At 59.9% G+C, this 56,912-nt stretch carries 57 protein-coding genes (2 of these 57 cut by a window edge); 48 read left to right on the forward strand and 9 right to left on the reverse strand.

Annotated features, from left to right (window positions below; genetic code table 11):
* A protein-coding gene (locus EV586_RS00615) for an MBL fold metallo-hydrolase (RefSeq protein ID WP_132943153.1) crosses the window boundary here: on the forward strand, positions 1-527 show its 3' portion. It extends 217 nt beyond the left edge of the window; the window shows 527 of its 744 coding nt (coding positions 218-744); its start codon lies off the left edge, out of view; it ends in the stop codon at positions 525-527.
* Between the two features lie 70 nt (positions 528-597).
* Here EV586_RS00615 and EV586_RS00620 read toward each other — a convergent pair whose 3' ends face one another.
* Positions 598-792, reverse strand: coding sequence for a hypothetical protein (locus EV586_RS00620; protein ID WP_132943154.1), 195 nt, complete (start codon positions 790-792; stop codon positions 598-600).
* 139 nt (positions 793-931) lie between these two features.
* Between EV586_RS00620 and EV586_RS00625 the strand changes: the two genes are divergently transcribed.
* The 3 genes from EV586_RS00625 (at position 932) to thyX (ending at position 2,452) form a co-directional block, all read left to right on the forward strand.
* The gene (locus tag EV586_RS00625; protein ID WP_165898129.1) at positions 932-1,096 is read left to right on the forward strand and encodes a DUF3973 domain-containing protein; all 165 of its coding nucleotides are present in this window, start codon (positions 932-934) and stop codon (positions 1,094-1,096) included.
* 107 nt (positions 1,097-1,203) lie between these two features.
* On the forward strand, positions 1,204-1,614 hold the full coding sequence (locus EV586_RS00630; RefSeq protein ID WP_165898130.1) for a FixH family protein: 411 nt from the start codon (positions 1,204-1,206) through the stop codon (positions 1,612-1,614).
* A 31-nt stretch (positions 1,615-1,645) separates the two neighbouring features.
* Complete coding sequence (gene thyX, locus EV586_RS00635) at positions 1,646-2,452, forward strand: FAD-dependent thymidylate synthase (protein ID WP_132943157.1); 807 nt, start codon at positions 1,646-1,648, stop codon at positions 2,450-2,452.
* On the opposite strand, the gene EV586_RS00640 is transcribed toward thyX, so the two are convergent.
* Positions 2,449-3,711: an amino acid permease gene (locus EV586_RS00640; RefSeq protein ID WP_132943158.1), complete on the reverse strand. Its 1,263-nt coding sequence runs from the start codon at positions 3,709-3,711 to the stop codon at positions 2,449-2,451. The two genes, thyX and EV586_RS00640, sit on opposite strands and share 4 nt — an antisense overlap.
* 155 nt (positions 3,712-3,866) lie before the next feature.
* Between EV586_RS00640 and EV586_RS00645 the strand changes: the two genes are divergently transcribed.
* Genes EV586_RS00645 through EV586_RS00655 form a run of 3 tightly spaced genes read left to right on the forward strand, consistent with a single transcriptional unit; the run spans position 3,867 to position 6,045 of the window.
* A complete protein-coding gene (locus EV586_RS00645; RefSeq protein WP_132943159.1) occupies positions 3,867-4,763 on the forward strand; it encodes a LysR family transcriptional regulator in 897 nt (298 codons plus the stop codon).
* 11 nt (positions 4,764-4,774) lie between these two features.
* Entirely contained in the window at positions 4,775-5,557 is a 783-nt protein-coding gene (locus EV586_RS00650; RefSeq protein WP_243652919.1) for a nucleotidyltransferase domain-containing protein, read from the forward strand.
* On the forward strand, positions 5,554-6,045 hold the full coding sequence (locus EV586_RS00655; protein WP_165898132.1) for an NUDIX domain-containing protein: 492 nt from the start codon (positions 5,554-5,556) through the stop codon (positions 6,043-6,045). The genes EV586_RS00650 and EV586_RS00655 overlap by 4 nt, the downstream gene beginning before the upstream one ends.
* On the opposite strand, the gene EV586_RS00660 is transcribed toward EV586_RS00655, so the two are convergent.
* A complete protein-coding gene (locus EV586_RS00660) occupies positions 6,042-7,043 on the reverse strand; it encodes a CobW family GTP-binding protein (RefSeq protein ID WP_132943162.1) in 1,002 nt (333 codons plus the stop codon). The genes EV586_RS00655 and EV586_RS00660 overlap by 4 nt on opposite strands.
* Before the next feature lie 312 nt (positions 7,044-7,355).
* Here EV586_RS00660 and cotE point away from each other — a divergent pair, with 312 nt between their 5' ends.
* The 11 genes from cotE (at position 7,356) to EV586_RS00715 (ending at position 18,433) form a co-directional block, all read left to right on the forward strand.
* Complete coding sequence (cotE, locus tag EV586_RS00665; RefSeq protein WP_132943163.1) at positions 7,356-7,892, forward strand: outer spore coat protein CotE; 537 nt, start codon at positions 7,356-7,358, stop codon at positions 7,890-7,892.
* A 52-nt stretch (positions 7,893-7,944) separates the two neighbouring features.
* The gene (locus tag EV586_RS00670) at positions 7,945-9,306 is read left to right on the forward strand and encodes a YheC/YheD family endospore coat-associated protein (RefSeq protein ID WP_132943164.1); all 1,362 of its coding nucleotides are present in this window, start codon (positions 7,945-7,947) and stop codon (positions 9,304-9,306) included.
* Positions 9,307-9,334: 28 nt separating this feature from the next.
* Positions 9,335-10,711 (forward strand): YheC/YheD family endospore coat-associated protein, encoded by a 1,377-nt coding sequence (locus EV586_RS00675; RefSeq protein ID WP_165898133.1) that lies wholly within the window; start codon positions 9,335-9,337, stop codon positions 10,709-10,711.
* Positions 10,712-10,822: 111 nt separating this feature from the next.
* Positions 10,823-12,280 (forward strand): putative amidoligase domain-containing protein, encoded by a 1,458-nt coding sequence (locus EV586_RS00680; protein ID WP_165898134.1) that lies wholly within the window; start codon positions 10,823-10,825, stop codon positions 12,278-12,280.
* Positions 12,281-12,373: 93 nt separating this feature from the next.
* A complete protein-coding gene (locus EV586_RS00685) occupies positions 12,374-13,789 on the forward strand; it encodes a YheC/YheD family endospore coat-associated protein (protein WP_132943167.1) in 1,416 nt (471 codons plus the stop codon).
* Positions 13,749-15,083 carry a YheC/YheD family endospore coat-associated protein gene (locus EV586_RS00690; protein WP_132943168.1) on the forward strand — a complete coding sequence of 445 codons (1,335 nt, stop codon included), beginning with the start codon at positions 13,749-13,751 and terminating at the stop codon, positions 15,081-15,083. Before EV586_RS00685 ends, EV586_RS00690 begins: the two co-directional genes overlap by 41 nt.
* Before the next feature lie 84 nt (positions 15,084-15,167).
* Complete coding sequence (locus tag EV586_RS00695; protein ID WP_132943169.1) at positions 15,168-16,079, forward strand: PhzF family phenazine biosynthesis protein; 912 nt, start codon at positions 15,168-15,170, stop codon at positions 16,077-16,079.
* A gap of 93 nt (positions 16,080-16,172) precedes the next feature.
* On the forward strand, positions 16,173-17,012 hold the full coding sequence (asd, locus tag EV586_RS00700) for an archaetidylserine decarboxylase (RefSeq protein WP_132943170.1): 840 nt from the start codon (positions 16,173-16,175) through the stop codon (positions 17,010-17,012).
* Positions 17,013-17,126: 114 nt separating this feature from the next.
* Complete coding sequence (locus EV586_RS00705; RefSeq protein ID WP_132943171.1) at positions 17,127-17,492, forward strand: hypothetical protein; 366 nt, start codon at positions 17,127-17,129, stop codon at positions 17,490-17,492.
* Positions 17,493-17,551: 59 nt separating this feature from the next.
* Positions 17,552-17,749, forward strand: a complete 198-nt coding sequence (locus EV586_RS00710; protein ID WP_132943172.1) for a hypothetical protein — start codon at positions 17,552-17,554, stop codon at positions 17,747-17,749.
* A gap of 21 nt (positions 17,750-17,770) precedes the next feature.
* Positions 17,771-18,433, forward strand: a complete 663-nt coding sequence (locus EV586_RS00715) for a serine/threonine protein kinase (protein WP_132943173.1) — start codon at positions 17,771-17,773, stop codon at positions 18,431-18,433.
* 26 nt (positions 18,434-18,459) lie between these two features.
* On the opposite strand, the gene EV586_RS00720 is transcribed toward EV586_RS00715, so the two are convergent.
* Entirely contained in the window at positions 18,460-18,834 is a 375-nt protein-coding gene (locus EV586_RS00720; RefSeq protein ID WP_132943174.1) for a hypothetical protein, read from the reverse strand.
* Between the two features lie 288 nt (positions 18,835-19,122).
* Between EV586_RS00720 and EV586_RS00725 the strand changes: the two genes are divergently transcribed.
* From EV586_RS00725 to EV586_RS00765, 9 genes are all read left to right on the forward strand, one after another.
* Positions 19,123-20,805, forward strand: a complete 1,683-nt coding sequence (locus tag EV586_RS00725; RefSeq protein WP_481937741.1) for a DNA repair helicase XPB — start codon at positions 19,123-19,125, stop codon at positions 20,803-20,805.
* On the forward strand, positions 20,802-22,388 hold the full coding sequence (locus EV586_RS00730; protein WP_132943176.1) for a helicase-associated domain-containing protein: 1,587 nt from the start codon (positions 20,802-20,804) through the stop codon (positions 22,386-22,388). The genes EV586_RS00725 and EV586_RS00730 overlap by 4 nt, the downstream gene beginning before the upstream one ends.
* 251 nt (positions 22,389-22,639) lie before the next feature.
* A complete protein-coding gene (locus EV586_RS00735) occupies positions 22,640-23,191 on the forward strand; it encodes a ReoY family proteolytic degradation factor (protein ID WP_132943177.1) in 552 nt (183 codons plus the stop codon).
* 69 nt (positions 23,192-23,260) lie between these two features.
* Positions 23,261-23,974, forward strand: coding sequence for a creatininase family protein (locus tag EV586_RS00740; protein ID WP_132943178.1), 714 nt, complete (start codon positions 23,261-23,263; stop codon positions 23,972-23,974).
* Between the two features lie 240 nt (positions 23,975-24,214).
* Positions 24,215-24,763, forward strand: a complete 549-nt coding sequence (locus tag EV586_RS00745) for a ubiquinol-cytochrome c reductase iron-sulfur subunit (RefSeq protein ID WP_132943179.1) — start codon at positions 24,215-24,217, stop codon at positions 24,761-24,763.
* 29 nt (positions 24,764-24,792) lie between these two features.
* A complete protein-coding gene (qcrB, locus tag EV586_RS00750; RefSeq protein ID WP_087457937.1) occupies positions 24,793-25,464 on the forward strand; it encodes a menaquinol-cytochrome c reductase cytochrome b subunit in 672 nt (223 codons plus the stop codon).
* A gap of 50 nt (positions 25,465-25,514) precedes the next feature.
* A complete protein-coding gene (locus EV586_RS21540) occupies positions 25,515-26,276 on the forward strand; it encodes a menaquinol-cytochrome c reductase cytochrome b/c subunit (RefSeq protein ID WP_132943180.1) in 762 nt (253 codons plus the stop codon).
* A gap of 55 nt (positions 26,277-26,331) precedes the next feature.
* The gene (locus EV586_RS00760; RefSeq protein ID WP_132943181.1) at positions 26,332-26,916 is read left to right on the forward strand and encodes a DUF1405 domain-containing protein; all 585 of its coding nucleotides are present in this window, start codon (positions 26,332-26,334) and stop codon (positions 26,914-26,916) included.
* A gap of 53 nt (positions 26,917-26,969) precedes the next feature.
* Positions 26,970-27,761 carry a sporulation protein YpjB gene (locus EV586_RS00765; protein WP_132943182.1) on the forward strand — a complete coding sequence of 264 codons (792 nt, stop codon included), beginning with the start codon at positions 26,970-26,972 and terminating at the stop codon, positions 27,759-27,761.
* A 32-nt stretch (positions 27,762-27,793) separates the two neighbouring features.
* Here EV586_RS00765 and EV586_RS00770 read toward each other — a convergent pair whose 3' ends face one another.
* Complete coding sequence (locus tag EV586_RS00770; protein WP_243652888.1) at positions 27,794-28,642, reverse strand: YitT family protein; 849 nt, start codon at positions 28,640-28,642, stop codon at positions 27,794-27,796.
* 130 nt (positions 28,643-28,772) lie between these two features.
* Between EV586_RS00770 and EV586_RS00775 the strand changes: the two genes are divergently transcribed.
* Positions 28,773-29,723 carry a CPBP family intramembrane glutamic endopeptidase gene (locus EV586_RS00775; protein ID WP_132943183.1) on the forward strand — a complete coding sequence of 317 codons (951 nt, stop codon included), beginning with the start codon at positions 28,773-28,775 and terminating at the stop codon, positions 29,721-29,723.
* Positions 29,724-29,752: 29 nt separating this feature from the next.
* On the opposite strand, the gene EV586_RS00780 is transcribed toward EV586_RS00775, so the two are convergent.
* Both EV586_RS00780 and EV586_RS00785 read right to left on the reverse strand, forming a co-directional pair.
* Complete coding sequence (locus EV586_RS00780; RefSeq protein ID WP_132943184.1) at positions 29,753-30,355, reverse strand: DedA family protein; 603 nt, start codon at positions 30,353-30,355, stop codon at positions 29,753-29,755.
* A 76-nt stretch (positions 30,356-30,431) separates the two neighbouring features.
* Positions 30,432-31,487 (reverse strand): YkvI family membrane protein, encoded by a 1,056-nt coding sequence (locus EV586_RS00785; protein ID WP_132943185.1) that lies wholly within the window; start codon positions 31,485-31,487, stop codon positions 30,432-30,434.
* 117 nt (positions 31,488-31,604) lie between these two features.
* Here EV586_RS00785 and EV586_RS00790 point away from each other — a divergent pair, with 117 nt between their 5' ends.
* Positions 31,605-32,390: an undecaprenyl-diphosphate phosphatase gene (locus EV586_RS00790; RefSeq protein ID WP_243652889.1), complete on the forward strand. Its 786-nt coding sequence runs from the start codon at positions 31,605-31,607 to the stop codon at positions 32,388-32,390.
* A 151-nt stretch (positions 32,391-32,541) separates the two neighbouring features.
* On the opposite strand, the gene ylbJ is transcribed toward EV586_RS00790, so the two are convergent.
* Complete coding sequence (gene ylbJ / locus EV586_RS00795; RefSeq protein ID WP_132943187.1) at positions 32,542-33,813, reverse strand: sporulation integral membrane protein YlbJ; 1,272 nt, start codon at positions 33,811-33,813, stop codon at positions 32,542-32,544.
* 147 nt (positions 33,814-33,960) lie between these two features.
* Here ylbJ and EV586_RS00800 point away from each other — a divergent pair, with 147 nt between their 5' ends.
* The 19 genes from EV586_RS00800 (at position 33,961) to EV586_RS00890 (ending at position 56,636) form a co-directional block, all read left to right on the forward strand.
* Positions 33,961-34,293: a nucleotide pyrophosphohydrolase gene (locus EV586_RS00800; RefSeq protein ID WP_132943188.1), complete on the forward strand. Its 333-nt coding sequence runs from the start codon at positions 33,961-33,963 to the stop codon at positions 34,291-34,293.
* 16 nt (positions 34,294-34,309) lie between these two features.
* Positions 34,310-35,113: a 4-hydroxy-tetrahydrodipicolinate reductase gene (gene dapB, locus EV586_RS00805; RefSeq protein ID WP_132943189.1), complete on the forward strand. Its 804-nt coding sequence runs from the start codon at positions 34,310-34,312 to the stop codon at positions 35,111-35,113.
* Between the two features lie 17 nt (positions 35,114-35,130).
* A complete protein-coding gene (gene mgsA, locus EV586_RS00810) occupies positions 35,131-35,532 on the forward strand; it encodes a methylglyoxal synthase (RefSeq protein ID WP_132943190.1) in 402 nt (133 codons plus the stop codon).
* Between the two features lie 68 nt (positions 35,533-35,600).
* Complete coding sequence (locus EV586_RS00815) at positions 35,601-36,818, forward strand: CCA tRNA nucleotidyltransferase (protein WP_132943191.1); 1,218 nt, start codon at positions 35,601-35,603, stop codon at positions 36,816-36,818.
* Between the two features lie 57 nt (positions 36,819-36,875).
* Entirely contained in the window at positions 36,876-37,283 is a 408-nt protein-coding gene (locus tag EV586_RS00820) for an SseB family protein (protein WP_132943192.1), read from the forward strand.
* 143 nt (positions 37,284-37,426) lie between these two features.
* Entirely contained in the window at positions 37,427-39,097 is a 1,671-nt protein-coding gene (locus EV586_RS00825; protein WP_132943193.1) for a hydroxysqualene dehydroxylase, read from the forward strand.
* 25 nt (positions 39,098-39,122) lie between these two features.
* Positions 39,123-44,468 (forward strand): protein kinase domain-containing protein, encoded by a 5,346-nt coding sequence (locus tag EV586_RS00830; RefSeq protein ID WP_132943194.1) that lies wholly within the window; start codon positions 39,123-39,125, stop codon positions 44,466-44,468.
* Positions 44,465-44,833 (forward strand): hypothetical protein, encoded by a 369-nt coding sequence (locus EV586_RS00835; RefSeq protein ID WP_132943195.1) that lies wholly within the window; start codon positions 44,465-44,467, stop codon positions 44,831-44,833. Before EV586_RS00830 ends, EV586_RS00835 begins: the two co-directional genes overlap by 4 nt.
* Positions 44,834-44,837: 4 nt before the next feature.
* The gene (locus EV586_RS00840; RefSeq protein ID WP_132943196.1) at positions 44,838-45,167 is read left to right on the forward strand and encodes a DUF3307 domain-containing protein; all 330 of its coding nucleotides are present in this window, start codon (positions 44,838-44,840) and stop codon (positions 45,165-45,167) included.
* 123 nt (positions 45,168-45,290) lie between these two features.
* Positions 45,291-46,433 carry an HD-GYP domain-containing protein gene (locus EV586_RS00845; RefSeq protein ID WP_132943197.1) on the forward strand — a complete coding sequence of 381 codons (1,143 nt, stop codon included), beginning with the start codon at positions 45,291-45,293 and terminating at the stop codon, positions 46,431-46,433.
* A 190-nt stretch (positions 46,434-46,623) separates the two neighbouring features.
* On the forward strand, positions 46,624-48,045 hold the full coding sequence (locus EV586_RS00850; protein ID WP_165898135.1) for a tyrosine-protein kinase domain-containing protein: 1,422 nt from the start codon (positions 46,624-46,626) through the stop codon (positions 48,043-48,045).
* Positions 48,038-48,775 (forward strand): tyrosine-protein phosphatase, encoded by a 738-nt coding sequence (locus EV586_RS00855; RefSeq protein WP_132943199.1) that lies wholly within the window; start codon positions 48,038-48,040, stop codon positions 48,773-48,775. Before EV586_RS00850 ends, EV586_RS00855 begins: the two co-directional genes overlap by 8 nt.
* On the forward strand, positions 48,769-50,172 hold the full coding sequence (locus tag EV586_RS00860; protein WP_132943200.1) for a lipopolysaccharide biosynthesis protein: 1,404 nt from the start codon (positions 48,769-48,771) through the stop codon (positions 50,170-50,172). The genes EV586_RS00855 and EV586_RS00860 overlap by 7 nt, the downstream gene beginning before the upstream one ends.
* Positions 50,169-51,074: a glycosyltransferase family 2 protein gene (locus EV586_RS00865; protein WP_132943201.1), complete on the forward strand. Its 906-nt coding sequence runs from the start codon at positions 50,169-50,171 to the stop codon at positions 51,072-51,074. The genes EV586_RS00860 and EV586_RS00865 overlap by 4 nt, the downstream gene beginning before the upstream one ends.
* Positions 51,071-52,315, forward strand: a complete 1,245-nt coding sequence (locus EV586_RS00870; protein WP_132943202.1) for an O-antigen ligase family protein — start codon at positions 51,071-51,073, stop codon at positions 52,313-52,315. The genes EV586_RS00865 and EV586_RS00870 overlap by 4 nt, the downstream gene beginning before the upstream one ends.
* Positions 52,272-53,282 (forward strand): glycosyltransferase family 2 protein, encoded by a 1,011-nt coding sequence (locus tag EV586_RS00875; RefSeq protein WP_165898136.1) that lies wholly within the window; start codon positions 52,272-52,274, stop codon positions 53,280-53,282. Before EV586_RS00870 ends, EV586_RS00875 begins: the two co-directional genes overlap by 44 nt.
* Positions 53,283-53,288: 6 nt before the next feature.
* The gene (locus EV586_RS00880) at positions 53,289-54,629 is read left to right on the forward strand and encodes a sugar transferase (RefSeq protein ID WP_132943204.1); all 1,341 of its coding nucleotides are present in this window, start codon (positions 53,289-53,291) and stop codon (positions 54,627-54,629) included.
* A gap of 2 nt (positions 54,630-54,631) precedes the next feature.
* Positions 54,632-55,582, forward strand: a complete 951-nt coding sequence (locus tag EV586_RS00885) for an LCP family protein (RefSeq protein WP_243652890.1) — start codon at positions 54,632-54,634, stop codon at positions 55,580-55,582.
* A 226-nt stretch (positions 55,583-55,808) separates the two neighbouring features.
* A complete protein-coding gene (locus EV586_RS00890) occupies positions 55,809-56,636 on the forward strand; it encodes a metallophosphoesterase family protein (RefSeq protein ID WP_165898137.1) in 828 nt (275 codons plus the stop codon).
* 102 nt (positions 56,637-56,738) lie between these two features.
* Here EV586_RS00890 and EV586_RS00895 read toward each other — a convergent pair whose 3' ends face one another.
* Positions 56,739-56,912: the end of a hypothetical protein gene (locus tag EV586_RS00895; protein WP_132943206.1), read on the reverse strand. It continues 231 nt past the right edge of the window; the window shows 174 of its 405 coding nt (coding positions 232-405); its start codon lies beyond the right edge, outside the window; the stop codon is at positions 56,739-56,741.

The following is a 56,912-nucleotide window of genomic DNA, read 5'->3' on the forward strand; positions in this document are numbered from 1 at the left end:
TGCAGTACGGGGTGATGATCCATCGCCTGCAAGGACTGCGCCAAGATCCGATCACCGTCTACGCCAACGGCGAGCCGGCGGAAGAGTTTGCAAAAGTCGGCTTGGACGGCCATGTGCAGGCTGTGCCGCTGTCGAAGGACAGCAAGATCGAGCTGTGCGGCATGACCTTTACGTTTGCCGACACGGTGCACGCCATTCCGTGCCTCGCGGTGTCGGCCGAGTACCAAGGCAAGCGCTTCGTCTTCTCCGGCGACTCCGGTCCTTCGGAGAGCCTGGAGCGCTTGGCGGCTGAAGCGGACTTTTTCCTCTGCGAAGCTTCGTGGCTGGAGAAAGACAAAGGCCCGGCCCACATCGGCCACCTGACCTCGAAAGAAGTTGGCGAGATCGGCAAGCGCGTCGGCGTGAAACAACTCTGCCTGACCCACTTCTACCCGGAGTATGACCGCGCGCTGCTGAAAGCGGAGGCAGAAGCGGAATTTGGCCGCGAAGTGCTGATCGCAACGCAAGGCGCCGTTTTTGAAATTTAGTTGCAGCAACTAAAAGACCCGCGTGTCCGAATGAGGAACGCGGGTCTTTTGTCAAAACTGCGGGAGACGCTTAGTGATCGCCGCCTACCTTCGACTGCATCGAGCGTTTGCTCGACTTGTGCGTCAGCTGGTGCTGGCCGTACTGGCCTTGCTGCGACTTGCGTTCCCGCCCGCGCGGATGCCCTTGCGGTTTGTACAGCTCGGTGGCGAACTCTTCACGGGCAAAGTCGACTTTGTTGCGGAAGATATTCTTATGGTTCGGCATCTAAACCCCACCTTTCGTCTGTACTTCGTATGTAGTATGGCTAAATAAAATATTTTTAGTTACGGTGAAACAATCCTCTGTTCCCAAGCGTCTATATATAAGGATGTCGCTTTTTGTCGGAATAGGAGGAGAGCGCACAATGTATTATTGTTTGGCTTGTCAGGACAGCCATCATCCCGAAGCGAAGGCGGGCAAGCTGTTCCGCACCGGGTTTCGGACATTCCCGAACGGGGAGAAACTGCCGCTTGGCGTCTGTGGGAAACGGACGGAGCAGGAGTCGGCATCGAATAAAAAAGTATCGTAAGGTAAAAGATTCCACTTGAGACGATGTTCTCAGCTGGGATCTTTTTTTGATTCGGACAGACCTTTTGTGATCCCTGCAGATTTGATAAGATGAGAGAGGTATTTTCAATGGAGAAATCTCGAACACGTCATGCAGGTATGGTCGCAATGATTTTGTGTTTGCTCATGACCGCGCTCAGCGGGTGCAGCCGCAGCGACGGCAGCACCGCGGAGGCGGCAGAAGCGCTGCAGGTCGTCGTGAAGACGGTGCCTGCGGTGCCGCGCGCCGGGCAGAAGGCCGATATTGTGGTCAGCATCATGGAAGCAGGCCGCCCGGTACAGCAGGCCGGGGTCTCCCTGTACTTGGAGATGCGGGAGATGGATCACGGCGAGCATGTGGTCGCGCTGCGGGAGACGAAGCCGGGCGAATATCGCGGCAAAGGGTCGTTTCCGATGGGTGGAGACTGGGTCGCGCACGTCCGGGTGGAGCGCGCGCGCGGCACAGAATCGGCCAACGCCGAACTGGTCGTGAGCGAATAGACGTTTGGCAGATGCGGGGGAGGAGAATCACATGGCGGTACGTTTTGCGTATAAAGGGGTCGAGTATCCAACGGCGCTCAAGCTGTCCAAAGAGCTGCCGATGCTGGCATCGGTACTCGTGCAGTGGTCGGAGGATGCCGACTGGTTTGCGGCGAATGTGGCGAGCTTGTGCTATGACACCGATCTGTACAAGCCGGGTTCGAAAGTGGCGGCGCGAGTCGTCGAACACTGCCGCGATTCCGGGCATAACACGGTGCTGGAGCACAACGTGTTTTCGTTTGTAAAAAAGGTGCCGATCTTTGTGGCGCGCCAAGACCTGCGCGCCCGTCACGCTTCGTTTGACGAGCGCAGCCTGCGCTACTGCCGGGCGGACGACGGCAGCCTGGTCTACTACACGCCCAAAGAGCTGACCCAGCCAGGGCGGGAGGAAGAGCTGAAGCAATGGCAGTATGTTCATGAAAAGGCGATCGAGCTGTACAGCAAGCTGACCGATGAGCAGATCCTCGAAGGGGAAAAAGCACGCGCGGTACTGCCGGTCGGGATTGCGACGACGTACACCGACACCCGCAACGCATGGGCGTGGCGTCACCACTCGATGAAGCGACTCTGCCTGCGCGCACAGGAGGAGATCCGTCTGGTCAGACGCCAAGAGGTCAACCAACTGATCAAAGTGGCGCCTTTGCTGTTCGGCGACCTGAACATGCCGTGCTACATGCAAAACCAAGGCTGCCCGGAGACGAAGACGTGCGGCGTGATCGAACTGAACGAAACGAGCGGATTGGCGACGGCGTACGAGCGCATGCTGGCCCGCAAACAAGAAAAACATCCCGTCGGTTAACGGGATGTTTTTTTCATGCGCTCCGCCAAAAAGAGCAGGAGCATGATCAGGAGCGGGTACAGCACCGCCCAGCCGACAAACGGGAAGATCAGCGCGGTGAGCACAAAGCTCAGCCAGGACAGCCCGACGCCCCACCTGTTACCTTTCAAGAGCCGGATCGCCGCCGCACAGCCGCCGAGGTAGGTCAGGATGAACGTGGCGTTGGGAAACTGGATCAAGGTGCTGAGCGACATGGCGCCACTGGCGTACAAGGTGAGCACGACCGCGAAGCAGAGGGCGAGAAAGCCCAGTCCGCCCAGCGGCGTACCGTGTTTTTCTGAGCGGATGGCGAGCGGCCGCGGCGCTTCACCTTTGCTCGCCAAAGCGTAGGCGAGGCGGGAAGTCGCTCCGACGTAGGCGATGATCGTCGCCGTGCAGATAAACACGCCGGTGAACCCGGCGACGTAGACGCCGCTTTTGCCGAGGATGCCTTCGATGACGAGGGCGAGCGACGCTTCGGAGAGCCCGGCCGAGCCGTACGTGTGCGTGCCGACAGCGGCGAGAGCGGTGCAAAAGTACAGCACGCCGACGATGACGGCGGCGATCGTCACGCCTTTGACCGCTTCCCGCTCCGGGTCGACAAACTCTTCCGACAGGTGCGAAACGGCCTCCCAGCCGATGAAGCACCAGAACAGGATCGCGGCGGCCTGCCCGACGCTGATCCAGCCGTTGGGCAGGAACGGTGTGAAATGGCGTGCTTCGATGTTCGGTGCCGCACCGGCGATGGCGAGCACCAGAACGGCAATGATCGCTGCGACGACCGCCACTTGCACCCCGCCGGCGATTTTCATGCCGAGCAGGTTGGTGAGGAGCCCGGCGAGCAGCATCAGCACGGCAATCCCGATCCGCGCTGTTTCGCCCCAGCCCATCGCGACGGTGAGGTAGCCCGCTCCGGTCAAGGCGGCGACAGGAGCGCCGATCGGCACCGACATCAGGAAGAACCAGCCGATCACCGTGCCGGCCCGCTCGCCAAACGCCCGTGACACAAAATGCGAAACGCCGCCCGCGCTGGGAAATTTGGCGGCGAGCAGTCCCATCGTAAGCGCCATCGGCAGGACGAGCAGGGTCATCAGCCCCCAGGCGAGCAAGGACGCCGGCCCGGCGATTTCGGCGGCGAGGCCCGGCACGAGCAGGACGCCTGAGCCCAGCACCGCACCGATGTACAACGCGACCGCTTGCGGCAAGCCGATGGTCGCTTTTAACGTTTTGGTTTTTTCCATCCCCACAACTCCATTTCCAGTTGATCTCTCTGCCAAGAAGCGTACCAGAGAGGAATGGAATCAGTAAAATGAATCATATTGATGAAAAGAATCGGATTTGACGATGGAAGGCTGGGAGCAGGTGGTGTACAATCAAGGCAAAAGGGGGAGCGGCCATGGAGATCCGACAGCTGAACACGTTTAAAGTCGTTGCCGAAGTGCGGGGCTTCACCAAAGCGGCCGAGCAGCTCGGCTATGCGCAGTCGAGCGTGACGGCGCAGATTCAGGCTTTGGAGGAGGAACTGGGCACGCCGCTTTTCGACCGCTTGGGCAAGAAGATCCTGCTGACCGAGGCCGGTGCGCGCCTGCTGCCGTTCGCGGCGGAGATGGTGCGGATGCATGATGCGGCCAAAGAAGCGCTGCAAAGCGATGCCACGCCGTCCGGGACGCTGACGATCGGCGCGCCGGAGTCGCTGGCGGCGTACCGTCTGCCGGAGATCGTGCGCGAGTACCGCAGGCTCTATCCGCAGGTGAAGTTCGTGCTCCGGCCGGGCATGTGCTTCGAGCTGCGCCAAGGCGTGCGCGCCGGGCAGCTCGATTTTGCTTTCTTGCTGGAGCCGCAAGGAGAAGCGACCGATCTGCACCTGGAGACCTTGGTTGAGGAGCGGATGGCGATGATCGCGCCGCCCGACCACCCGTTTGCCGCCAAAGAGCGGGTGCAGCCGGAAGACCTGGCGCAGGAGTCGTTCTTGCACACCGAGCCAGGCTGCAGCTACCGCGGGCAGTTCGAGCAGTACCTGCAGCGCCACGGCGTGACGCCGGCGAACTCGCTGGAATTCTGGAACATCGAAGCGATCAAAAACTGTGTGATGGCCGGGCTCGGCCTGTCTTTTTTACCGCTGATCGCCGTGGAGTCGGAGCTTCGCGAAGGGAAGCTGGCCGTGCTGCCGTGGCAGGAACCGGCGATCCGTGTCGCGACACAGCTGATCCATCACAAAAGCAAATGGCTGTCTCCCGCACACCGCGAATTTATGCGGCTCGTCCGCGAGCACGCGCAGAAATGGAAGGAGTGAGTAAGCTGTTGATGCCCATGCTGGAAACTTACAACCGGCTGCTTCAGGCAGCATCGTTTGCCGAGGCGGTTCACGGCGTCTATCTCTACGGCTCGATCGCGCTGGGGGCGTATGAGGCGGCGACGAGCGATATCGACTTCATCACCGTGCTCAAGCGCGAATTCACATCTCCCGAACGCGAGGAGCTGGAACGGCTCCATCACCGCTTGCAAACTGCGCATCCCCTCGCGTCGCGCATGGATGGAATGTACATCGCGCTGCCTTATCTCGGCCGACTCAATCCGGACATCCCGGCCTACTGCTTCACGCACGCAGGCGAGTTCCACCGCGCCGGGCACTGGGACATCAACCACGTGACGTGGTGGCTCCTGCAGCATCGCGGGATCACCATCGCCGGCCCGGACGCGTCCACGCTGCCCTTGGCGGTGCGCGGTGACGACCTGCACGCTGCGATGATGTACAACCTGCACAGCTACTGGCCGCGCCGCCTGCAACTGCTCGAAGGGATGGAAGCGGCCGACCCGGCCGACATCGCCGACGCCGTGCTCACGCTTTGCCGCATCGCCTACACGCTGGCGCACCGCGACATCCTCTCCAAACCGCAGGCTCTGCAGCATGCCCTCGACACCGCCGACGAAAAATGGCATGGGCTGCTGCGCGACACGATGCGCATCCAGAGCGGTGGGGAAGTGGCCGAATTTTCATCGGCAGACGGTTACGCGCAGACGGCTGCCGCTTTCATCCGCGCGGTGATCGACGCGCATCCGCCGACACAGGGAGGTGGCTTGGCATGACGATCAAAGTCCAAGTCTCCTGCATCGCCATCCGCGACAATCGGGTCGCCATGATCAAAAAGATCAACAATCCGCACCAGGCGACCTATCAAAAACTGATCCCGCCCGGCGGCCATGTCGAGCTGCGCGAAACGCTCGAGGAAGCCTGCATCCGCGAAATGCAGGAAGAGACCGGCCTCACGGTGGCCAACCTGCAGCTGCGCGGCGTCGTCACTTACATCGGCCATGGCCCCGGTTACCACTCGGTGTGTTTTTACTTCCTCACTCATGAGGTCAGCGGCGAACTCTCTGCCACAGAGCCGGACATTCTGCTCCCGTTCTGGGTCGCTCTCGACTCGTACCGCTCCAACCCGGACATCCCCGACTACCACCGCGCCTTTCTGCAGCACTTCCTCGAAACGGACGATTTGCTGAACGCCCGCGTCGAATGGCTGCTCCCCGACAACCGCCTTCACTGGTCGATTCAAGAAAAAATACCCCGCGTCTAACGCGGGGTATTTGCCACTTCACACGCTTGCAGTTTTCGCATCAGTTCCCGTTCCTGCAGCCCTTCGCCGATCAACACGGCAAAAGCCGGCACTTCGCCGTCCGCCGGGGCGGTCATCGGCGCATAGGGCGTAAAGTGAAACTGATACATCCGCCCGTTCTCCGCATCGCGGTAAAAGCCCTTCCCCCGCGCCACGCTTTCCGGCAAGCCGTACAAAAACTCGTACAGCTTGTCAGCGTCCACACCGGCTGTGAACTCATAATGCAGCGTTTGCAGCCCTCCGAAACTCGTCTTCTCCGGCACGCGAGCTTCCGGCTTCACCCGGCCCGTCCCTTGCCGCATCTTGAACCGCTTCGGCTGCACAGCCCGTGCGCGTCCCGACGCCTCGGCGCGCACCGAAAGCAGCGCTTCGGCATCGACCTGCCCGTTGAGGACGCGCAGGAGCGGCGACGAAGGGTTGTGCTGCCGCAGCGCCGCTTCCAGCGCAAATCTGCGGTCAGGCTGGATCAGGTCGGTCTTGGTGATGAGCAGCACGTCGGCATGCATCACCTGCTGCACCATCGTCTGCTGCAGCGGCGTCTGTTCAAACACGGACGGCAACTGCAGCGGGAAGCGGGTCGCATCGACGCAGGAATAGACGCCTGCGATGCGCACTTCATCTTTCAAGGGGGGATCGAGCAGCGAATCGACGATCTCCAGCGGCAGCGCCACCCCGGACGCTTCCAAAAAGATCAGGTCCGGGCGATGCTCCTCGACCAGTTGCTTCATCGCGCCGGTCAAACTGCCGCGCACGGTGCAGCAGACGCAGCCTTCGATCAGATCGACCGTCGGCACGGCCGCCCCTTTCAATAGCAGAGTGTCCACGCTCTGTTTGCCAAATTCGTTCATCAGCACAGCCGGTTTTCTCCCCTGCGCTTTCACCGCCTGCAACAGCGTCTTCAAGATCGTCGTCTTCCCGCTGCCGAGAAAGCCTGTTAACAGATAGACCGGTACTTGCATGTCACGTTCCCTCCACGTCAGAAATCACGTCAATTTGCAATGCCCTTACCCTAGCGAACCCGTCCCGCCTTTGTCAAGTGTCAAGATTTGAGGGCGGGCGAATACACCTAATAAAGAAGGGATTGCCGAACTCGAGGATGGGCGTTCCGACCTGCACACTTCGCCTATCCGCTCCATACGATATAGGGACAGTTGACCCACATGTTGTGAGCAGACAGCAGGAATGCAGCTGCCGGCGGGACAGATGCACAGGCGGCAGACGTCCCGCATAGAATGGCCTGCAGCACCTGAACTGAAAGAGGAGGTAGCTAGATGGCACGCACAGACAAAGATTACCGCGCCCGGGAGATCATCACCAACGCAGTCTGCGGCAGTGGCAGCAAGTACTCGCAGACCACGTACACGATCCGGCCGGCGAACCGCCCGACGACCATCGGGGGCTGCTGGGTGATGAACCACTCGTACGAAGCGGAACTGGTCGGCGACGTGGTGGAAGTACACGGCCGTTTTGACGTGAACGTCTGGTATTCGTACCATGGCAACTCGGAGACGGCGGTTGCGAAAGACACCGTTACCTATACCGAAACGATTCCGCTGCGCGAGCTGGACCCGCATTGCTCCCGCGACAACATCAAAGTCTCCGTAAAAGTGCTGCAGCAGCCGAACTGCCTCGACGCAACGGTTGTAGACAGCGGCCATGAGATTTTGGTCCGCGTGGAAAAAGAGCTGGCCACCGAAATCGTCGGCGAAACCAAAGTGTGGGTGCTCACCGTTGACCAACCGCACTTCAAAGACGACGAAGACATCGAAGATGAGGTCTTCGAAGACGACGATGATTTTGAAGATTAAAGGCTGAGGGCTGCCCTCAGCCTTTTTTCTTTCACAAGAAAGGAGCCATCGTATGAAAGGCATCTGCGAGATTCAAAACTGGCCCGGCAGCAGCGAGCTCGTCGTCACCTTGCCCGGCGATTGGGGGCCGCATCTCGCGTCGAACCGACAGGACCAAGTGACACTGCGCGCGGGCAATCGCAAAGCGGCTGCGCACGTGGTCTATACGGACGAAGCGGAGGTGCAGATGACTCAAGCGCTGCGCAGCGAGCTGTGTCTGCCGCTCGGCAAGATCTCGGTGAAAGCGGTGAACGGCGAGCTGCGTTTCGGCCCGTTCGTCGGGCTGTACGCGCTGCCTGCGAAGACGCCCGGCAAGCCGTTTGGCGAATTGACCGCGCTGTTCCAAGACATGATGCCGCTCGCCGAGCAGGCCGGCGTCAGCGTGTTCGTCTTCGTCCCCGGCGAGATCAACTGGGGGGACGGCATCGTGAGCTGCTACGTCTACAAACCCCGCGAGAAGCATTGGGTGCGCACCAAGCGCCCTTTGCCCGATCTCGTCATGCCGAAGATCATGGGCCAGCCGCCGCAGTGGCGCGACCTCATCCGCCGCGACCTCCTGCAGATCGCCAAGCAGGTGCCCTATGGCAACTTCAGCAATGCCACCGGGCACAAATGGGAGGTTCACCTCACGCTGGAGCAAAATGAGGCCACCCGCCGCTTCTTGCCGGAGACGATCCTCGTCCGCACCCCGCGCGATGTTGACGACCTGCTGGAGCGCCATCGCATCGTCTATCTCAAGCCGAGCTACGGCACGCAGGGCAAACGCATCTATCGCCTGAGCTTGCCGGGGCAGGGGCAGGGCGTCCGCATCCAGTACATGCAAAACGGGCGCACGCTGCACCGCCGCCTGCAGCGTCCGGGCAGCACCTGGCAGCGTTTTTTGCAACAGCGTTTCTGTGCCGGGCGCGCCTATCTCGCTCAGCAGGGGATCGACCTGCTCGCCGACCGCGGTGTGCGGCCGGTCGATTTTCGCTGGCTGATGCAAAAGGACGGGGCGAACGTTTGGCACGTTACCGCCCGCATCGCCCGCGTCGGCGGCTCGGGCTCGATCACGACCAACCTGCACACCGGCGGCCGTGCCGTGCTCGCCGATGATCTGCTCCAGAGCAACGGCTTTGCCGACGCTGCGGTGCGCAGCAAACTGTTGGACTCGCTCGATGAGGCGGCGCACAGCATCTGTCGCGTGCTGGAAGCGAAGGCCGGGCGCATCGGTGAGCTCGGGATCGATTTTGGCGTGACGGCGGAAGGCAGGATCTATCTGATCGAAGTCAACCCGCGCCCGGGCAGGCAGATGCTAAAACAGACCTCGCCGGGGGTACGTGCGTTGTCACTCTTGCGCAATCTTGAATATGCTAAGTACACAACAGGTTTCTGACTATCCACGACGAGAGGAGGGACGGGTGATGGCGAGTTCGAAAGCGATTCGTATCGCGCCCTCTTCTCTCGCGCACAGTGGTGTGCTGGCCTTGCCGCGCGGCTATCTCAAAGAATTGTCGCTCCAGCCGGGCGATCTGCAGCTGTTTTTTGGTGCCAAACAAGCCCGTATCCAATTGCGCCCGTCAGAAAAAGGGGCGGCAGACACCGCGTATGTAAGCGCCGATCTCCTCCGCGAGCTGCACCTGCCGACGGGGGGCAAACTCACGCTGCACAAGACGGGAGCCGGGCTGCGCTTCGGCTGGCTGCTCGGGATTCTCGCCAATGTGAAGACGGAGCACGGCCAGCCGACCGGCCAGCAGAAGCAGGTGTTTAAAAATCTGCTCAACGCGGCGGCCGGGGAGAACCTGTACGCGTATGTGTTTTCGGCAGCCGACATCGACTGGGCAGAGGCGACGGTGACCGGCTACCACTTGGAAGGCAAAGCGGGCTGGGCCTGGCGCAAACTTCCGCTGCCCGATGTGGTCTATGATCAGATCATCTCACGCGCCTACAGCAACCGGCCCGATGTGGCCGAGGCGCGGGAACGCTTGAAAAGCCTGCTCGGCAAGCGGTTTTTCAACCCCGGCTATTTTAACAAATGGCAGGTTCACCAGTGGCTGCAGAGCGACCGGCGCATGCTGGAGCACGTGCCGGACGCGATCTGCTTTGAAAGCGTGGCGCAGGCGGCCCCGTTTCTGTACCAGCATCCTGACGTGTATGTGAAACCGGTGCACGGATCGCTTGGGATCGGCATCATCCGGGCCCGGCGACGCCCTGATGGCCGGATGTTTTACCAGATCAAGACAAAGGACGGCAGCCTGCGTCAACAGTACGCCGGTTCCGTCTCCGTGTTTTTGAAAAAGTTCGAGAAACGCCTGAAAAAAGGTCCTTATCTGATCCAGCGCACTTTGCGGTTGAAAAGCTGGCAAGGCCGCCCGTTCGACATCCGCATCCTGTTGCAAAAAGACGGTGCGGGCGTCTGGAACCGCACCAAGATGTTCTGCCGCATCGCGCAGCAGGGCCAGATCACGTCCAACCTCTCGACCGGCGGCGATGCGCTCGCCGTCAAACAGCTGCTCCACGAGATGTACGATGACACGAAAGTCAGGCGCATCATGAAGCAGCTGAAAGACATCTCCTCCGCGGTACCGCAGGTGATCGAGCAGCAGAACGGCGGCACGGTCGGCGAGCTGGGTCTGGATCTCGGGCTGGATGAAAACGGGAACATCTGGGTGATCGAAGTGAACGCCAAACCTTGGAAAAAGCCGAACATCGAGGAAGGGGAATGGCGCGACCTCGCCTTGCTCGCGTTCGTACGCCCGGTTCAATTTGCGAAATACCTCTGCGAATCAGACCTTAGATAACATGATCCAAGACTAATTCGGAAAGGAGACATGGCTATGGGTTACGTGCTGTTGCATTCTGGGCAGACCTCCGCAAAACGATTGCTTAGGCGCGTACAAGAGTGCATAGGCGTGGAAACTGTAAACCCGGTGGCCAGTCAGGATGTGATGATTCGCTGGGGGACGCTGACAGGGGACGACCACGTCGCCGCCTGGACGCTCAACCCCCGGCAAGCGATCGAAAACTCGATCCACCGCACGCGGATGCTCCGAATCCTGAAGCAAAATGGCGTCTATGCGCCGTCCGCGGCAGGTTCGGAGAAACGCCCAGACCTCGCGCGGGACGTGTTGCTCGACTCCGGCAAGCGGGTCAAGATCGTCCGCCACTACCGGGTGCCGATCTTCGATCTGCAGCCGCTCGCTCTCTTTCGCGCGGACAGCAAAACGCTGTGGCTGGAGAGCAGCATCTCTCAGGCGCAGGAGAAATTTCGGGAAGTGCCGCAGGACGAAGACGTGTATGCGGAGCGCGCCGTGCGCTTGTCGCTGCGCGCCTTGCATGCGCTCGGCCTCGACTTTGGCATGGTGTCGATCGGGATCACCTCGGCCGACCGCACGATCTGCCTGGATGTCACCGCTTCCCCGAAGCTGAACGTCCGCATGCTCGAACTTTTTGAAGACGCCTTACAGGCGTTCATCACGCGTGACCGGGCGGAAGAGCGGCTCTATGAACAGCACGGTAAAAATCCGCATCCTTTTCTGATCGGCACCGATCTGGAGTTTATGCTCCGTTCGCCGCGCGGCAAGATGGTGCTCGCTTCGAAGTACCTTCCGCGCAGCGGGCCGGTCGGGTGTGACGACCGCAGCTTGAATCTGGACGGGGAGCGTTTTCCGCTCGCCGAGATTCGCCCCGCTCCCGCCCGGTCGCCGGTGGAGTTGATGGCGAACGTCCGCCGCACCATGCAGGAAGCGGCGAGCCTGATCATGGGGAGAAATGTGCAATGGGTGGCGGGGAGCATGCCGTTTCCGCGCTTTCCGATCGGCGGCCACGTGCATTTTTCCGATGTGAATTTTTCATCCCGGCTGGTCAAGGCGCTCGACAACTATGTCGGCTTCCCGGTGATGATGATCGAAGCGGGGCAGACGGCGGTGAAACGCCGGCCGAAGTACGGCTTTTTGGGTGATGTGCGCTTCAAAGACCATGGCGGCTTCGAATACCGCACGCCAGGCTCATGGCTGGTCACGCCGGAGATCTCCGAAGCGGTCGTGCATCTTGCCTATCTGGTCGTGACGCACTACCGGGAGCTCGATGCCGATCTGTTCATCCGGCCGGGCATGCAGCGCCTGTTCTACCGCGCTTACAAGCAGGAGCTCCGGCCGCACTTCGAACGCATCTGGAGAAGCATCGAAGCGACCTCGACTTACAGGCAGTACAGAAGTTCGCTCGCGGTGATCCCGGAGATGGTGCGTCAAGGGATCGCTTGGAACGAAGCGGCCGACCTCAGGCAGACATGGGGCTTGCAGCGGCCGGTCGCAGAGCGGCCCGTCGTCGGCGCGCGCCGCGGACGAAGCGGCAGTCAATCGGCCAGGTAACCGAGAGAGACGGGTGCCTGGCTTTGTTGTTTGTAACCCGGCAGTCCTGCGCTTCATACAATATGAAATCATGAGCCAAGGGGAGGGGTATGAGTGAACCAACCCGGAACTTCCCTCATCCTCACCGCGCCCCGCAAGCAACTCGCAGAATGGGGTTTGCGTGATGGCGCGAGCGTGCCGCTCGTCTGCGGCAGGCTGCAAGGGACTGTAAGCGTGAAGCAAAGCGCCAAAGATGAGCAGACCACGAGCCTGCGCTGGCCGGACGGCAGGCTCACGTTCCAGATACAGGGGCTGTCCGGACAGATCGTCTATTCGAAAGCGGAAGGGTTCCGCATCGGCCCGGTCATCGGCATCATGACCACCGGCGTCCGGCGCGACCTCAAGAAGCCGATCGGCGGGCGCACGTCGCTGCTCAGCGATTTCGTCCGCGCTTCCCGCGAATTGAACGTGCTGTGCTACGTGTTTAACGCTTCCGATGTCAATTTTGCTGACGGCACTGTGCGCGGCGTGACGCTGTCCGGCCCGCCGGGGCGCGAGTCGTGGACGTTCGCCCGCTTTCCGCTGCCGGAAGTGGTCTACAACCGCGTGCCGCACCGCCGGGCGGAGACGCTGCCCGACGTCAAGAAATGCAAAGAGCGCTTCGGAGGGATGGGCGTGCCGCTGTTTAACGAGCGCTTCCTGAACAAAAATGAGATGTACCGCTGGCTGGCCCGGGACCCGCGCTCCGTAGCGTACATCCCCGCCACCGACCGCATGCGCTCGCCAGACGCCTTGCAGCGGTTTATTCAGACGCACAAGTTGGTCTATCTGAAGCCGACCGGAGGGAGCCTTGGCATGGGCATCTATCAGGTCGAGCGTGAAAAGCAGGGCTATCTCGTCCGCTACAAGCGGGAGCGGCAGCATGCCACGACCCGTTTTCTGACCGCCGACGCCTTGTATCAATTTGTCAAACGGCGCGCGCATCCGAAAAGCACCTATCTGATGCAGCAAGGCATCCGGCTGATGGAATACCAGGGCCGCAAAACAGACTTCCGCGTACACCTGCACAAAAACGGCCGCGGCGAGTGGGAAGCGGCCGGCATCGGTGGCAAGGTGGCAGGAGCCGACTCGGTCACCACGCATGTGCACAACGGCGGCAAGGTGGTCGACGGCGACCGGGCGCTGCGCGCCTGGTACGGCGAGCGCGCGGGACAGATGCGCGAGCGGATGATCGATGTGTCGATCCGCGTGGCCGACGTGATCCAAGGGCTGCTCAAAGGCGAGAGCGGCGAATTCGGCCTCGATGTCGGGCTCGATCAGGACGGTCATGTCTGGGTGTTCGAGACGAACGCCAAGCCTGGACGCGCCATCTTCCGCCATCCCGAACTGGTCGCGGCGGGGAAGAAGTCGGCCCGGCTGGTGCTGGAGTACGCTGCGCACCTCGTCAAATTTCCGCTGACCCAAGGACTTGCCAAAGGAGGGAGAGCGGATGAACCGCAAAGACATCATCCACATCGGAGTCCGCACTGACGGGGGCAAAAGCCCGTGGTACCTCTCGATCTCCGAAACGGCACGCCGCGAAGTGCGGCTGCCCTATCACCGTTCGCTGCGCGTGCGGATGGGCAAAAACTGCCCGCCGCTGATCCTGCCCGTCGAACCGAGCTGGCAGCAGGCCCGCTCATCCGGCGACATCCTCGTGCCGGTCCGCGCCCAGAAGACCCGCCACGGCATTGTGCTCGGCCCGATTATTGCGATTCTGACGGTGGTGCGCAGCAGCACCGGCGGATTTCGCGGCAACAAAGCGAATTTTAAAGACATCATCAAAGCGGGGAAGCGCTTAGGTCAGACTGTGGTCGTCTGCACGCCGGAAGGGCTGCGCTCCCGCGAACGGATGGAGTGCTTCGTCTATACCGGGAAAGGCGCAACGCCGTGGAAGCGGGCTGTGCTGCCCTTGCCAAACGTCGTCTACAACCGCGTCCCCGACCGGGAGGCGGAACGCCGGCCGGAAGTGCTCCGCGTGAAAAAGTGGCTGGCCGAGCAGCAGATCCCGCTGTTCAACAATCGCTTTTTCGACAAGGCGGAGATCCACGACTGGCTGCAAGGCGAACAGGAAACGTCGCGCTACCTGCCTTACACCGAGGCCTTGCGTCAGGAAGAGCAGATCGGGCGGATGCTGCGCCGCCACAAGCTGGTCTACGTGAAGCCTGCCGACGGCAAAGCGGGGGACGGCATCATCCAGATCCGCGCCGAAGGAAAAGGCTATGCCGTCACCGTGCAAAAAAAAGGCCAGCGCACGCGCACGCAGGTCTCCACGCGTCAGGAAGCGGCTGCTCTCGCCGCCAAAGCGGTGAACAACCGCCCCTACCTGCTCCAGCAAGGCATCTCCCTCGCCACGTATGACGGGCGGCAGTTCGACCTGCGCCTGCTCCTGCAGAAGAACCGCCACGGGCATTGGCGCGTCACCGGCATGGGGGCGCGGATCGCCGACAGCGACGGGATCACCACCCACGTTCCTAACGGCGGGCGGATCGAAAAAGCGGGCGTGGCGCTGCAGAGCGCCTTTGGCAAATCGCGCGCCGCAGCGCTGGAGGAGAAAGTGAAAGACATGGCGCTTCTGATCGCCGCCGCCATCGAGCGGCAGTGCCACAGCGAAGGGCAGATCGGCGAGATGTCGATGGACATCGGGGTCACCGCCGACGGCACCTTGTATTTCTTCGAAGCGAACGCCAAGCCGATGAAGTTTGACGAACCGTACATCCGCGCCAAATCGCTGCTCCGGCTGCTCCAATACTGTGAATTTCTTGCCGAACACTCCGTCACCTGACGGGGTGTTTTGCTTTGCAGGGGAAGCGGGCGGGGAAGGCGAACATACAGGGAAAGACGCAAGCCACTCAGGGAGGGACTTACGATGACCACACAGGTACGCATCTATCAGATGGACGCTTTTACCCACATTCCGTTCGGCGGCAATCCGGCCGGCGTCGTGCCCGATGCCGCCGGCTTGACCGCCGAGCAGATGCAGAAGATCGCCCGCGAGATGAACTGCTCGGAGACGGCGTTCGCCTGCCCGTCCAGCACACCGGGCGCCGACTTGCGCGTGCGCTTTTTCACGCCGACCGAGGAGATCGACCTCTGCGGACACGCCACGATCTCGATCTTCGTCGCGCTCGGCATGGAACAGCGCTTTGGCGCCGACCTGCCGATCACCGTCGTTCAGGAGACCAACGTCGGCCTCCTGCCGGTGATGCTGACCCAGAACAGCGACGGGATGATCCAGGCGCTGATGACGCAGGCCGCTCCGCAGTTCCGGGCGTGCGACCTGTCCCGCCGGGAAGCGGCGCAACTGATCGGTCTGGAAGAGGCGGACATCGACCGCGACCTGCCGATCGGGCTGGCCTATACCGGGGTCTGGGATCTGTTCATTCCGATCAAGACCCGGGAAGCGTTCGAGCGGATGAATCCGGAGACCGCCCGGATCGCCGTGCACAACCGCGGGCTTGGCGTCACTTCGACGCACTGCTATTCGTTTGACACCGTCCACGAATCGTCGCACCTGCACACCCGCGATTTTTCGCCGGCGGTCGGCATCCCGGAAGATCCGGCGACCGGCACGGCGAACGGCGCGCTCGGCGCGTTTTTGCTGCGCCACGGCGTGCTGGTGCCGCAGGGTGAGCAGCTGCGCCTGACGGTCGAGCAGGGCTTTGAGATCGGCCGCCCGAGCTTTCTCACGGTCGAAGTGGACGGTGAGCCGAACTCGCCGCGCACCGTGCGCGTCGGCGGCACGGCGGTGCCGATTCTGCAAGGCACGATGAGCTTCTGAGCATTCCGGACAAGTTCTTTGACTAATCCCCGCCAAGATGAGTAATATAGAAACAATGAACTTTTTCATACTATTTCATGTTGGGGGATTTGAATGTCAGACCGTTTGCAGTTGTTCCTGATGAATCTGCTTCCGAAAAATACGGTGTCTCGCCTTGCGGGCCGTTTTGCCGGCAGCAGCTTTTCCAGACTGTTTATCCCGATGTACATCAAGAAGTTCCAGGTCAACCTGCAGGAGGCGGAGCGGGCGTGGGAGCACTACCCGAGCCTGGTCGAGTTCTTCATCCGCCGCCTGAAGCCGGAGGCGCGCCCGGTCGACCCGGCGGCCGACAGCGTCGTCTCGCCGGTCGATGGCAAAGTTGCGCAGCTCGGCCGCATCGAAGACGGCCACCTCGTTCAGGCCAAAGGCGTGCTGTTTACGGCAGCCGAACTGCTCGGCGGTGATGCCGAGCGGGCGAAGCGCTACCACGGCGGCACGTTCTTGACCGTCTACCTGTCGCCGACCGACTACCACCGCATTCACATGCCGCTCGCCGGACACGTCACCGCGTCGACGTACGTGCCGGGCACCTTGTTCCCGGTCAACCCGTTTGGGGTGCGCGCCGTGCAGGGGCTGTTTGCGAAAAACGAGCGCCTGATCACCTATTTCGACACGGCGGCAGGCGAAGTCGCTCTGGTCAAAGTCGGTGCGACGATCGTCGGGTCGGTCAAAGTCGAGTATGACGAAGTTTCCGGCACGAACATCAAAGGCGGGCGTCTCGAACACCGCGATCTGCCGGACGGTCCGTCCTACGGCAAAGGCGAAGAAGTCGCCCGCTTCGAATTCGGCTCGACGATCATCCTGCTCTTTGAGCCGGGCCGGGTCGAGCTGAAGGAAGACCTCTATCCGGAAGCTCGTGTGCGCATGGGGGAGAAGATCGGTCGTATTTTGTAATAATAAGGAGTCGATGCCAGCATCGGCTCCTTCCTTTTTGTCATGGAAAGCTATATGCTAAACATACACTCAACAAATACACGTTTTTCACTACACTGGAAAGGAGAGAAGCCGATGAAGCAGTTTATTCATGTCAAGACGATGGACGGTGAACTCAAACGGACGGAGATCAGACGCGGCGTCGGATTCCGGTTGACGACCAAAGAGATGATTCTGCTGCGCGAAGACGTCTCCTATCACATCTATCTCGATGACATTCTCGGCGTCATCTCCCGTGAAGAAGATGAGGCGGGTATTCATCAGGAGAAGATCGGCGACACGAAGGTGGCGCACCACTTCGGAGCCGCCTCTTATAAGATTGTGGCGACCAAACTGCGCATGTACAACCGCAGCGGTATGGTCGAGCGGGGATCGTCCACGCTGTTCACCCAGCTTTCCTCAGGATTTTCCAAACAGCTGCTTGAGCTGTTGAACGCATAGTCATCCGCCTGCATACGATATTCCAGATTTGCGAGAGATATGCAACTGGAGGAATCGCCATGGCAGGGAAAAAAGCAGGAGCCAAAAAGAAAACGCTCGTCGACGCTGCGCAGCGGCAGCAGCAGATGCCGATCGTCACTGTCGACACGTGTCTGAAATGCCCCTCGGTCTGCGTCCGCGGGGCCGCCTATATGGAGAAGATGTCAAAGCCCGGCAGCATCGGCTTTGGCGTTCCTTGCATCCTGCGGCGCAAGTAATCAGGGAAGGGGGAGTCCTCATTGATCGAAGACGTGCAGCAAGATGTGGGACAGGTGCGCGTGCGCTCCGTCAAACCGCGCGATCCGGTCGAGGTGCGGGAACATCCGGACAACTGGCGCTGCATCGGCGTCGGCAACACGGCCGCCGTGTTTCAGCCCAAAGACCATCCGCAGAAGGTGGTCAAAGTGTATGCCGACTCGCACGCCCACATCGCTTCTCGGGAAGCGGCCATCTACGAACAGCTTGGGGATTCGCCTTATTTCCCGCGCTTTTTTGAAAGAGGAGACAACTTTCTCGTCATCGAATACAAGCCGGGCACCAATCTTTATGACTGTCTGCTGCAGGGGATCCGCATCCCGGAGCAGGTGATCCAAGACGTGGACGAAGCGATCAGATATGCGCAGAGCCGCGGCCTGAATCCGTCCGACATCCATGTCAAAAATGTGCTCGTTCACAACGGCCGCGGCTATCTGGTCGACGTGTCCGAATACGGCAAAGCAGGTACGTGCAAGCGCTGGGAGACCTTGAAAAAGGCTTACTACGACTACTACCTCGACCTTTACAAGCCGGGCCTGACCGTCCCGTCCTGGCTCTTGGAGACGATCCGCAAATGGTACAAAGCAAATGAAGGCGAAGGCGACATCCTTGGATTCGCGGAGCGAATCAAGCGGATGTTCTTCTGAGCCGACGCAACAAAAAGTGGAGTCCGCTAATGTGCGTACTCCACTTTTTCTTCGGTCAAATATTCCATGGCGTCTTCTGGTCTGGTAAAGTACCCCCGCTCCTCCGGGTGGGCGGCCCGTTTGCGCAACTCTTTCATCAACTGGCTCAGCGTGCCGTAGTCGGACGAAAGATAGGCGCAGCGCTTCACGCCGTAGTCGAGCAGGAGGAGATGCTTGTCTGTCAGCGTGCTCACATGTTCAGGATTAAGCTCGGACAGGTCGATCAGGACGGTAAAGCCCGGTCTGGTCAGCGGCAGCAGCCGCTCCAGACATTTGTCAGCGTGGGTTGAGAGAATTTCGTCTGCCCGCAAGGCATTGGCATAGATCCGATTGGCTTCAACATCGAGGCGGTATTGAACCATTCATATTTTCACTCCCCGTACAAGTTCTTAACCCTACGCAAAATTATATGATAGAAAGCACATCCTGTATAGAGAATTTGCGTACAGAAATATGAAAATTGCCACTCTTCCCCCGGACCAAGAACTACCTGCACTGCACGGGGGCATTTCGTGTTACAATACAAGTTGTAACGGCTTACTTCTTACAACTCGAACATCTATTGAGACTCCGCATCGGTCAGGATCGCGGGGTTTTTTTTATGCCCAAAACGGGAAAAATAGCGGAGAGAATGGAAGGAGATGACAGGTGTGTCCTCTTCAAAATCGCTCCCGAAACCTTTGATCGTCCAATCGGACGGCACGCTGCTGGTGGAGACGGCCCATCCGGACTTCGAAGCGGTGCGCGATCGGTTGTTAGGCTTTGCTGAGCTATTCAAAAGCCCTGAGCATTTTCATACATACCGGATCAGCACGATCTCGCTGTGGCATGCGGCGGCGATGGGTCAGACACCGGAGACGGTGCTGCGCGTCCTGCACGAACAGAGCCGCTATCCCTTGCCCTTGAACCTGCAGCAGATGGTGCTGACCGAAATGAACAAATACGGCTCGCTGACCCTGGTGCTAGGCGACGGCTGCCATCTGCTCGAAGGCGAGCGCGATCTGCTCGACGAGATCCGCCGCCTGCCGGAGCTCAAAGCGCACCTGAGCGGGCGCAAGCGCACCGTCCTGCAGATCAAAGAACACGCGCGCGGCGCGGTCAAGCGCCTGCTTGCCAAGCACGGCTATCCAGTCCGCGACCGCGTCGGCTACGTGGACGGCGATCCGCTGCCGCTGACACTGCGCACCAGAACGCAAAGCGGCCGCGCCTTCCTGCTCCGCCCCTACCAGCAGGAAGCGGTGGAGCGGTTTGCAGCGGGCGGCGTGGACGGCGGCAGCGGTGTGGTCGTGTTGCCCTGCGGAGCCGGGAAGACGGTGGTCGGGATCGCCGCAATCGCGCGGATGCAGACGCACACGCTGATCCTGACACCGAACATCCTCGCCGCCCGCCAGTGGATCGCCGAGCTGCTCGACAAGACCGACCTGACCGCAGACGACATCGGCGAATACACGTCTGAGCACAAGCACATCCGGGCGGTCACCGTCACCACCTACCAGATGCTGACCTACCGCAGCGGCAGCAGTTATCCACACTTCGAACGGCTGAACAGCGTGCGCTGGGGCCTGATCGTCTATGATGAAGTGCACCTGCTGCCCGCCCCGATCTTCCGCCTGACCGCCGATGTGCAGAGCACGCGCCGGCTCGGGCTGACCGCGACGCTCGTCCGCGAAGACGGGGCGGAGCATGACGTATTCGCGATGATCGGCCCGAAAAAATACGAGGTGCCGTGGAAGGTGATGGAGCAGGGCGGCTATCTCGCGCCGACCGAGTGCTATGAGATCAATGTGCCGCTGCCCCGCGACTGGCGCATCCGCTACACCGCAGCCGCAAAGCGCCAAAAATACCGCATCGCATCGCTAAACCCGCAGAAGTACGAGGTGATCCGCACCTTGCTCGCCAAGCATCAACAGGACCGGGTGCTGATCATCGGACAGTACCTGGAGCAGTTGGAGGAAGCGGGGGCGCGCTTCGGAGCGCCCGTGCTGACCGGCAAGACGAAACTGGCGGAGCGCGAGCGGCTGTTCCGGCAATTTCGGGACGGCGCGGTCTCGGTGCTGATCGTCTCGAAAGTCGCCAACGTCGCGATCGACCTGCCGGACGCCAATGTGGCGATCCAGATCTCCGGTGCGTTTGGCTCCCGTCAGGAGGAAGCGCAGCGCATCGGCCGCCTCTTGCGCCCGAACCAAGACGGCAGCACGTCCGCGTTTTACACGGTCGTCACCCGCGACACGGTCGACCGCGAACTGGCCAACCATCGCCAGCTGTTTTTGACCGAGCAAGGCTACACGTACCGCGTGCTAAACGCTGAAGAGATCGGAGGCAGCGCCCCATGAGGCTCAGTGAATGTTTAAACTCGTCCAGCGTCGATACGCTGCGCAAGATCGCCGAAAGCTATGCGTTCGACTGCTCGCTCAGTTCGAAAAACGCGCTGATGCAGGAGATCCTGTCCCACTTCAACAATCGCAAATTTATCGAATGCGCCTATGCCAAGCTCCAAGAGGACGCCTACAAAGAAGCGGTCTCCCAGCTGATGCTCGACCGGCGCGAGACCTTTTCCCGCGAAGACGTGCTGGCGATGGTGCGGCGCACCGGCGAAGGCAGCCCGGAGGACGGGCAGAAACAGATGCAGCGGATGCTTGGCGACGGCTGGCTGTATTGCCTGAACTCGAAAGGCGGACGCCAGATCTACTACATCCCGGACGATCTGCGCCGCACGATGCGCGACCATCTGGCCGACAGCCTCAAGCGGCGCGTCCGCATCGCTGAAAGTGCGCCGATCGTCTATCGCGATGAAAACATGGCCCTGCAGCGCGACCTGGCCTTGTTCCTGAACTTCGTGAGCAAAAACGACATCCGCATCACCAAGGACGGCACGATCCTGAAGCGCGTTCAGCAGCAGATCCTCGCCCTGTTTGAAATCAAAGAGGAGCCGCTCGGCAAAGTCGCCTGGCGCTTCGGCTACGGACGCCGCTTTCATGATTATCCGGACCGTTTCGCCCTGATCTACGACTACTGCTTCAGCAGCGGGCTGATCGAAGAGACGGGGGAGGGAGAACTGCTCGCCACCCCGGCAGCCGCAGAATGGCTTCTGCAGCCGGAGAAAGCGCGCGCCGCCGACCTGTTCCGCTATTGGCGGCTGCTCTACCGCCGGCCGATCCCGCAATTGAAGCTGTGCATCGCCACGCTGGCCCAGACGGCGAAAGGGGACTGGGTGCACGCCGCGTCGATGAACGAACTGCTCACCCCGTACGTCGGGAATTACTATTATGAGCAGGCGGAGCTGGTGATGGAGCAGCGCATCTATCAGATGCTCGTCCATCAGGGCCTGCTCGCCCACGGGCAGCTTGCCGACGGGACGGCGGTGATCAAGCTGACCGCTTTCGGGCGCGAATTTCTGCTCGACGAAGCGGTGGAGATCGAAGAGGAGCCGGCCGAGCTGCTGACCGAGCGGACGATGCCGCTGATCATCCAGCCCAATTTTGACCTGCTGGTGCCGCTGGAATCGTTTGAGCGCATCGCTTGGGAGCTGGAGGAGCTGACCGAACTGATCCGCGTCGATACGATGCGCGTGCACCGCCTGACCAAAAAAAGCGTGCTCCGCGCCTTCGATTTCGGCTGGACCTGTGAGACGGTGCTCGACTTCCTGCGCGAAGAGTCGGACGGGCTGCTGCCGGGCAACGTCGAGCGGATGATCGAGCAGTGGGCAGCCGAGTTCGGCCGCGTCAAGCTGTACCGCGCCATCGTCGTCGAATGCGGCGATGAGACGACCGCCGCCGATTTGCAGAGCCTGCCCGAGCTGAAGCCCCATGTGCGGCTGGTGCTGACCCCGACCCATTTTCTGATCGCCGATGCCGGCCTGCCGCTCGTGCAGGCGCAGCTGGCCAAGCTCGGCTATCCGAGCGAGCTGATCGAATAAAGCGACCTCCTGCGGGCCTTGACAGGCCCGCTTTTTATTTCCTCCAATTCCCCCTTCACAGACAATCCTTGCAACCGATAAAATAGAAGCATAGGCGAATACACAAATTCCAAATTTGTTGCAGAAATGTTGCAGAAAAAAGGAAAATATCTGCGACCTGCCGAATATAATGCAGTAAGAAAATTCACAACATTCCGAATGGAACGAGTGACAAATTCGGTTGTGAAGACACAGTGAAGGAGGGAACGGCGATGGGAGAAGTCATTACGATTGCTGAAAAGAAAACGTTTATTAAGTGGTTTATCGAGAAGTACGACCTGCAAAACCGTGAAGCGGAGTGGCTTTTGCAATACATTGCCTCGTCCGATCAGTTGCTTGAGCGCGTTCACTTCATTGATAACTTCCGCAACCTGCCGAAGACGATTTTGATCTCGACTAAATGCGTGCAGATGACGCCGTTCAAATTTTACAAAAACAAGCGCGTGACGTCCGATGTGGAAAAGGCGTTTCTCGACATTCACAATAATCCGGGTGAAGACATCTTCATCGGCCTGTTCTTCAAAGACCGCACCACCTCTCCCGAATACGCTTCGGTTCTCGAGCAGAACCCGATGGATGATACGAAAGAAACGATCGATGCGCTCGTCTCGCTGCAGGCGGAACTGGTGCTCGATTACGCGCTGAAGACGTTCCGCATGGACGCTTTAAAGCAGGAGATCGACCGGGCGCTCGACCGCGGCGACAAAGACATGTTCGTGGAATTGTCAAACAAACTTCGCGAAGAGATGGAACTGGGCACTTGAGCCCGGTTCTTTTTTTTGTACATAATAAAGGGAGGGAAACACCATACTGGAAAGGAGGGAGAGGTAACCATGAAACTGACACATGTACATATGAAAAACTTCGAGGAGTACAAGCCCTACATCGACACGCTGATCCTGCCTGTCGGAGCGGTGGAGGCGCACGGTCCGCACGCCCCGCTCGGCACCGACCTGCTGATTCCGCAGCTGATCGCCGAATATATTGAAGGCAAGCTGTCCGGACGCGTCTGGACGGCGCCGGTGATCCCGTATGGGCATTGCGCCGTGCTGGCCGACTTCCCGGGCACGATCGATGTGCCGAACCGCATCTTTGCCGACTATGTGCATGCGGTCGTCGCTTCTTTCTCCCGGCACGGCATCAAGCACGTCGTGCTGCTCAACGGCCACGGCGGCAACATCACCGCGCTGAACGAGACGGCGATGCGCCTTAGCGAGCTCGGCCTGCACACGCTGGTCAGCAACTACTGGCTGGACTACCAGGCGGAGATCCAAGCGATCGCGCCGGGCACCGGCCACGGGGGAGAAGATGAGACGTCGCTGGTGATGGTGGCAGCCAAAGGGGCGGTCGACCTGACGCTCGCGGGCAGCCACGAGCTGGTGGCACCGACTCGGGCCCGCTTCCCGGAGATGGGCAAGCGTCTGTACCCGGACGGGTACTCCGGCAACGCGGCGGCGGCAAGCGCTGAAAAGGGCGAAGAGCTGCTGCAACTGATCGGAGACCGCATCTTGCAGGAGATCACCAAAATGTGGGAGCTCAACTCGTAACTTTTTGTGACACTTTTTGTGGCGGTCCGATGTTTGACCCGGAGTCAAACGGGGAAAACATAAGGGAAAACAGCTGTCAGGGCGCCTTGAGAAAAGTTGCACATGCTTGCTTGACACTGTATAGACCAGAATGTAAGATTGAAGCGAAGATAGTACGGGTCATTTTTCCCATACCAGGGTTAGGGTATGACAGCAAGATGACTGGCACGATTTTTTGTCAACGGTAGGGAGGTAAGAACTATGAGTGACCAAAAGAACCAGGGGAAAGAAGGACTCTCCCGCCGTCAGTTCCTCACTTATGCATTGGGGGGCACTGGCGCGTTTATGGCAGCTACGATTGCAGCGCCTTTGATTCCGTTCACCCTTGATCCGCTCACTCGCGCCGGCGCAGGCACATTTGTCGACTCAGGCTTGAGTGAAGCTGATGTCAAATCGGATCTGCCGCAGCTGATTGAGTTCAAAGTCCACCGCAAAGACGGCTGGATTGAAGAGAACGCGAAGTACACGGCTTGGGTGATCAAGGACGAGCAGGGCAAGATCCTTGCGATGTCTCCGGTCTGCACCCACCTGGGCTGCCAGGTAGCAGGCACGACCGACCCGAACGGCAACCCGCAGCCGGCAGCAGACGGCAAATGGTGGTTCCATTGCCCGTGCCACGGCGGCCGTTACACCGCCACCGGTGTCAATGACCCGACCAAACCGCCGACTCGTCCGCTCGACTTGTTTGAGACGAAGATCGAAGGCGGCAAAGTAATGATCAGCTCCAAGCTGAACCAGCGTAAAGCGTAATTGACGTTGAAAGTAGGTGAGTAAGACAGATGTTGAAAAAAACATATGACTGGATTGACGAACGCCTGGGCGTTACACCGATTTGGCGTGACATCGCCGATCACGATGTCCCGGCTCACGTCAACCCGGCGAACAAGATGTCCGCGTTCGTCTACTGCTTCGGCGGCCTGACGTTCCTGATCATCGTCACCCAGATTTTGTCCGGTATGTTCCTCGCTATGTACTATGTGCCTGATATTGTAAACGCTTATCGTTCTGTACAATACATCACGGATGAAGTATTGCTTGGCAACATTGTCCGCGGTATGCACTTCTGGGGCGCGTCATTGGTCATTATCATGATGTTCCTGCACATGCTCCGCGTATTCTTCACCGGTTCGTATAAAGCTCCGCGCGAGCTGAACTGGGTTGTCGGCGTCTTGATCTTCTTCGTCGTCATCGGCTTCGGCTTCACCGGCTACCTCTTGCCGTGGGACCAAAAAGCTTACTGGGCGACCGCTGTAGGTGCTCAGATCGCAGAGACCGTTCCGTTCCTTGGTCCGTACATCAAGACCCTGCTGATCGGCGGCGACATCCTCGGCGCGCTGACCCTGACTCGCTTCTTTGCGATTCACGTGTTCTTCTTGCCGGCTGCTCTTCTCGGGCTGTTGGGCTTGCACTTCATCATGATCCGCAAACAAGGTATCGCCGGTCCTCTCTAAGATCGATGCGGGTTCAGCTCAACTGTTAACTGAGAAGGAGGTTAAAAAGAATGGCTCACGATCATTTTCGCGACCGCATTCCTGGCACACCGCGCTTTAAAGAAAAAGACAAGAAGAAGCCGCTCGGAACGGAACCGTTCTTTCCAAACTTTCTTCTGAAAGAATGGATCGTAGGTTCGCTCTTCCTCGTTGCTTTTGTACTTTGGATTATTTTCAACCCGGTTCACCTCACCGATCCGGCCGACCCGAACCCGTCCGGGTTCATTCCGATGCCGGACTGGTACTTCCTGTTCCTCTACCAGCTGCTCAAGTACTTCCCGGGCGACATGGTATGGATGGGTACGGTTGTCGTTCCTGGCGTTGCTTCCACGCTGCTGATCATCGCTCCGTGGCTCGACAACAGCAAGGCGCGCCATCCGTTCAAGCGTCCGGTTGCGACCACCGCGATGACGCTGGCAGTCCTGCTGTGCATCTGGCTGACCTACGAAGCGGAAGTGCAGCACGAAGACGCGCTGGCACACGCTCCGAAGCCGGTGGACAAGTCGGAAATGCCGGTTGACACCGCGCTCGTCGACGAAGGCGACGCTGGCGCAGCGGTCTTCAAACAGTCCTGCGCAGGCTGCCACGGCGCCGACCTGAAAGGTGTAGCAGGTCCGTATTTGCTTGGCGTTGGTAACAAATACGACGCTGCACAACTCGAAGAGGTCATCACCAAAGGCTTCCCGCCGTTGATGCCTCCGGGTGGCGGTTTGACCGACAAGGCGAAAATCGCAGAAATTGCTGCCTGGCTTTCCAAGCAGAAGCAAAAATAATCGGAGAAACCGACCCGGGCCAACCGGGTCGGTTTTTTCATAGGAGGTCGCCCTTGTGCTGCAAGTGATCCGCGCGCAGCTGATGAGCCGTCCCTTTCTGTGGCTCTTGTTTTTCTGCAACCTGCTGGGCACGATCTACGGCTTTTATTGGTACCGCTATCAGCTCGAAGATACGGCGTGGTACTGGAACTTTTTTGTGCCGGACAGCCCGACGTCCTCCGGTCTGTTTACGCTGGTGCTCTTCCTGTGGCTGATCCGCAAATCCTCGCCGTTTTTGGAGATGTTGTCGATGGTGACGAACATCAAATACGGCATCTGGGCCTGCGGTGTGATCTTTACATACGGTCTTGCGGACGGCCGAATCGAAGCGCAAAACTGGATGCTCGTCCTGTCGCACGGCGCGATGGCGGTCGAAGTCATTCTCTACAATTTTGCCTACAGCCGCAAGTTCGACTGGAGCTTGTTGTGGATCGGTGCGGTCTGGCTGCTCTTCAATGATTTTGTGGACTATGTGTACGGGATTCATCCGTATTTGCAAGATGAGCGCTTCTTTGCGGACGTTCAGTTCTGGACTCCGCTCTTGAGCATTTTGACGCTCGTGCTGGTCGCGGCGCTGCGACCGAAAGCTCGGACCAACTAGCATGTCTAATTGATCGCCTCCCCCCATATAGATGTGGTGGGAGGCGATTTTTTATGTGTAGGCGTCTGGCTTGGCTGCTCGTCCTCTTTCTTGCCGTCTTCGGTGTCACGCCCGCGCAGGCTGCAGAGTTGGTGAATCCAATCACCTTGTATCAGGAGTCGGTCAAGGTGGAGAGCATGATCAAGCAAGGGGAGAGTCCGGCCAAAGTGCTGCCGGCCTTGGATGCATTGTCTGACATGTATACGCGGCTCGATCCGCGCAAGATTCATCAACGCGTGGAAGGGCAGCAGGCGGTGACCGCAGAACTGATCGCGCTGAAGCAGATGTTTGCTGCCGTCAAGGGACCGGAGCAGGCGGTGGCAGAATACCGCATCCACCGGCTGACTGTGGCGTTTGATTCTCTGGCTTATCCGGCGTCTTCGGCGTGGCTGCCGATCGCGCGGTCGATGGAGAACAACCTTGACAAGCTGATCGAAGCGGTAGCAAAAGGGGATCAAAAAGCGGCGCGCACGATCATGGCGAAGCTGCGTCAGGAGCGGGATCAGATCCAACTCGCGCTGCAACTGCACGGTCATCCGGCGGAGTTGAATGCGCAGTGGTCCGCCCATCGCTTTGTCGAGTTGCAGCTCACCGCCGAGCAGGTCACCGACAAGCAAGGCACGCTCGATGCGCTGGGGTCGTACAAAGCGTCGCTTGGCAATGTGACCTCACAATTTCACAAAGTTGAAGAACCGCCGTTTTTGCCGGTGCTGCACCTGACGCTCGATCCGGTGATGTATGGTACGGCAGGCGCGACGATCCTAGCTATCTTTGGCTGGCGGATGTTTCGCAAAAAGAAAAACTAGGAATCCCTGGGACTCCTAGTTTTTCGCGTGTTTTACTGTTTGGCTTGTTTCAGCGGGTTGAACCCTTCGCCGAGCACGTCGTGCACGTCGTTGACGACGATGAAGGCGAGCGGGTCGATCTGGCGGCAGATCTCGTTCACGCGGGTGATCTCTTCGCGGGAGACGACCACATAGAGGACCTGCTTGTCGCGGCCGGTGTAGCCGCCGACGCCGTTGAGCAGCGTGGTGCCGCGCTCGAGCTGGTCATGGATCGCGTCGGCGATCAAGGTGCTCTGGTCGGAAATGATGAACATGGCGCGGGAGGTGGAGACCCCTTCGACGACCATGTCGATCACGCGGGCGGCAACAAAGAGGGCGACGAGCGAATACATCGCGACATCTTTTCCGACGATGAAGGCGACGATGGTGATCACGATCACGTCGATCATAAACAAGGTGCGGCCCATGCTCCAGCCCCAGTAGTGGTTGACGAGGCGGGCGATGATGTCGGCGCCGCCGGTGGTGCCGCCATAGCGGAAGATGATGCCGAGGCCGACCCCGGAGGCGACACCGCCGTAGAGGGAAGCGAGCAGCTTATCTTCCACGCCCATCGAGAACCAGCCGATCGTCAGCTCTGCAAACACAGAGACGGAGACGACGCCGAAGATTGTCTTCAGCAAAAATTCGCGGCCAAACCGCTTCCAGCCAATCAGAAACAAGGGGATGTTCAAGACGAGGAAGGTCAGACCGACCGGTATTTTGAACAGATACAGCCCGAGGATCGAGATGCCGACAAAACCGCCTTCTGCCAGGCCGTTTTGGATGATGAAGTTATTCAGTCCGAAAGTGAATACAAAAGCACCGACCATGATGCCGAAGTATTCAAGAAGTTGACGTTGCAAGCCGGTTCCGCCTTTCTGATCGTAAGAATCGATTAGGTTGTCACTAGTGTACCTACAGCGGAATTTTTGAACAAGGTGCTTTGTAATAGTCGCAATCTTGTGTGTTGCGCATGAATAAGGGGGACGGGGGATGAAGCGAAATCTCGCGCGTAATGTGCAGCTGACCGGAGCGCTCCTGCTGATCTGGGCGTTTTTGCAGGACATCCTGCTCACGCTGTCCACGATGACCTTCGTCCGCGATGAGCACGGGAAATGGCAGGCGCTGATCCAGGCGGAGCAGATCTCGCCGCTCTGGTCGGTGCTGTCGCTTTTGTTTGTGCTGACCGGGCTGGCGGTGTTTCTGGCCGGCTACCTGTTGAAAAAACGGGTTGTGTTGCCGAAACATCAGGGGCGTACCCGGCTGACACTGCGCGACTTGGCGATGTCGTTCGGGTGGGTTGGACTGTTGTTTTTCGGCAGTGTGTTTCTCTATTATTTTGCGGTCGGCGGGCTGATTCCGGAATGGTTCCGCACGTCGCCCGGCGCCAGCGCGTTAGGCGGCGTGTCGCTGCAGATCGTGGCGATCCTCGTCATTCCGCTCTATTTCCGCAAGTCGCTGGCGGAGATCGGGCTGCAGCGGCCGGTGCTGAACTGGAAGATGCTCGGCTATGTGCTGATGTTTTTCTGTTTCGTCTACGCCATGTCGCTCGTCACGACCTCGCTGTCCGACTGGATGGGCATCGACACGGAATCCTACCGGGAGAAGCACATCTCCCAGGAATTGAACGACGCCAAGGCGCTCGGCATCCTGATGGCGATGCTGCCGGTGCTGGCGACGGCGGTGATCGCGCCGCTCGGGGAGGAACTGCTCTTTCGCGGCGTGCTGCAATCGGTGCTGACGGCGAAGTGGGGCGTCTACGCCGGGGTGATCGGCTCGGCGCTGATCTTCTCGCTGATCCATGCCGACCTCGTGCTGTTCGTGCCGATTTTCCTGATGGGCGTGCTGTTCAGTGTGCTCTACCGGATCACAGGCTCACTTTGGGCGCCGATCTGGCTGCACGCGATCAACAACCTGATCGCCAGTCTGAACGATCTGTTCTAAAAAAGCCTTCCCACAGCGTGTGGGAAGGCTTATTTGATGCGTTTGCGGCGGCGCCAGTAGAACAGGCCGTAGAGAAGACCGGCGACCAGGGCGAGACCGACGATCCAGAAGACCAGCCGGTGAGTCAGCTCCGTGACGCGCGTCCAATGCACGCCGAGCACGTTGCCAAGCGTGATGAACGTCAGCGACCAGATGATGCCGCCCGCATAGGCGTACAGGGCGAAGGAGCTGTACTTCATCCGCGACATTCCGGCCGCAAAGGCGGTCACATGGCGGATGCCGGGGAGAAAGTAGCCGATGATGAGCACGAATTTGCCGAAGCGGTTGTACCAGTTGTTCACCATGTCCAGCCGCTTTTGGTTGATGCCGAAGCGGCGTCCGTACTTTTCGACGAGAGGCAGGCCAAAGCGGTGGCCAAGCCAGTAGGATATCGAGATCCCCACGATGCTGCCCGAAATGGCGGTGAGCAGCGTGACGGTCAAGTTCATCGTGCCTTGTGAGACTAAGTAGCCGCAATAGGTCATCAAAATCTCGTCCGGGATGGGCAGACCTACGATGCCGAGCACCAGCGAGATGAACAAGCCAAAGTAGCCATAAGTTGTCACTAGCTCTAAAACGGTTTCCTTAATCATGAGACGGCACAAGGCACCTACCTTCCTCGACGACATGCGCTTACTAGCATATCATACCAAGCTTGGCGATCTCAAATCATTTTTTTAGCCCAATGCGCCGCGGCCAGAGCAGAAGCAGGAGCAGCAGGAAGCTGACGTAGCCGAATACGGGATACAGATAATGCACGATATTCGAAAAGCCGATCTGTGCCACAAAAAACGCGGCGGTCAAGATAACGACGGTGATCAGCGACCCGTGCACTTTGTTTTCCGGGCTGGCCAGCTGAGTGCTGATGCCAAACACGTTGGCGATCAGGGTCGAGTAGATCTCGCCCCACAGCGCCACGATGAACAGGCCTTGCATCAGCGGCGAAAAGGTCGAGGACAGAAAGCCCATCGGAACTTCGTATTCGGCGATCATCGGCATGCGGGTCGACATGGCGTATTGCGCGCCGAGCAGCATGATGCCAAGACCCAGCGCGCCGAGCAGCCCGCCGAGCTTGAGGACGCTCGGTTTTTTCATCTCGCCGCCCATCGGGATGAGCACGGAGACGGCAAGCCCCATGTTCAAGGCGGCATAGGTGATCGCCGAGATGATCCACGCATAGCCTGTCGAGCCGGACGTCGCGACGGTCAGGGCCGGCTTGTACTCCGTCTGGAAAAAGCTCTGCAGGAAGATCGTGACGACGACGAGCAGCATCACCGGCACGATGACCGTGTTCGCCGTCATGATGCCCTTCATGCCGCGCAAGATGGTCAGGAAGGTCAGCGCCATCGTCAGGAGCACGCCGATCTGGAAGGAGAGGTTCAACTGCTCTTCGAACAGGGCGCCGACGCCGGCCAGCATGGCGACGGAGACGAAGAACAGCATGATCATCATCGCGATGTCGATCAGCGCGGCCAGCCGCCTGCCGAACAGATAGGCGGTCATTTCGCGATAGGAGCGGGCTTTCAGTTTGTGCCCGAGCAAGAGCATCTGCACGCCGACCCAGGCAAACAAGGCGACGGCGAGGAGGATGGCAGGATAGGCCATCGGTCCCAGCAGTGTGAAAAACTGCAAGATCTCCTGCCCGGATGCAAAACCGGCGCCGACGACCGTTCCGATGTAGGTGAATGCGATCTGCAGTGAAAGTCGTAAATCGGTTCCATTCATAGCTTATCCCCCCTACTAGCAACCATATTATTGAAAACCGGAAATCATGCTTTTGAATGTACAAGCATAGGTGATATACATAGAAAAAAATAAAAAGGGCGTAAGGAGGGGATGACGTTGTCTCTATGGGAGGCGATTTTCCTCGGAGTGGTACAAGGCCTGACCGAATTTTTGCCGATCTCAAGCTCCGGTCACCTGGTCTTGTTTCAGCGGCTGTTCGGTCTTGAGGAAGGAGCCTTGACGTTCGATATCCTGCTGCATCTGGGCACGTTGCTGGCGGTGTTTGCCGTCTTCTGGCGCGATCTGTTGGGGATCATGAAACATCCTTTCGGCAAGATGGGGCGCCTGATCATCGCCGGTTCGATTCCGACCGCGCTGATCGGCTTTTTGTTCAAAGACTATTTTGACACGGCGTTCGCATCGGGCGAGACGCTCGGCGTCGAGTTCGTCATCACCGGGGTCGTCATCTGGTGGGCCGACACGGCGCGCCGCGGCTTCAAGAAAGAGCGGGAGATGGGCTATGCCGACGCGTTTCTGATCGGTGCACTGCAAGGGGCGGCGATCATGCCGGCCTTGTCCCGCTCCGGGTTGACGATCATGGGGGCGTTGTTCCGGGGACTCGACCGCGAGTTTGCGGCGAAGTATTCGTTCCTGATGTCCGTCCCGGTCATTCTCGGGGCAGGCGTGTTCGATATCTCCGACGCGATGGAGCAGGGGATGACGATCGGCCTGCCGGAGATCCTCGGAACGCTGGCCGCTGCGGTGGCCGGATACTTCGCCATCAAATACATGATCGCGCTGATCGTCAAGCGCGGGATGCGGATGTTCGCGTGGTATGTCTGGCTGCTCGGCGGACTGATTTTGCTCGACCAGCTGTTTACTCAGCACTTCTTCAAATTCTAAAACAGGCAAGGAAATACCACTTCCGCAGATAGATAGACCGCTCGCTGATCGGCAGATCATAGCAGGCGGTCTATTTACTCTGTTGCCGGAAGTCGTTTAGATGACACAGAAAAGCCCTCCTTGTCGGAAAACAAGAAGGGCTTTGCTCTGCTTAACGGCGGTTGGAACGGGAGTTCCAGGCGACGAAACGTGCGCTTTTGAAGAAGTGGATCGCCAGCGCCAGCAGGATGACCGAGCCGAAGATCAGGAACCAGTTTCTCATCACGATCAGGGACAGTCCCCAATGCTGCATGCTCGGGTCGGCGACAGCGGACATCATCGGCATGAGCGGCGCGAACACTTCGGTCGCCGCCTGGCCCCAGCCCATGTTGTAGAAGATCAGGGTGAAGGCGCCGGCAAGCACGGCGTGCAGCAGGCGGGCTACCATGTACGGGGTCATGCGGATGTCGGTGCCGGTGAGCACCGACGCGACCTGCGCGTGCACGGACAGGCCGGACCAAGCGATGATAAAGGAGACGATGATCAGCTGCTCGATCAGCGGTGCGGACGTTTGTGCTGCCATCGCGGAACCGATGTCGATCTCGAACAGGCCGGCCACAAAGGATTGCACGAGGCCCACGTCGAGCCCGATCATGCGGAAGACCATCTCGATCGGCAAAGCGAGCAGCGGCACGATGCCGGACAGGGACAGAACTTTGAACAGAACAGCGAAGAAGATGATAAATCCACAAATCATTAACAGGGTCTTTATCGAGTCGTTTACCGCATCGCCGAGCAATTTTCCCAACGTGCGGCCGTCTTCTTCACGGGCGCGCATCATTTCGCCGAATGAACGTTTGAAAATGTTGCCTTTGACGCGGCTCTCCTGTACGATATCTTCTTCCCGGTAGGTGCGTTCCGCGCGAACCCCGTAAAACTTAAAGGCGAGGCCCACCATGAAAGCCGATATGTAATGGGCGATGGCAAGCAGCATCCCGAGCTGCGGGGAGTGGAACATCCCGACCGCGACGGCGCCAAACATGAAGAGCGGGTCGGCCGTATTGGTGAACGCGAGCAGCCGCTCGCCTTCGATACGGGTGCAGAGTTTGTTTTTGCGGAACTTTGACGTGATGACCGCGTCCATCGGGTACCCGGCGGCGAGGCCCATCGAAAGGGCGAAAGCGCCGACGCCCGGCACGCTGAACAAGGGGCGCATCAGCGGTTCGAGCAGCACGCCGAGCGCGTGGACGATTCCTACGCCAAGCAGCAGCTCGGAGAGGATAAAGAACGGCAGGAGGGACGGGAACACAACGTCCCAGAAGAGCTTTAACCCATCTACCCCGGCTTTGAACCCTTCTTGCGGGTACATGACCAGGGATAAGGTCAGAAAGACGACCACGGTGGCCAAGATCGTTGTTGTTGAACGCTTCGGCGCTGTGGACATTGCTAGCCTCATCTCCTTTTTCAGTTCGAAATACGGACTACCCTTACCCATACATATGGACGACCCGCCTGAGATATGTTTGGATTCGTCCACAGCGGAAAGTTATGGTACTCTATACGAAAGATCAAACTGAGAGGAGACACGCTGATGACCGATATGACGATCAAAGAGATGCAAAAAGATGTGGACGCGTATATCTCGCAGTTCAAAGAGGGCTATTTCCACCCGATGACGCTGGTGGTGCGCCTGACCGAGGAGCTGGGCGAGCTGGCGCGGGAAGTCAACCACAGCCACGGGCAGAAGCCGAAGAAGAAGGAAGAGGCGGAGAGCTCGATCGCGCTGGAGCTGGCCGACATGATGTTTGTGATCACCTGTATGGCCAATTCGCTCGGCATCGACCTGGAAGAGGCGCACAAAGCGGTGATGCATAAATTCAACACGCGCGACGCGAACCGCTGGACGCGCAAGGACGCAGAATAAAAGGGGATGGATCAAGATGGCAGAACAGATTCGCGTGGTCGTCGTCGGCGCCAAAGGCCGGATGGGCCGCGAGACGGTGAAAGCAATTTTGCAGGATGAGGCGCTGGCGTTCGTCGGCGCGGTCGACCGGACGCTGGACGGAGACCTCGTGTCGCAGGTGCTCGGCGTGGAGGCGGGCGAGGTGACATTTTCGACCGACTTGGAAAAAACGCTGGTCGATACGCGGGCGGACGTGATGGTCGACTTCACGACGCCTGCGGTGATGAAAGGGAACATCGACAGAGCGATCGCGCTTGGCGTGCGCCCGGTCGTCGGCACGACGGGGATGACGCAGGAGGAGATCGCAGCCTGGGATGCGGACTGCAAGGAGCGCGGCATCGGCGGGCTGATCGCGCCGAACTTCGCGATCGGCGCGATCTTGATGATGCGCTTTGCGGCGGAGGCGGCGAAGTTCTTGCCGCACGTGGAGATCATCGAGATGCACCACGATCAGAAGCTGGACGCTCCGTCTGGCACGGCGATCAAGACTTTGGAGCTGATCGCAGAAGCGCGTGAAAAACGGGGACAAGGCCACCCGAACGAGCATGAGACGATCGCAGGTTCGCGCGGCGGGGATTATGAAGGCATGCGCGTGCATAGTGTGAGATTGCCGGGCTACGTGGCGCACCAGCAGGTGATCTTTGGCGGGCTGGGACAGACGCTGACGATCCGCCACGACTCGATCAACCGCGAGTCGTTTATGCCGGGCGTGGTGCTGTCCTGCAAAGAGGTCATGAAGTATGAAGGCATGGTCTACGGTCTGGAAAACCTGCTCTTTTAGCTGACGGAGGGATCTTGATGAACATCGCACTGATCGCACACGACCGCAAGAAAGAGACCTTGATCAATTTTGTGATCGCCTATCAGCATATTTTTGCCAAAGCCAATCTGTATGCGACCGGCACGACCGGGCTGCGGATTCAGGAAGCGTCGGGGCTGCCGGTGACACGCTTCCTGTCCGGCCCGCTCGGCGGCGACCAGCAGATCGGGGCGTTGATCGCCGAAGACCGCATGGATCTCGTGCTGTTCTTCCGCGATCCGCTGATGTCCCAGCCGCACGAGCCGGACATCCTCGCGCTGCTCCGCCTCTGCGACGTCCACGAAATCCCCGTCGCCACCAACATGGGCACCGCCGAAGTGCTGGTCAAAGCTCTGGACCGCGGCGACTTCGCCTGGCGCGAAGCACGCAAGCAGGGCTAGGCCTGACCGGACATTGAAGGCGGACAACGCTCTACACAGAGGATGGAGTTAGGGAGTGGAAGGACGGAATGGAACGCATTGAGGCTGTTGCATGGAACGTTGTTGAATCGCTTGAAAAGGCAGGATATGAAGCTTATCTCGTGGGCGGCTGCGTCCGCGATAAATTGTTGAATCGTACGATCGATGACTATGACATCACCACTTCTGCGCTGCCCGAGGAAGTGCAGGCCGTTTTTGCGCACACGGTGCCGACCGGGCTGAAACACGGCACGGTGACCGTGCGCGAAGATGACTGCCAGTTTGAAGTGACCACCTTTCGGACGGACGGGGAGTACGAAGACGGGCGGCGCCCGGCGGAGGTGAAGTTCGTTCGGTCGCTGGAAGAGGATCTGGCGCGGCGGGACTTGACGATCAACGCGATGGCGCTGGGGCGTGACGGCACGCTGCATGATCCGTTTGGCGGCCAGTTCGACCTGCTCGCCAAGCGGATCAAGGCGGTCGGCGACCCGGTGCAACGATTTGCAGAGGACGCTTTGCGCATGCTGCGGGCGATCCGCTTTGCGGCGCAGCTGCAGTTCGAGATCGAAGAGGAGACGCTGCAGGCGATTTCCGAAGAAGCGTTCCGCCTGCAGCAGGTCTCCCGCGAGCGCATCCGCGACGAATGGATCAAGATGCTGCTCACCCACTCAGACACGGCGATCGAACTGCTCTGGGAGACCGACACCTTGCGCCACATCTTCTCCCGCCCGACCTCTGAGCCGGAGCCATGGGAGCGCGCCGCCGCCTGGACGGCCGACGCGCCGCCCGATCTCGCGCTGCGCTTCTGTCTCGTTTTTGCTGCACTCGACATCGACGAACCGCGCATCGACAAGACGCTGCAAGGGCTGAAACTGCCCTCCCAGCTCAAAAAAGACATCCGCGACCTCTTGGCCCTGCAAGCCACCGAGCCGTCTCCGGACTGGCCGGAGCGCACTTGGCGGCAGCTGTTCTACGCCCACGGTTATGACACCGTGCGCCGCCGCTGCCTGCAGCACGCCGTCATCCACGAGCCGGAAAAGCTGCCGGAATGGAGCGCACGGGTCGAGGCGCGCCGCGCCGTGCAGCCGCTCTGGCAACTGTCCGATCTCGCACTGACCGGCCAGGACCTGATCGAACACGGCATCAACGAAGGGCCGGCCCTCGGGCACTGGCTGAAGCGCCTCGCCCAAGCGGTGCTGCAAGACCCGGCCCACAACAATCGGGAAGCGCTTTTGCAGCTCGTGCAAGACTGGCAGCGCACCCCGTAACGCGAACGGTTTCCGCGATTATGCCGCGATCGTGCCGCGAGCAAAGGAGGTTGACGATTGGACGATCAAAACGAACAGTCGGTTGTCGCTTTGGATCAAGCCTTGCTGCAGGCGCTGGCCGACCCGGCCGCAGAGCCTGCCTTTCGCCACAGGCTGCTCCACTCCAATCTCTATGTCCTCGGGCACATCGAAGACGCGCAGATCGAAGAGGACGGCACCGTCTGGCCGCGCCACAGTTCGACGCTGCGCATCACGCACTTCGATGTCGACGGCGAGACGGTGCTGCCCGTCTTCTCCGCGCCGGATCATCTGCAGAGCCTGTTTGACGAAGTGCCCGATCTCATCCTCCTGCGCGCCACCAACCTCTTCGCGTCAGCCACGCCCGATGTCAAAATCGTGCTCAACCCCGGCACTGCCGTCGGCAGAGCCTTCACCTACGAAGACATTCAGAAGCTCCTCCGCTGAGGAGCTTTTTTCATGCCCTTCAACAAATCTACTTAACCCTAAAAAATAATTATTTAGTATCTAGCAATTTGATGATATAAATAGATTGGGGTAATTAGGTTTCTTCAACAGGAAGCACTAATGAAGGGAGATTGTTCCACCTTATGAATCAACGTTCAACAGCCAATCAAAAAGTTGTCATCCTCGGCGGCGGCGTCGCCGGGATGAGCGCCGCGCATGAATTGATCCAGCGCGGATTCGATGTTGTCGTCTACGAATACAAAAGCATCGCCGGCGGCAAAGCGCGCAGCATGCCGGTGCCGGAGTCTGGCAAAGCGGGCAGAAAAGACCTGCCCGGCGAACACGGCTTCCGCTTTTTTCCCGGTTTTTACAAACATGTGACCGATACGATGCAACGCATCCCTTATACCGATGCGGACGGTGAAGAAAAAACCGTCTATGACAACCTCGTCCATGCCCCGCGCATGGGGTTGGCCCGCTATGACCATCCTTTGACCGAGTTTGTCGCCAACTTCCCGATGTCGCTCGACGATGTGGTCGATATCATCAAATCGATGTTTGACGCCGACCTCGGCCTGTCTGCCGACGAGATGGAAGTGGCCGCTTCGAAAGTCTGGCAGATCATCACCTCCTGCCATGACCGCAAAGTGTACGAATACGAGCAGATCCCATGGTGGGACTTCATCGAAGCGGAACAGCACTCCGAAGCGTACCGCAAGCTGTTCACTGCGCTTACCCGTACCCTCGTCGCCGCCAAAGCGCACGAAGCGAGCACCAAGACGGTTGGCAACGTCGGGGCGGAGCTGATCCTCGACATGATCACGCCGGGCATGCAAAATGACCGTGTGCTGAACGGCCCGACCAACGACGTGTGGATCGACCCGTGGCTGAACTTCCTGCGCGAACAAGGCGTCGACTACCGCCTCGGCGCGGAAGTCAAGAAGATCGACTGTCAAGACGGCTTGATCACCGGCGCGACGATCCTCGAAAACGGCGTTGAATACGAAGTGACAGCCGACTACTACATCTGCGCACTGCCGGTCGAAGTGACGGCGAGCCTGCTCACCGACGAGATGCTGCTCGCCGACCCGACCCTGTTTTTCCTGAAACAGCTCGCCTTGTCGGTCGACTGGATGACCGGCATCCAGTTCTACCTGACCGAGCCGGCGCCGATCATCGACGGCCACGTCCTGTACATGGATTCGCAATGGGCGCTGACCTCCGTGTCGCAGGCGCAGTTCTGGCCGCACATCGACATGCGCCAATACGGCGACGGCAAGGTGGTCGACATCCTCTCCGTCGACATCTCCGACTGGAACACGCCGGGCATAAACGGCATGACGGCGATGGAATGCGATTATGTCCAGCTGAAAAATGAAGTCTGGGCGCAGCTGAAAAAGAGCCTCAACCATGACGGCGAACTGCTGCTTCGCGACGACATGATCCACACCGTCTTCCTCGACCCGGACATCTGTTTCATCAACCCGCGCGACAAGATCAACCTCGAACCGCTGCTGATTAACAAAGTCGGCACCTGGACGCAGCGCCCGGACGCGAATACCGCAATTCCGAACCTGTTCCTCGCCTCCGACTATGTCCGCACCAACACCGACCTCGCGACGATGGAAGGGGCCAACGAAGCGGCCCGCCGTGCCGTCAACGCGATTCTCGATGCCGCGCATTCCAAGGCGAAGCGCTGTAAGATCTTCGAGATGTATGAACACAAGCTGTTCGCCTTGTGGCAAAAACACGACCAGGAGCGCTTCGAACAAGGCTTGCCGTGGGACGGCAAGACGGTCCTGCACATCTTTTAATTCGTAACGAAAAGGGGGGAGCTGCATGTATTCGATCGCCGGATACCAGATCACGAGAAAGATCGCCGAGGGCAGCAAATCGGTCATCTACCGTGGCCGGGCTGCGGACGGCGGCCAGACCGCGATCTTAAAAGCGATGAAAACCGAATATCCCCCTTTGCAGGACGTGATCCGCTGGAGGCGCGAGTATGAGATCGCAGCCGGTCTCGACTGCGACGGCATCGTGCGTCCGCTTACGCTCTGCGAACAGGGCAACGGCGTCGTGCTGGTGCTGGAAGACTTCGGCGGCCAGTCGCTCGCCCATCTCTTGCGGCAAAAGCGGCTCAACCTGACCCAGTTCCTCGACATCGCCATTTCGCTGGCCGAGACGTTGGGCTTTTTGCACCAGCGGCAGATCATCCACAAAGACATCAAGCCGCACAACATCATCGTCGCGCCGGAGCAGGGCATCGTGAAGCTGACCGACTTTTCGATCGCCTCGCTGCTCATCAGCGAGAAGACGGAGATGGTCAATCCGCAGCTGCTCGAAGGGACGCCTGCCTACATGTCGCCGGAGCAGACCGGCCGCATGAACCGCGTCACCGACTACCGGACCGACTTTTATTCGCTCGGCGTCACCTTCTATGAAATGCTGACCGGACAGCCGCCCTATGTGACCGCCGACCCGGTCGAGCTGATTCACTGCCACATCGCCAAGCAGCCGCAAGCGCCGTATGAATGGAACATCGGCATCCCGAAGGCGGTGTCTGACATCGTGATGCGCTGCCTCGCCAAAAACGCCGAAGACCGCTACCAGAGCGCGTTTGGCTTGAAGGCGGACCTCGAGACTTGCCGCCGCCGGATGCAGGAGTATGGCGTGATCGGCGATTTTCCGCTCGGCAGGTCGGATCAGTCAGAAATTTTTCGCATCCCGGAAAAGTTGTACGGGCGCGGCCAGGACATCGCCGCGATGCGCGCCTGCTTTGACCGCGCCGCCCAGGGCACGAGCGAACTGCTGCTCGTGTCCGGCTTTTCGGGCATCGGCAAGTCGTTTTTCGTCCATGAGATCCACGCTTCGGTCGTGCAGGAAAACGGCTTTTTCCTGACCGGCAAGTTCGACCAGTTTACGCGGCACATTCCGTTCCACGCCTTGATCCAGTCGATGAAAAACCTGATCGCCCAGCTGCTGACCCAAAGCGAAGAGGACATCCAGCGCTGGCAAGACACGATCCTGCAGGCGCTCGGCAACAACGGCGCGGTGATCACCGACGTGATCCCGGAGCTGGAGCTGATCATCGGCAGCCAGTCTGTCGTACAGCAGTTGCCGCCCGAAGAGACGCAAAACCGTTTCCAGCTGACCATGCAAAAGCTGCTCAGCGTTTTTTGCAAGCGCGAGCACCCGGTGGTGCTGTTTCTTGACGACCTGCAATGGGCCGACCCGGCGTCGCTGACGACGATCGAATATCTGCTCAGCGATGCGGCATCGTCTCATCTGCTCTGCATCGGCGCGTACCGCGACAACGAAGTCACCGCCGGCCACCGTCTGATGCGGATGCTGGATCTGCTCGACCAGAAGCAGCGCCCATACTGGCAGATCACCTTGCGCCCGCTCCGGCCGGAACACATGGGCGAACTGCTCGCCGACACGCTCGGCCAGGCGCCGGAGCAAGTGCAGCGGCTCACAGAGCTCGTTTTGCAAAAGACGAACGGCAACCCGTTTTTCGCGCGGCAATTTCTGCAGGCGTTGCACGCCCGGCAGATGATCTCCTTCGACTCGGCAGCAGGGCGCTGGGTCTGGGACGAAGCGCAGATCGGCGGCGTGGACATCACCGACAACGTGGTCGAATTCATGCTGCAAAAGATTCAGGAGCTGCAGGAAGACACCCAGCAGATGCTGCAGGTCGCCGCCTGTATCGGCAGTTCCTTCGACCTGCAGACTTTGGCGCACACAGCCGGCAAAAGCGTCTCGCTCGCCGCCGATGAACTGTGGCCCGCGCTGCAGGAAGGCTTGCTCGTGCCGGTCGGCACCGACTACAAGCTGCTGTACAGCCAAGGACGCGCCGAAGGGGAGGAGTTTAACGTCTCGTTCAAATTCCTGCACGACCGCGTCCAGCAGGCCGCCTATGCCTTGCTGACCGAGGCAAGGCGCAAAGAGGTGCATCTCGGGATCGGCCGCCTGCTGCTCGCCTGCACCGCCAAGCCGGAGCTGGAAGAGCGCCTGTTCGACATGGTCAACCACTTGAACGAAGGTGTCGAGCTGATCCAGTCCCGCCACGAGCAGATGCAGCTCGTCCGCCTCAACCTGATCGCAGGCAAGCGGGCCAAAGCGTCGACCGCCTATGAACCGGCTTTGAAATACCTCGCCCAAGGTGCGGAACTGCTGCCGGACGATGCGTGGGACACACACTACGACCTGACGCTCGAGCTCAACCTGGAGCGCTCCGAAGTCGAGTACCTCTGCGGCAACTTCGAGCTGGCTGAGCGATTGTTCGACCTGATCCTCGCCAACGCCAAGACGAAGCTGGAGCAGGTCCGCGTCTACCACATCAAGACCCAGCTCCTGATCAACCTCGGACAATATGAAGAAGCGATCCGGCAAGGACTGAAAAGCGTCCGGCTGCTCGGCATCAAGCTGAACGACGAAACGGGCATCGGCTCGTTGCTCTGGGAGCTGATGAAGGCAAAATGGAACTTGCGCAAACGAACGGTCACGGAGCTGTTGCACCTGCCGCTGGTCAAAGACCCGTACCGTGACGAGGCGATGAAGCAAGTGTTCAACATCGCGACCGCCTTCTATTTTGTCAACCCGCAGCAATTCGCCCTGCTCAACCTGAAAGTGCTGAACATGACCGTCAAGCATGGCAATTCGCTCGCCTCCAGCATCGCCTATGGCGGCTACGGCGTGATGATCGGCAACTTCCTCGGCGATGTCGAGAACGGCTACCGCTATGGCAAACTGGCCCGGCAGGTCAATGACAAATACTATGCGCCGCTCCGGCATAAGAGCGATTTTTCATTTGCCCTGTTCTCGATGCACTGGAAAGAGCATCTTCAGCACGCCGTCCGGCTGTTTCGCGAGACGCATCAGAACGCGATGGAATCGGGCGACTTGATTCAAGCCTTTTTCTCAGTGCTGCAGATGATCAACTGCATGGTCATCCACGGCGAGCAGCTCACCGTGATCGACCGCGATGTCCGCACCTATCTTGAGTTCGCCAAGCGGGCCAAGCTGCGCGACCATGTCAGCAACTATCTGATCTTGAAAGCGTTCGTGCAAAATCTGCTCGGGCGCACCGACGGCCTGATGAGCCTGACCGATGAGGATTTTCAGGAGGACGCCTATTTGGCGCGGCTGCAGGCGGAGGAAGGACTGCATCAGCTTAACTGGTACTATATGGTAAAAACAAAACTATGTTACCTGTACGAGCAGCCGGGCGAAGCGGTGCGCTGGTCCCGGGAGGCGGAGCAGATCATCTCCGCCTCGATGGCCCAGCCGCATGTGCCGGAGCATTATTTTTACGATTCGCTGAGCTTGGCGGCCGATTATGGCAACGTTCCGGCGCAGGAGCAGCGCGCGTACTGGAAAAAGCTGAAGAAAAATCTCCGCAAGCTGAAAAAGTGGGCCCGTCACGCTCCGCACAACACCGAGCACAAATACATGCTCGTGCGGGCGGAGATGGAGCGCCTGAAAGGCAGCGAGCAGGAGGCGATGCGCCTGTATGACCTGGCGATCGAGTCGGCGACCCTCTATGAGTTCGCGAACAACGCCGCGCTGGCTGCGGAATGTGCGGCCAAGTTCTACGCCGGGCGGGGCACGCATAAAATCGCCAAAACGTATATGACAGAAGCGGTCTACGGCTATCTGCGCTGGGGCGCCGTCGCGAAAGTGAAGCAGTTGGAAGCACGCTACCCGCATCTGCTCGCGACCAGGCTGGAGCATGAGACCAGCCTGGAAGTGGCGGCGGCAGGCGAGAGCAGCATCAGCGCAACGGGCGGCAATGCTGTGCAGAAGATCGATCTGCTCACCGTCATGAAAGCAGCGCGGGCGATCTCCGGCGAGATCGTCCTCGAGAAGCTGCTGGAAAACATGATCCACATCGTCGTCGAAAACGCCGGGGCGGAAAAAGGCGTCTTGCTGATCGAGCAGGGAGGCGATCTGCTGATCGAAGCGGAGAAGTCGACCGGGGACGACGCCGTGCGCGTATTGCAAGGCACGCCGTACCGCAACAGCGCGAACGTGGCGCCGTCGGTGATCCAATATGTGCGCCGGATGCGCGAGCCGGTCGTGCTGCACGATGCGGCGGACGCCGACATGTTTGCGAAAGACCCGTATCTTCTGCTTAAAAAGCCCAAGTCGCTCCTCGCGATGCCGATCGTGAACCAAGGCAGGCTGGTCGGCGTGCTGTATCTGGAGAACAATCTGACCACGCACGCCTTTACCGCCTCGCGCCTGGAAGTGATGAGCCTGCTGTCGTCGCAGATCGCCGTTTCGATCGAAAACGCGAAACTGTACAACCAGCAGGTCGAGCTGAGCCGGGCGTATGGCAAGTTTGTGCCGCATCAGTTCCTGCGCTTTTTGGAGAAGAAAAGCATCATCGACGTGCGGCTCGGCGATCACGTGCAGACGGAGATGACGGTGTTGTTTTCTGACATTCGCTCGTTTACGACGCTGTCCGAGCGGATGACGCCGGAGGAGAATTTCAAGTTCCTCAACGATTTTCTGAGCCGGATGGAGCCGTCGATCACCGAGAACCACGGGTTCATCGACAAGTTTATCGGCGATTCGATCATGTCCTTGTTCGATCAGAGCGCGGACGATGCGGTGCGCGCCGCCTTGTCGATGCTGAAAGCGCTGACCGCCTTCAACGAGCAGCGCAGACAGCGGGGAGCGGAGGAGATCGGGCTTGGCATCGGGATCAACAGCGGGCTGTTGATGCTCGGGACGCTCGGCGGTGACAACCGGATGGATTCGACGGTGATCTCCGACGCGGTCAACCTGGCCTCGCGGGTGGAAGGGCTGACCAAGCGGTACCGCGTGCAGCTCTTGATCTCCGAGCAGACCTTGTCGCGCCTGCGCGATCCGGGGCGCTACTCGATCCGGATCATCGACCGGGTGAAAGTGAAAGGCAAGTCGGAGGCGGTGTCGGTCTATGAGGTGTTTGACGCCGATCCGCCGGCGGTGCGGGACGGGAAACTGCGCACGAAAGAGCTGTTCGAGCAAGGGTATCTGCTGTATCAGGAGCAGAACTTCATCGGCGCCAAAGCGCTTTTTGACGAGTGTCTGCGCCAGAACCCGGACGACAAATGCGCCGAAGTCTATGTGGAGCGCTGTCTGCATTGTCTGGACTTTGGGTATGACGAATATTGGACCAACGAGGGAGCGAAAACATGACCAGTGCAGCGAAAAGCATGTTTGTCTTTGGCATCTACCTGCTCAGCTTGAGCATGAGCTGTCTCTTTTGGCCGAATACGGTGATCGAACTGATCGGGATCGGCGAGCCGGGCGACGCTTCGGTGTTCATCCGCTTTTCCGGAATGATGGCGCTTTTCCTGGCGATCTACTATTTTGCCGCCGCGCGCAAAGACCAGTCGGAGTTCATGTGGTGGACGGTGTACACGCGGCCGCTGGTGTTTGCGTTCTGCGCCTTGTTCGTGCTGACCGGGGTCTTTCCGAAGGTCGCGATCTTTGTGGGAATCTTCGATATGGTGACCGCAGGCTGGACGTATTTCGCCCTGCGGGCGCAAGCGGGGGCGTAGCGGGATGGACTGGCTGATCGGCCATCTGGTCGGGGATTATCTGCTCCAAAACGACTGGATGGCATACAACAAAAAGCAAAAGACTTGGCGCGGCGAACTGGCCTGCAATCTGCATTGTCTGATCTGGACGCTCTGCGTACTCGCTTTTACCGGCTGGTGGGACTGGCCTCATGCCCTGCTGGTCTACGGAACGCATTACCTGCTCGACCGCACGGGACTGGTCAACTGGTACGTGCAGACGATCAACACGGGCAAGCCGCTGCCCTGGCTGTCGATCGTGACCGACAATGTGCTGCATCTGCTTGTGCTTTATTTGGTAGATAAGTATGTATAACTATTGTCGTTAAGAGTGATGTGAATGGTTCGTTAAATATCACTGTTCAGATTGAAGATCAGCGTGGTAGACTAGAAGAGGAGCAAGATTCTGAGATGTTGACATGTAAGGTGTGAGAGAGACATGGGAGACCCTCTTTTGGCGGTACGGGAAGAAGTCAATCCGGAAACCATGCTGAAGATCATCTTTGACTATATCGCGAAGATTACGGCGGAGAAGCGGCTCGGCCACATTTTGATGCTGATGGCCGACATGGGGCGGGAGATGATCCTCGCCGACCGCTGCACGTTGTGGCTGCTCGATGAAGAGCGCCAGGAGCTGCGCACGACGGTGGCGCACGATGTGAGCGAACTGCGCATCCCGGTCGATTCGGGCGTGGCCGGGCATACGATCCGCACGGGACAAGCGGTGATCATCGATGATGCGTATCAGGATGACCGGTTTCATGCGGTGGTCGATCAGAAGACCGGGTATCGGACGCGGTCGATTTTGGTGATCCCGATCCGGGATAATGAAGGGCGTCTGATGGGCGCCTTTCAGGCGATCAACAAGATGACAGCGGCGGGAAAGTTTACACAGAAAGATCTGGAGCATTTGACGTTGGCGGCCTATTATTCGGGCAAGTCGCTGGAGTCGGCGATGTTGGCGCACGAGATCGAAGAGACGCAAAAAGAGATCATCTTCACGATGGGCGAAGTCGGCGAGACGAGGTCGAAGGAGACGGGCAACCATGTGAAGCGGGTGGCGGAGTATTCGAAGATCCTGGCGCTGCGCTTCGGTCTTAGCGAAGAGGAGGCGGAGCTGATCAAGACGGCGTCGCCGATGCATGACATCGGGAAAGTGGCGATCCCGGACGCGATCCTGAACAAGCCGGGCAAGCTGACGACTGACGAATATGAGCTGATGAAAACGCACACGACGATCGGCTATCAGCTGCTAAACAATTCCAAGCGCCGCATTCTGAAAGCGGCCGCCACCATCGCCATCGAGCACCACGAAAAGTGGAACGGCACCGGCTACCCGCACGGCCTGCAAGGGGAGGAGATCCATCTGTACGGCCGCATCACCGCCGTCGCCGATGTCTTCGATGCCTTGGCCAGCGATCGCCCCTATAAAAAAGCCTGGGAGCTCGATCGCATCCTCGACCTCTTCCGTGAAGAGCGCGGCCGGCATTTTGACCCGCAGCTGGTCGATGTTTTCTTCGAGAGCTTGGATGAGATTCTGGAAATCCGTTCGAAGTACGGCGACAATTTTGATATCTGTTAAGAAAAAGCGACCCTTGGCATAGCAGGGTCGCTTTTTTCAAATGAGATAAAATAGGTTGCCGAAGCAACAATTCAATTAGACGATAACCGCGTAGGGTAAGGGGATTGCGCCGGCTTCTTTAACGGAGCCGGCTTTTTTGCGTTGTGCATCTGAAATGCTGTCGGAATGTGTCGGGAGCCTGGTTCATACAGTGGAATATGTATTGGTTCTGTATATCGAACAAGCTTTGAAAAAAGGAGTCGTGCAAACGATGGAGATGGGCCTTGCGGAGATGGGGCGGGTATTGCGGCAGCGGGTGCTGCTGATCGTGCTGGTGACGCTGCTGGCAGTCGGATTGGCCGGTGCGGGCAGCTTTCTGGTGCTGGAGCCGGAGTATGAAGCGACGACAACCCTGCTGGTGCAAAGCAAGCAGACGGAGAAAGGAATCGCCTACAACGATCTGCTCACCGACCAGAAGCTCGTCACCACGTACGGAGAAATTTTTCAAAGCCGGATGATCGCCGAGGCGGTGATCGAACGCCTCGGCCTTGACCTGACCGAACAGGAACTGTTGGAAAACGTCCGCGTGCGCTCGTCCAGCGAATCGCTACTGACCGCGGTGACCGTCACCGACCATGACCCGAAGCAGGCGGTGACGATCGCCAACGCGATGGCGGCCGTCTTTATGGAAAATCTCGGCCGGATCATGCAAGTCGACAACGTGTCCATTCTCGATACGGCCAAGTTGACCTCCGACGTGCTGGAACCGGTGCGTCCCAAGCCGTATCTGAACATGGCGGTCGCTCTCGTGCTTGGCGCGATGGCAGGCGCGGGGCTGGCGTTACTGCTTGCGTTTCTGAACAATACGGTGCAGACAGAGGCGGAGGCGGAACAGTTGCTGCAACTGCCCGCGCTCGGCGCGATCCCTTTTTTCGAGCAGAAAGGGAGCTCCGGATATCGTGTGGTGGTCAGGCAGGACCCGCGCTCGGCGGTGGCGGAAGCGTTTCGAACGCTGCGCACCAACATCCAATACGATGAAGCGGGCAAACACGTCAAAGTGCTGATCGTCACCTCGACCTTGGCCGGTGAAGGCAAATCGATGGTGCTCGCCAACCTCGCCGTCACGATGGCACAGGCCGGCAAGCGCGTCCTGCTGATCGACGGCGACCTGCGCAAGCCGACTTTGCACCATGTGTTTCATCTTGGCGGGCAAATCGGGCTGACCGAAGTGCTGTGCGAAGGCGTGGCGCCGGAAGAGGTGATCTTGCCGAGCGCGGCCGGGCCGGATGTGATCCCCGCCGGGGCGATCCCCGCCAATCCGTCCGAGCTGCTCGGGTCGCCAAAACTGCGCGGCCTGCTGTCCGACCTGCGCATCCGCTACGACCTCGTGCTGATCGACTCCCCGCCCTTGCTGCCGGTCACCGACGGGCAGGTGCTGTCCACGCTCTGTGATGGCGTGCTGTTCGTCGTGCGCAGCGGTGAGGTGGCGCGCGACCAACTGCAGCAGGCCAAGGGGCTGCTCGAGCGCGTCGGCGCACAGGTGATCGGGGCGGTGCTCAACGGCAAGCAGCGCAAGCGGAGCGAGCCGGCCTACTCTTACTATGCCGCCCCGGAAGGTGACCCGCATGATTGATCTGCACTGCCACATCCTGCCCGGCCTTGATGACGGGGCGCGCGATGCGTCCACGGCGCTGCACATGGCCTGGGCTGCTGTGCACGACGGGATCACCGACATCGTGGCGACGCCGCACACGGAGGATGGCGTGTACCGCCATTCGGCAGACGAGGTCCGGAAAGCGGTCGAACGGCTGCAGCAGCAGCTCTTGGAAGCACAGGTGCCGCTGCGCCTGCACCCCGGCTCCGAAGTCCACATACATCCGGAGCTGATCGACCAACTGCGCGCCGGGCAGATCATGACGCTCGGCGATCAAGGACGCTACCTGCTGCTGGAACTGCCGCTTCGCAATGTGCCGCGGGTGATGGAGCGGATCTTCGACGATCTGGCAGATCGCGGCATCACGACGATTCTGGCGCATCCGGAGCGCAACCTGGTGCTGCAGGAACAGCCCTGGCGTCTGGCGGCGTGGAGCGAGGAGTACGGCGTTCTGGCCCAATTGACGGCAGGCAGCGTGACCGGGCAGATGGGGAAAACCCTGCAGCGCACCGCGTTGTCTTTTTTCCAAAGCCGGCTTGCCCACCTCGTGGCCAGCGACGCACATGATTTGAAAAACAGGCGCCCGGAGCTGCGCGCCGCCTACTTGAAGCTGGCTGCGCTCGATCTGCAAGAAGCGGCCGGGTATCGCGAGCGGGCGGAGCTGATCTTGTTTGCAAACGCGGGCGAACGGCGGTCGTTTCCATGCTGATGCGCCACAGTCTGCTTTACCTGTTGGCGCGGGGACTGCCGGGGCTGCTCCAAGTGGCCGCCGTCGCTTGGCTGACCCGGCTGCTCAGTCAGAGCGAATACGGGCAGTACGCGGGCGTGATCGCCGGAGCGGCGCTGCTCAACGCTTTGCTGTTCCAATGGCTCGGGCTTGGCGTGATCCGCTTTTGGCCGGGGGTGGAGGCGGCGCGGCGCGAAGGGTTCCTGGCGACGCTGTGTGCAGGTTATCTCGGTCTGGTCGCGCTGACCGGCCTTGCAGGCGGTCTCGTGATCGGGCGGCTCGCCGATCCGATGCTGCAAGCGCTGGTCGGCTGCGGCGTCCTGCTGCTCTGGGGGCAGGCGTGGTTTGAACTGCAGCTGGAACTCTTGCGGTCGGAACTGCGCCCGGGACGCTACGGGCTGCAGATGATGGCGAAGGCGCTGCTGTCGGTCGGCATCGGCGGGACGCTCGCCTACTTGGGAACCGGCATCTGGGGCGTGCTTGGCGGCGTGTTCATCGGCCTGACAGCGCCTGTGCTCTGGCAGAGCGCGAAGATCTTCCGCCATCTGCGCTGGCGGCAGTTCGACCGGGCGCTGCTTCGGCAGCTCCTGCGCTACGGACTGCCGCTGACGGCAGCCTTTTCGATGGAGCTTGTGGTGAGCAGTTCCAACCGGCTGCTACTCGGGGCCGGGCAGGCCGGGATGTACGCCGTCGGTTACGATCTCGCCAAACAGACGGTGGGGCTGCTGACGTACACGGTCGGGCTGGCCGCGTCGCCGCTGCTCGTTCGAGCTTTCGAACAGTCCGGCCTGCAAGCGGCCGGGCGGGAGATGGAAAAAGTGCTCCTGCTCCTGCTCGGCATCGGTCTCCCGGCCACCGTCGGGCTCAGCCTGCTCGCCCCGAATCTGGCGGAGACGCTGCTTGGCCCCGCGTTTCACGGCGCGGCGGCACTGATGCCGTGGGCGGCGCTGGCGGCGCTTTTGTTCAGCGTCAAGGAATACAGCCTCAACCGCGCCTTTCAACTGCAGCAAAAAACGCTCCGCCTGATCCTGCCCACCGTGCTGGCGGCCCTGCTCAATCTGCCGCTGACGTGGTGGCTGGCCGGCAGCGTCGGCGCGCTGGGGGCGGTGTATGCGACCTGCATCGTGTACGGGGCCGCACTCGCGGTGACCTGGCTGCTGGCGCGGCCGATTTTTCCGTTGCGAGTCCCTTGGAAAGACGCGGCAAAAGTGGCCTTGGCGACGCTTGCGATGGCGGGAGCGCTGTACCCGCTGTTGCCGATGCGCGGCGCACCGGCTCTGCTGCTGCAAGCTGTGACAGGCGGAGCGGTGTATGCAGGGATGCTGTGGGCGACAGGGCTTGTGAAGATTCAGTATTGGCGGAGGAGGCAGGAAACATGAAAGTGTCTGTGCTGATCGGGACGCGCGACCGGTTCTGGCAGCTGATGCGCTGTTTGGAGACGGTGCTGGAGCAGGATTACCCCGATCTGGAGATCTTGCTGCTCGATGACCACTCGGCAGAACCGCTGGCCGGACGGCTGCATCAATACGTCAGCGACGAGCGCCTGCGTCTGTTCCGCTCCTCGCGTCCGCTCGGCGTGGCGGCCGGGCGCAACTTCCTGATGCGGCAGGCAACAGGCGACGTGTATGTGGTCATCGACGATGATGCGATGCTGGACGATTCCGGGGCAATGACGCGGATCGTGCGCCATCTGGAGAAACATCCGTTTACCGGCATTCTGGCCTTGAAAGTGATCGATCACCAAAACGGCGCGCAGCAGCTGCTCGTGCCGTTCAGCCGCCGCTGGCGCAACAAGCGGCCCGGACTGCCTGAGGCGGCGCAGACCTGCTCGTACTTCCTCGGCGGCTTTCACGCGATCCGCAAACAAGTGATCGACATCTGCGGACCGTATTACGAAGGCCTGATTTTTGGCGAAGAGGAGCTCGACCTGTCGTATCGGGCAATCGGAGCGGGCTTTGCGATCCAGTACTTGCCCGATGTGATCGCCCACCATTATCCCGCCCAGTCTGTGGTCGGCAAGCGGCGCGGGGCGGAGCTGCACCATCATGTGCGCAACCGCTTTTTCCTCGCCTACAAATATCTGCCCGCGCTCGCCGTGCCGGTCTATCTGCTGGTCTGGCTGCTGATCTACGCCCTGCAGGCCGGGCGACAACTGGCGTTTGGCGCTTACCTGACCGGGTTCTGGGCGGGCATCCGCGAACTGCGCAAAACCAAGCGCATGCCACTGAACAGGGCGGCCGTCCACTATCTGAAACTCCATTACGGGAGAGTCTGGTATTGACGCCGGGACGCATCGCGTTTCTTGCACTGTTCCTGATCTGGCTGGCGCTGCATCTCTCCGGAGTGCGCGTGCTGTTCGTGGAAGGGGGCTTTTCGATCGCGCCGTGGGATGTGCTGACCGTGCCTGTGTTTGTGTGGTGGCTGATCTATGCGGCGCGGGGCCGGGTGAACGTGTCGCGGGACCTGATGATCGGGATCGTGCTGATGCTGCTCTTTTGCACGTGGATCGGCATCGAGGCGCTGCGCTCGCCGCAGCCGCTGCGGGGCTTCAGCATGTATGGGATCATGCTGCGCAACGTCGTGCTGTTTCTCGTCGTCGGCACGCTGCTCGGGCAGGTGCAGTCGCTGGCCAGACTCAACCGCGCGCTGTTTCTTACCGGCACCGGGATCGCCGTCCTCGCCTTGGCCCTTTTTTTCCGCGCCCTTGGCAACTTGCAAGTGATCGCTTGGGATCCCGATCTCTGGCGGCCCGGCATCGGGTATGTGCTCGATCAGGGTGGGGTGATGCGGCTGGTCGGGTTGGCGGAAGACCCCAATTTTTATGCGATCTACATGGCCGTGCCGCTGCTGATCGGCTTTGCGCTGCGGTCGCACACGAGGTGGCTTGGCATCGGCGTGATCGGCCTGTCGCTGGTCGCCGCCAACTCGAGGACGTTTTTTCTGGCCTTTGCGGTGAGCGCCCTGCTGGTCCTGACGGCGGCGCTTTTGTTTCGGCAAGGGGGGCGGGTTGCAGGCTATCTCAAGTCGATCGGCGCCAGCATAATGGTCGTCGCTGTGGCAGGCTGGATCTGGTCGCTGCTGCAAGGCGATCTCGTGCAACTGATCACGAAGCGCTTCGGCCTGCTCGAAAAATCGGGCCGGTTCGAGCTGTGGGACCGCTTGCTGGCGAACGGCACGGGCGACTTTTGGCTCGGGAAAGGGCTGCGCGGCACGGAGCAGCTGCTCGGGGGGATGTACTCGCACAACTCCTACCTCGATCTGCTGGTCGAGACCGGATTTGTCGGCCTGCTGCTCTGGGGGCTGTTTGCGCTGTTCGTCAGCTTGAAAGCTCTACAAAAATTGGCTTTGGCCGACCGCCTGCCGTGGGTGCAGATGTGGTTTCTGCTGCTGCCGATGATGTTTGCGTTTTCGTTTTTATACAATCCGTTTTTCTGGCTGTTGGCGGCGGTGCTGACCGCCGATGCGGGAGGTGAACAACATGTTGATGCCGTTCGTTACGGTGATCATGCCGGTGCGCAATGAAGAGGCGTATCTGGCGGGGTGCCTGGACTCCCTGTTCGCGACAGACTACGGGCTCGAACGGCTGGAGGTGCTGGTGATCGACGGAAGCAGCACCGACCGTACGCTGGAGATTCTGGCCGGCTATCAAACGCGCTATCCCTGCCTGCGCCTGCTGGAGAATCCGCGGCAGCTGCAGGTGGCGGCGCTGAACCTGGGCATCCAGGCTGCCCGGGGCGAGATCATCGTGCGGATGGACGCGCACAGCGAATACCCGGCCGACTACATCGGCCGCTGTGTGACGCTGCTGCTCGCCTCAGGCGCGGACAATGTCGGCGGAGTGCTGGAAGCGGCCGGGCGCACCCCCTTTGGCAAGGCGGTCGCGTTGGCGGTGACCTCGCCGTTTGGAGCGGGAGATGCCAAATACCGGACGGCGGTGCAGGAAGCGTGGGTGGATACGATCTTTCCCGGCGTCTGGCGCAAAACGACGCTGCAGCGGCTGGGAGGTTTTCAAGCGGCGTGGGAAGTCAACGAGGACTACGAGCTGAACTACCGCCTGCGCCGCTCAGGAGGGAAGATTTTGCTCTCGCCTGCGATCCGCTGCCGCTATTATGTGCGCGAGGGGATCGGAGCATTGGCCCGGCAGTATTTCCGCTATGGGCACTGGAAAGTAAAAACGCTTGTCGCCCATCCCGACTCGCTGCGCTGGCGGCAGCTGGCCGCGCCGCTGTTGGTGCTGGGGCTTGCGGTGTCGGCGCTGACCGCCTGGTGGCTGCCGGTGCTCGGCGCACTGCCGCCCGCCCTCTATCTGCTCGCCGCGCTCGCCGCTTCGGCAGCCAAAGGGCTGCGCTGGCTGCCGGTGCTGCCGGTGGTGTATCTGACCCTGCATCTGAGCTGGGGCATCGGGTTTTTCAGCGGGATCTTCAAATGGGGGCTGCCCCGGCTGACTTTGCAACACGTACGCAACGCGGTCAGAGCAATAAGGAGTTGAGAAGAGATGGGCATGAACATTCGGCTGGCCAACTGCGTCCTGTTTTGCTTCGACCTGCTGATCGTGCACGGCGGGCTATTGGCGGCCTTTTGGCTGCATGATTCGTATTCGCTCGATGCCTATCTGCATCTGCTGCCAGGGCTGTCTGCAGCCGCCTTGGTGATCTTTACGATGTTTGATCTCTATGCAAAACCGCAGCGCCGGGGGCTCGACCTGCTGATCGGCTCGGTGGTGCTGGCGGTGGGGATGCTCGCGCTTTGCGCAGCGCTGTTCACGTCGCTGCCGGGGGTGGTGATCGTGATGGCCGGACTGCTGCAAGGTGTGCTCTTGCTCGTGTGGCGGGCGGGCATCTGGCAGGTCGGGCGGCGCGTCTATGGCGGGCGCAAAGTGCTGGTCGTGGCCGACGATCCGATCGCCGGGCTGCTGATCGAAGAGCGGCTGGACTTGAACATGCAGGGCTGGTTCACGGTGGCCGGGGTGTTGACCACCGAGGAGCAGGAACGGCTGGCGCAGCTTTTGCCGGGCGTGGACGCGGTGGTGCTCGGCGGCGCGATCGGCGTGAAGAAGGAGCTGGTCTCGCTCTGCGCCCGCTACGGCAAAGAAGCGCTGGTCGTGCCGGAGCTGTTTGAGCTGGTGCTGTTCGGCGCAGAGCCGCAGCAGATCGGCGATCTGCTCGTGTTGTCGATCACGCCGCCGAAGCTGAAACTGCGCCAACAGATCGTCAAGCGGGGGCTGGACCTGCTGGCGGCTGGTCTGTTGCTGATCGTGCTCAGCCCGCTGCTGTGCTGCCTGTACCTGCTCATTCCGCTCCATTCGCCAGGCCCTGCGGTGTTTCGCCAAGAGCGGCTCGGCCAGGGCGGGAAACCGTTTGCTCTGTACAAATTCCGCTCGATGGTCTCCGATGCGGAGCTGGCGACCGGCCCGGTGCTGGCGCTGCAGGACGACCCGCGCGTGACGCGGCTCGGGCGGTTCCTGCGGGCGACGCGGCTCGATGAAGCGCCGCAGCTGATCAACGTGCTCCGCGGCGAGATGAGCCTCGTCGGACCGCGCCCGGAGCGGGCGTATTTTATCGACCAGTTTAAAGAGACGGTGCCCGACTACCTGCAGCGGCTGTCGGTGCGGCCCGGCCTGACGGGACTGGCGCAGGTGCGGGCCGGCTACTCATCGGCGGCGGCCGACAAGCTCCGCTTCGACCTGATGTATATGCAGAACTATTCGTTTGTGCTCGACCTGAAGATTCTCTTCCAGACCCTGCGCGTTGTGCTGCTCCGCCAACAGGCGGAAGGCGTCCCCGAGCAGCAGACGGCGAGCCGGTCCAGGGAGCACGGGATGAAGGAGATGGTCTGAGCTTGAAACGGTGGGTCAAAGTATGCCTCGGCGTTCTCGCCGGGCTGCTGCTTGCCGCCGGGAGCGGGGCGGCGTACCTGTACCGCGAACTGGAGCCGAAGCGGCATTTTGCAGGGACCCGGCATCCGGTGCTCGCTCCGCTGCCGGAAACCGGGCAGGGGGTCGAGCAGACGCCCCGAGCCGGGCAGAAGCAGCAGGCAGCCTTCAACGTGCTGCTCCTTGGCATCGACGGACAGGACGGGGAAATGGCGCGCACCGATATGATCATGGCGGCGCATGTCGACCCGACCGCCAAAAAAGTCAACCTGATCTCCGTCCCCCGCGACACGCGGATCGAGATCCCCGGCATCGGCTATACGAAGATCAACCACGCCCATTTCCTCGGCAGCCTGCAGGCGGGCAGCGATGGCGGGACACATGCGGCGCTGACGGCGGTGAGCGGGTTCCTGCAGGCGGAGATGAACTATTACATCAAGACCGATTTCCAAGGCTTTCGCGCGCTGGTCGACCGCATCGGCGGCGTGGATGTCGACTTGCCGCATCCGGTCGGCGAGTTTGCGACAGGGGCGCATCATCTCGACGGCGCGGCCGCGCTGAAAGTGGTGCGGGAGCGCTATTCGCTGCCGGACGGGGAGACGGGGCGGCAGGCGGACCAGGCGCTGGTGCTGCGGGCGATGCTCGAGAAAATGCTGAAGCCGGACGCCTTGCGCCGCCTGCCGGAGCTGATCACGCAGGTCAAGACGGATGTGATCGAAACCAATTTTTCCGATGCCGACCTGCTGTCGCTGGCCTGGCTGTTTCAAGGGCTGGACCGCTCGCAGCTGGAATACGTGCAGATTCCGGGCGAGACTGGGACAGCGTACGACCCGTTGGTGCAGGCGGAGCTGTCGTATTGGCTGCCCGATGCGGCGGAGGTGAAACGGATTTCCGAGATCTATCTGCACAGCGAATAAACGGCAGGGAATGCTTGCGAGCAGAACGAAGACACAACAAAAGCCATCCTAAGTCTGGATGGCTTTTTGCGATGAATTTTCATATATGCTAATTCAGCAGACAAAGCCGATTGAGCAGATTAATGTATATTCAAGACAGACCTCAAGTAAGTTCTAAATCACAGGAGCTTTGCTTCATAAAGTGGTATAATAGTTGAATTAAGCGGAACGTCTGGGAGGTACTGAGTTGAAGATTTTATCGTTTTCTGATTTGCATGTCGATTACAACAGCACCGAACTGAAGCGCGAGTTGACGCAGGAGATCGCAGCTTGCATCCGAGAGCACGCTCCCGACCGGGTGATCGTGGCGGGCGATATGGCCGGCGGTGCGGAGCGCTGCATTCGATACATTGAGGAGATCCAGGACAGATCGGGCGTGCCCTTGTCCTACGTGCCGGGCAACCATTCGATCTGGGCGACACGCGACAACGGAGATTCGTGGAAGCAGTACCACATGTTGCGCGATCATGAGTCCTCCCTGATCGACAAACCGCTGCACTTGAACGACGAATGGGTGCTGGTCGGCGATATGGGCTGGTATGATTACACGCACGGACTGGCGCAAAAGACGCGGGCGGAGATCGTGAAAGATAAGAACATGATGTGGAAAGACAGCGTGATGGCGCGGTGGGGCATGGAAGACGAAGCGCTTACCGAGCTGATGCTGGACAAGCTGCGCGCCCAGTTCGAGCAGTTCCGGGACAAGAAGATCGTGTTTGCCAACCACTTTATCCCGTACGCGGAATACGTGCCGGTCTCACAGCGCCCGGAGCATCCCATGGGCAAAGTCTGGAACGCGATCCGCCCGTTCATGGGCTCGACGAAGCTCGGCGATCTGCTGGACGAGCACGACCATGTGCAATACGTCATCTTCGGCCACAAACACTGGCGCCACGGCATGGAAGTGCGGGGCGGCAAAAAGATCATCTGCAACCCGCTCGGCTATGTGAAAGAATGGATCACCGACGACTTCGCGACGGAGATTCGCAGCGCGGCGACGGTGATTGAGCTGTAGGTGACCACAGCTTGACCGAAAAGTAATCGGGAAGGCAGGATCAAGGCTAAAAGGTTGCTCCTGCTCACCGATGACCACTACAACACAAAAAGTCACAGTCGCTCATGAGACTGTGACTCTTTTCATAAAGAAGGCATACGCAAGACCGCTGATCAGATACATCAAGAGATCCACCGGATCGCTGACACTGTTCGTCAAAAACAAGGGGGTCAGATATTCCCATCCCAAGCCGGCAACCAGCGCAACTCCGAAACAGGCCGGGTACGAGGTAATGCT

Source organism: Tumebacillus sp. BK434 (assembly GCF_004340785.1).
In the GTDB taxonomy this organism is placed as follows: domain Bacteria; phylum Bacillota; class Bacilli; order Tumebacillales; family Tumebacillaceae; genus Tumebacillus_A.

Excerpts from the sequence above, each read along its gene's own strand:
- EV586_RS00620 (WP_132943154.1), bottom strand. The coding sequence starts at position 792 with ATGCCGAACCATAAGAATATCTTCCGCAACAAAGTCGACTTTGCCCGT.
- EV586_RS00625 (WP_165898129.1), top strand. The coding sequence starts at position 932 with ATGTATTATTGTTTGGCTTGTCAGGACAGCCATCATCCCGAAGCGAAG.
- EV586_RS00630 (WP_165898130.1), top strand. The coding sequence starts at position 1,204 with ATGGAGAAATCTCGAACACGTCATGCAGGTATGGTCGCAATGATTTTG.
- thyX (WP_132943157.1), top strand. The coding sequence starts at position 1,646 with ATGGCGGTACGTTTTGCGTATAAAGGGGTCGAGTATCCAACGGCGCTC.
- EV586_RS00640 (WP_132943158.1), bottom strand. The coding sequence starts at position 3,711 with ATGGAAAAAACCAAAACGTTAAAAGCGACCATCGGCTTGCCGCAAGCG.
- EV586_RS00645 (WP_132943159.1), top strand. The coding sequence starts at position 3,867 with ATGGAGATCCGACAGCTGAACACGTTTAAAGTCGTTGCCGAAGTGCGG.
- EV586_RS00650 (WP_243652919.1), top strand. The coding sequence starts at position 4,775 with ATGCCCATGCTGGAAACTTACAACCGGCTGCTTCAGGCAGCATCGTTT.
- EV586_RS00655 (WP_165898132.1), top strand. The coding sequence starts at position 5,554 with ATGACGATCAAAGTCCAAGTCTCCTGCATCGCCATCCGCGACAATCGG.
- EV586_RS00660 (WP_132943162.1), bottom strand. The coding sequence starts at position 7,043 with ATGCAAGTACCGGTCTATCTGTTAACAGGCTTTCTCGGCAGCGGGAAG.
- cotE (WP_132943163.1), top strand. The coding sequence starts at position 7,356 with ATGGCACGCACAGACAAAGATTACCGCGCCCGGGAGATCATCACCAAC.
- EV586_RS00670 (WP_132943164.1), top strand. The coding sequence starts at position 7,945 with ATGAAAGGCATCTGCGAGATTCAAAACTGGCCCGGCAGCAGCGAGCTC.
- EV586_RS00675 (WP_165898133.1), top strand. The coding sequence starts at position 9,335 with ATGGCGAGTTCGAAAGCGATTCGTATCGCGCCCTCTTCTCTCGCGCAC.
- EV586_RS00690 (WP_132943168.1), top strand. The coding sequence starts at position 13,749 with ATGAACCGCAAAGACATCATCCACATCGGAGTCCGCACTGACGGGGGC.
- EV586_RS00695 (WP_132943169.1), top strand. The coding sequence starts at position 15,168 with ATGACCACACAGGTACGCATCTATCAGATGGACGCTTTTACCCACATT.
- asd (WP_132943170.1), top strand. The coding sequence starts at position 16,173 with ATGTCAGACCGTTTGCAGTTGTTCCTGATGAATCTGCTTCCGAAAAAT.
- EV586_RS00705 (WP_132943171.1), top strand. The coding sequence starts at position 17,127 with ATGAAGCAGTTTATTCATGTCAAGACGATGGACGGTGAACTCAAACGG.
- EV586_RS00710 (WP_132943172.1), top strand. The coding sequence starts at position 17,552 with ATGGCAGGGAAAAAAGCAGGAGCCAAAAAGAAAACGCTCGTCGACGCT.
- EV586_RS00720 (WP_132943174.1), bottom strand. The coding sequence starts at position 18,834 with ATGGTTCAATACCGCCTCGATGTTGAAGCCAATCGGATCTATGCCAAT.
- EV586_RS00730 (WP_132943176.1), top strand. The coding sequence starts at position 20,802 with ATGAGGCTCAGTGAATGTTTAAACTCGTCCAGCGTCGATACGCTGCGC.
- EV586_RS00735 (WP_132943177.1), top strand. The coding sequence starts at position 22,640 with ATGGGAGAAGTCATTACGATTGCTGAAAAGAAAACGTTTATTAAGTGG.
- EV586_RS00740 (WP_132943178.1), top strand. The coding sequence starts at position 23,261 with ATGAAACTGACACATGTACATATGAAAAACTTCGAGGAGTACAAGCCC.
- EV586_RS00745 (WP_132943179.1), top strand. The coding sequence starts at position 24,215 with ATGAGTGACCAAAAGAACCAGGGGAAAGAAGGACTCTCCCGCCGTCAG.
- qcrB (WP_087457937.1), top strand. The coding sequence starts at position 24,793 with ATGTTGAAAAAAACATATGACTGGATTGACGAACGCCTGGGCGTTACA.
- EV586_RS21540 (WP_132943180.1), top strand. The coding sequence starts at position 25,515 with ATGGCTCACGATCATTTTCGCGACCGCATTCCTGGCACACCGCGCTTT.
- EV586_RS00765 (WP_132943182.1), top strand. The coding sequence starts at position 26,970 with ATGTGTAGGCGTCTGGCTTGGCTGCTCGTCCTCTTTCTTGCCGTCTTC.
- EV586_RS00775 (WP_132943183.1), top strand. The coding sequence starts at position 28,773 with ATGAAGCGAAATCTCGCGCGTAATGTGCAGCTGACCGGAGCGCTCCTG.
- EV586_RS00780 (WP_132943184.1), bottom strand. The coding sequence starts at position 30,355 with ATGATTAAGGAAACCGTTTTAGAGCTAGTGACAACTTATGGCTACTTT.
- EV586_RS00785 (WP_132943185.1), bottom strand. The coding sequence starts at position 31,487 with ATGAATGGAACCGATTTACGACTTTCACTGCAGATCGCATTCACCTAC.
- ylbJ (WP_132943187.1), bottom strand. The coding sequence starts at position 33,813 with ATGTCCACAGCGCCGAAGCGTTCAACAACAACGATCTTGGCCACCGTG.
- EV586_RS00800 (WP_132943188.1), top strand. The coding sequence starts at position 33,961 with ATGACCGATATGACGATCAAAGAGATGCAAAAAGATGTGGACGCGTAT.
- dapB (WP_132943189.1), top strand. The coding sequence starts at position 34,310 with ATGGCAGAACAGATTCGCGTGGTCGTCGTCGGCGCCAAAGGCCGGATG.
- mgsA (WP_132943190.1), top strand. The coding sequence starts at position 35,131 with ATGAACATCGCACTGATCGCACACGACCGCAAGAAAGAGACCTTGATC.
- EV586_RS00815 (WP_132943191.1), top strand. The coding sequence starts at position 35,601 with ATGGAACGCATTGAGGCTGTTGCATGGAACGTTGTTGAATCGCTTGAA.
- EV586_RS00825 (WP_132943193.1), top strand. The coding sequence starts at position 37,427 with ATGAATCAACGTTCAACAGCCAATCAAAAAGTTGTCATCCTCGGCGGC.
- EV586_RS00830 (WP_132943194.1), top strand. The coding sequence starts at position 39,123 with ATGTATTCGATCGCCGGATACCAGATCACGAGAAAGATCGCCGAGGGC.
- EV586_RS00835 (WP_132943195.1), top strand. The coding sequence starts at position 44,465 with ATGACCAGTGCAGCGAAAAGCATGTTTGTCTTTGGCATCTACCTGCTC.
- EV586_RS00840 (WP_132943196.1), top strand. The coding sequence starts at position 44,838 with ATGGACTGGCTGATCGGCCATCTGGTCGGGGATTATCTGCTCCAAAAC.
- EV586_RS00845 (WP_132943197.1), top strand. The coding sequence starts at position 45,291 with ATGGGAGACCCTCTTTTGGCGGTACGGGAAGAAGTCAATCCGGAAACC.
- EV586_RS00855 (WP_132943199.1), top strand. The coding sequence starts at position 48,038 with ATGATTGATCTGCACTGCCACATCCTGCCCGGCCTTGATGACGGGGCG.
- EV586_RS00860 (WP_132943200.1), top strand. The coding sequence starts at position 48,769 with ATGCTGATGCGCCACAGTCTGCTTTACCTGTTGGCGCGGGGACTGCCG.
- EV586_RS00865 (WP_132943201.1), top strand. The coding sequence starts at position 50,169 with ATGAAAGTGTCTGTGCTGATCGGGACGCGCGACCGGTTCTGGCAGCTG.
- EV586_RS00875 (WP_165898136.1), top strand. The coding sequence starts at position 52,272 with ATGTTGATGCCGTTCGTTACGGTGATCATGCCGGTGCGCAATGAAGAG.
- EV586_RS00880 (WP_132943204.1), top strand. The coding sequence starts at position 53,289 with ATGGGCATGAACATTCGGCTGGCCAACTGCGTCCTGTTTTGCTTCGAC.